At 48.7% G+C, this 57,671-nt stretch carries 46 protein-coding genes (2 of these 46 running past the window's edge); 24 read left to right on the forward strand and 22 right to left on the reverse strand.

Going from position 1 to position 57,671, the window contains the following annotated elements; all coding sequences use genetic code 11:
• From LQ567_RS13365 to LQ567_RS13380, 4 genes are all read right to left on the reverse strand, one after another.
• Positions 1 to 1,465, reverse strand: partial view of a ComEC/Rec2 family competence protein gene (locus LQ567_RS13365; RefSeq protein WP_231005018.1) — the 5' portion only. The gene continues 617 nt to the left of window position 1, outside the view; 1,465 of the gene's 2,082 nt are visible here — the first part of the coding sequence; it begins with the start codon at positions 1,463 to 1,465; its stop codon lies beyond the left edge, outside the window.
• Positions 1,466 to 1,674: 209 nt separating this feature from the next.
• Complete coding sequence (locus tag LQ567_RS13370; protein ID WP_231005019.1) at positions 1,675 to 4,044, reverse strand: S9 family peptidase; 2,370 nt, start codon at positions 4,042 to 4,044, stop codon at positions 1,675 to 1,677.
• A 272-nt stretch (positions 4,045 to 4,316) separates the two neighbouring features.
• Positions 4,317 to 5,972: a M28 family metallopeptidase gene (locus tag LQ567_RS13375; protein ID WP_231005020.1), complete on the reverse strand. Its 1,656-nt coding sequence runs from the start codon at positions 5,970 to 5,972 to the stop codon at positions 4,317 to 4,319.
• 115 nt (positions 5,973 to 6,087) lie between these two features.
• Positions 6,088 to 7,335 (reverse strand): PQQ-dependent sugar dehydrogenase, encoded by a 1,248-nt coding sequence (locus LQ567_RS13380; protein WP_231005021.1) that lies wholly within the window; start codon positions 7,333 to 7,335, stop codon positions 6,088 to 6,090.
• Between the two features lie 340 nt (positions 7,336 to 7,675).
• Here LQ567_RS13380 and LQ567_RS13385 point away from each other — a divergent pair, with 340 nt between their 5' ends.
• The 3 genes from LQ567_RS13385 to LQ567_RS13395 all read left to right on the forward strand — a co-directional run bounded on the left by LQ567_RS13385 (position 7,676) and on the right by LQ567_RS13395 (position 10,263).
• Positions 7,676 to 8,500, forward strand: coding sequence for an SCO family protein (locus tag LQ567_RS13385; RefSeq protein ID WP_231005022.1), 825 nt, complete (start codon positions 7,676 to 7,678; stop codon positions 8,498 to 8,500).
• On the forward strand, positions 8,472 to 9,011 hold the full coding sequence (locus tag LQ567_RS13390; RefSeq protein ID WP_231005023.1) for a DUF420 domain-containing protein: 540 nt from the start codon (positions 8,472 to 8,474) through the stop codon (positions 9,009 to 9,011). The genes LQ567_RS13385 and LQ567_RS13390 overlap by 29 nt, the downstream gene beginning before the upstream one ends.
• 196 nt (positions 9,012 to 9,207) lie before the next feature.
• A complete protein-coding gene (locus LQ567_RS13395) occupies positions 9,208 to 10,263 on the forward strand; it encodes a PDDEXK nuclease domain-containing protein (protein WP_231005024.1) in 1,056 nt (351 codons plus the stop codon).
• Positions 10,264 to 10,293: 30 nt separating this feature from the next.
• Here the strand turns inward: LQ567_RS13395 and LQ567_RS13400 are convergent, their stop codons facing one another.
• Together LQ567_RS13400 and LQ567_RS13405 are read right to left on the reverse strand one after the other, a co-directional pair.
• On the reverse strand, positions 10,294 to 10,959 hold the full coding sequence (locus tag LQ567_RS13400; RefSeq protein WP_231005025.1) for a hypothetical protein: 666 nt from the start codon (positions 10,957 to 10,959) through the stop codon (positions 10,294 to 10,296).
• A gap of 58 nt (positions 10,960 to 11,017) precedes the next feature.
• Entirely contained in the window at positions 11,018 to 12,070 is a 1,053-nt protein-coding gene (locus LQ567_RS13405) for a right-handed parallel beta-helix repeat-containing protein (RefSeq protein WP_231005026.1), read from the reverse strand.
• Positions 12,071 to 12,175: 105 nt separating this feature from the next.
• Here LQ567_RS13405 and LQ567_RS13410 point away from each other — a divergent pair, with 105 nt between their 5' ends.
• The 17 genes from LQ567_RS13410 (at position 12,176) to LQ567_RS13490 (ending at position 30,876) form a co-directional block, all read left to right on the forward strand.
• Positions 12,176 to 13,399, forward strand: coding sequence for a hypothetical protein (locus tag LQ567_RS13410; protein ID WP_231005027.1), 1,224 nt, complete (start codon positions 12,176 to 12,178; stop codon positions 13,397 to 13,399).
• Between the two features lie 59 nt (positions 13,400 to 13,458).
• Positions 13,459 to 14,769, forward strand: a complete 1,311-nt coding sequence (murA, locus tag LQ567_RS13415) for a UDP-N-acetylglucosamine 1-carboxyvinyltransferase (protein ID WP_231005028.1) — start codon at positions 13,459 to 13,461, stop codon at positions 14,767 to 14,769.
• Positions 14,766 to 15,656, forward strand: a complete 891-nt coding sequence (gene murI / locus LQ567_RS13420) for a glutamate racemase (protein ID WP_231005029.1) — start codon at positions 14,766 to 14,768, stop codon at positions 15,654 to 15,656. Before murA ends, murI begins: the two co-directional genes overlap by 4 nt.
• A gap of 108 nt (positions 15,657 to 15,764) precedes the next feature.
• On the forward strand, positions 15,765 to 16,628 hold the full coding sequence (locus LQ567_RS13425) for a sugar phosphate isomerase/epimerase family protein (RefSeq protein WP_231007321.1): 864 nt from the start codon (positions 15,765 to 15,767) through the stop codon (positions 16,626 to 16,628).
• A gap of 143 nt (positions 16,629 to 16,771) precedes the next feature.
• Positions 16,772 to 16,927: a 50S ribosomal protein L34 gene (rpmH, locus tag LQ567_RS13430; protein WP_026309617.1), complete on the forward strand. Its 156-nt coding sequence runs from the start codon at positions 16,772 to 16,774 to the stop codon at positions 16,925 to 16,927.
• Positions 16,928 to 17,053: 126 nt separating this feature from the next.
• Positions 17,054 to 19,315: a glycoside hydrolase family 95 protein gene (locus LQ567_RS13435; protein ID WP_231005030.1), complete on the forward strand. Its 2,262-nt coding sequence runs from the start codon at positions 17,054 to 17,056 to the stop codon at positions 19,313 to 19,315.
• A 453-nt stretch (positions 19,316 to 19,768) separates the two neighbouring features.
• A complete protein-coding gene (gene rnpA / locus LQ567_RS13440) occupies positions 19,769 to 20,170 on the forward strand; it encodes a ribonuclease P protein component (protein WP_231005031.1) in 402 nt (133 codons plus the stop codon).
• Positions 20,154 to 20,384 (forward strand): membrane protein insertion efficiency factor YidD, encoded by a 231-nt coding sequence (yidD, locus tag LQ567_RS13445; protein WP_231005032.1) that lies wholly within the window; start codon positions 20,154 to 20,156, stop codon positions 20,382 to 20,384. Before rnpA ends, yidD begins: the two co-directional genes overlap by 17 nt.
• 113 nt (positions 20,385 to 20,497) lie before the next feature.
• Positions 20,498 to 20,872, forward strand: coding sequence for a holo-ACP synthase (acpS, locus tag LQ567_RS13450; protein WP_231005033.1), 375 nt, complete (start codon positions 20,498 to 20,500; stop codon positions 20,870 to 20,872).
• Between the two features lie 111 nt (positions 20,873 to 20,983).
• Positions 20,984 to 22,723, forward strand: coding sequence for a tetratricopeptide repeat protein (locus LQ567_RS13455; RefSeq protein ID WP_231005034.1), 1,740 nt, complete (start codon positions 20,984 to 20,986; stop codon positions 22,721 to 22,723).
• A gap of 636 nt (positions 22,724 to 23,359) precedes the next feature.
• Positions 23,360 to 24,700 carry a phosphatidylinositol-specific phospholipase C gene (locus LQ567_RS13460; RefSeq protein ID WP_231005035.1) on the forward strand — a complete coding sequence of 447 codons (1,341 nt, stop codon included), beginning with the start codon at positions 23,360 to 23,362 and terminating at the stop codon, positions 24,698 to 24,700.
• A 251-nt stretch (positions 24,701 to 24,951) separates the two neighbouring features.
• Positions 24,952 to 26,247, forward strand: coding sequence for a phenylacetate--CoA ligase family protein (locus LQ567_RS13465; RefSeq protein ID WP_231005036.1), 1,296 nt, complete (start codon positions 24,952 to 24,954; stop codon positions 26,245 to 26,247).
• A gap of 324 nt (positions 26,248 to 26,571) precedes the next feature.
• On the forward strand, positions 26,572 to 27,102 hold the full coding sequence (locus LQ567_RS13470) for a hypothetical protein (RefSeq protein ID WP_231005037.1): 531 nt from the start codon (positions 26,572 to 26,574) through the stop codon (positions 27,100 to 27,102).
• 303 nt (positions 27,103 to 27,405) lie between these two features.
• Entirely contained in the window at positions 27,406 to 28,941 is a 1,536-nt protein-coding gene (locus LQ567_RS13475) for an HAL/PAL/TAL family ammonia-lyase (protein WP_231005038.1), read from the forward strand.
• Positions 28,942 to 29,017: 76 nt separating this feature from the next.
• The gene (fabG, locus tag LQ567_RS13480) at positions 29,018 to 29,746 is read left to right on the forward strand and encodes a 3-oxoacyl-ACP reductase FabG (protein ID WP_231005039.1); all 729 of its coding nucleotides are present in this window, start codon (positions 29,018 to 29,020) and stop codon (positions 29,744 to 29,746) included.
• Between the two features lie 63 nt (positions 29,747 to 29,809).
• The gene (locus LQ567_RS13485) at positions 29,810 to 30,274 is read left to right on the forward strand and encodes a hypothetical protein (RefSeq protein ID WP_231005040.1); all 465 of its coding nucleotides are present in this window, start codon (positions 29,810 to 29,812) and stop codon (positions 30,272 to 30,274) included.
• 122 nt (positions 30,275 to 30,396) lie between these two features.
• Positions 30,397 to 30,876, forward strand: coding sequence for an RDD family protein (locus LQ567_RS13490; RefSeq protein ID WP_231005041.1), 480 nt, complete (start codon positions 30,397 to 30,399; stop codon positions 30,874 to 30,876).
• Positions 30,877 to 31,295: 419 nt separating this feature from the next.
• On the opposite strand, the gene LQ567_RS13495 is transcribed toward LQ567_RS13490, so the two are convergent.
• From LQ567_RS13495 to LQ567_RS13520, 6 genes are all read right to left on the reverse strand, one after another.
• Positions 31,296 to 32,831: a TPM domain-containing protein gene (locus LQ567_RS13495; RefSeq protein WP_231005042.1), complete on the reverse strand. Its 1,536-nt coding sequence runs from the start codon at positions 32,829 to 32,831 to the stop codon at positions 31,296 to 31,298.
• 125 nt (positions 32,832 to 32,956) lie between these two features.
• Positions 32,957 to 34,207, reverse strand: coding sequence for an alkaline phosphatase family protein (locus LQ567_RS13500; RefSeq protein ID WP_231005043.1), 1,251 nt, complete (start codon positions 34,205 to 34,207; stop codon positions 32,957 to 32,959).
• Positions 34,208 to 34,219: 12 nt separating this feature from the next.
• On the reverse strand, positions 34,220 to 35,113 hold the full coding sequence (locus LQ567_RS13505; RefSeq protein ID WP_231005044.1) for a metallophosphoesterase family protein: 894 nt from the start codon (positions 35,111 to 35,113) through the stop codon (positions 34,220 to 34,222).
• Positions 35,114 to 35,131: 18 nt separating this feature from the next.
• Entirely contained in the window at positions 35,132 to 35,590 is a 459-nt protein-coding gene (locus LQ567_RS13510) for a hypothetical protein (RefSeq protein ID WP_231005045.1), read from the reverse strand.
• 73 nt (positions 35,591 to 35,663) lie between these two features.
• The gene (locus LQ567_RS13515; RefSeq protein ID WP_231005046.1) at positions 35,664 to 37,460 is read right to left on the reverse strand and encodes a RagB/SusD family nutrient uptake outer membrane protein; all 1,797 of its coding nucleotides are present in this window, start codon (positions 37,458 to 37,460) and stop codon (positions 35,664 to 35,666) included.
• A gap of 27 nt (positions 37,461 to 37,487) precedes the next feature.
• On the reverse strand, positions 37,488 to 40,736 hold the full coding sequence (locus LQ567_RS13520; protein ID WP_231005047.1) for a SusC/RagA family TonB-linked outer membrane protein: 3,249 nt from the start codon (positions 40,734 to 40,736) through the stop codon (positions 37,488 to 37,490).
• A 314-nt stretch (positions 40,737 to 41,050) separates the two neighbouring features.
• On the opposite strand from LQ567_RS13520, the gene LQ567_RS13525 reads away from it, so the two are divergent.
• Positions 41,051 to 41,668, forward strand: coding sequence for a TetR/AcrR family transcriptional regulator (locus LQ567_RS13525; protein WP_231005048.1), 618 nt, complete (start codon positions 41,051 to 41,053; stop codon positions 41,666 to 41,668).
• Here LQ567_RS13525 and LQ567_RS13530 read toward each other — a convergent pair.
• The 5 genes from LQ567_RS13530 to LQ567_RS13550 all read right to left on the reverse strand — a co-directional run bounded on the left by LQ567_RS13530 (position 41,634) and on the right by LQ567_RS13550 (position 46,477).
• Positions 41,634 to 41,918: a CBU_0592 family membrane protein gene (locus tag LQ567_RS13530; protein WP_231005049.1), complete on the reverse strand. Its 285-nt coding sequence runs from the start codon at positions 41,916 to 41,918 to the stop codon at positions 41,634 to 41,636. The genes LQ567_RS13525 and LQ567_RS13530 overlap by 35 nt on opposite strands.
• Positions 41,919 to 42,188: 270 nt before the next feature.
• A complete protein-coding gene (locus LQ567_RS13535; RefSeq protein ID WP_231005050.1) occupies positions 42,189 to 42,425 on the reverse strand; it encodes a hypothetical protein in 237 nt (78 codons plus the stop codon).
• A 9-nt stretch (positions 42,426 to 42,434) separates the two neighbouring features.
• Positions 42,435 to 42,731 (reverse strand): hypothetical protein, encoded by a 297-nt coding sequence (locus tag LQ567_RS13540; protein ID WP_231005051.1) that lies wholly within the window; start codon positions 42,729 to 42,731, stop codon positions 42,435 to 42,437.
• Positions 42,732 to 42,806: 75 nt separating this feature from the next.
• Entirely contained in the window at positions 42,807 to 45,071 is a 2,265-nt protein-coding gene (locus tag LQ567_RS13545) for a hypothetical protein (RefSeq protein WP_231005052.1), read from the reverse strand.
• A 92-nt stretch (positions 45,072 to 45,163) separates the two neighbouring features.
• A complete protein-coding gene (locus LQ567_RS13550) occupies positions 45,164 to 46,477 on the reverse strand; it encodes a hypothetical protein (RefSeq protein ID WP_231005053.1) in 1,314 nt (437 codons plus the stop codon).
• Positions 46,478 to 46,818: 341 nt separating this feature from the next.
• On the opposite strand from LQ567_RS13550, the gene LQ567_RS13555 reads away from it, so the two are divergent.
• The 3 genes from LQ567_RS13555 to LQ567_RS13565 all read left to right on the forward strand — a co-directional run bounded on the left by LQ567_RS13555 (position 46,819) and on the right by LQ567_RS13565 (position 52,390).
• Positions 46,819 to 48,978 carry a heavy metal translocating P-type ATPase gene (locus LQ567_RS13555; RefSeq protein WP_231005054.1) on the forward strand — a complete coding sequence of 720 codons (2,160 nt, stop codon included), beginning with the start codon at positions 46,819 to 46,821 and terminating at the stop codon, positions 48,976 to 48,978.
• Positions 48,979 to 49,344: 366 nt separating this feature from the next.
• Positions 49,345 to 51,276, forward strand: a complete 1,932-nt coding sequence (locus LQ567_RS13560; RefSeq protein WP_231005055.1) for a RecQ family ATP-dependent DNA helicase — start codon at positions 49,345 to 49,347, stop codon at positions 51,274 to 51,276.
• A gap of 379 nt (positions 51,277 to 51,655) precedes the next feature.
• The gene (locus tag LQ567_RS13565) at positions 51,656 to 52,390 is read left to right on the forward strand and encodes an SMI1/KNR4 family protein (protein WP_231005056.1); all 735 of its coding nucleotides are present in this window, start codon (positions 51,656 to 51,658) and stop codon (positions 52,388 to 52,390) included.
• A 6-nt stretch (positions 52,391 to 52,396) separates the two neighbouring features.
• Here the strand turns inward: LQ567_RS13565 and LQ567_RS13570 are convergent, their stop codons facing one another.
• The 5 genes from LQ567_RS13570 to dgoD form a co-directional block, all read right to left on the reverse strand.
• Positions 52,397 to 53,077 carry a lysoplasmalogenase gene (locus LQ567_RS13570; RefSeq protein ID WP_231005057.1) on the reverse strand — a complete coding sequence of 227 codons (681 nt, stop codon included), beginning with the start codon at positions 53,075 to 53,077 and terminating at the stop codon, positions 52,397 to 52,399.
• A 152-nt stretch (positions 53,078 to 53,229) separates the two neighbouring features.
• Positions 53,230 to 54,630: a Gfo/Idh/MocA family oxidoreductase gene (locus tag LQ567_RS13575; protein WP_231005058.1), complete on the reverse strand. Its 1,401-nt coding sequence runs from the start codon at positions 54,628 to 54,630 to the stop codon at positions 53,230 to 53,232.
• A gap of 240 nt (positions 54,631 to 54,870) precedes the next feature.
• Entirely contained in the window at positions 54,871 to 55,821 is a 951-nt protein-coding gene (locus tag LQ567_RS13580; RefSeq protein ID WP_231005059.1) for a 2-dehydro-3-deoxygalactonokinase, read from the reverse strand.
• An 11-nt stretch (positions 55,822 to 55,832) separates the two neighbouring features.
• The gene (locus LQ567_RS13585) at positions 55,833 to 57,143 is read right to left on the reverse strand and encodes an MFS transporter (RefSeq protein ID WP_231005060.1); all 1,311 of its coding nucleotides are present in this window, start codon (positions 57,141 to 57,143) and stop codon (positions 55,833 to 55,835) included.
• 10 nt (positions 57,144 to 57,153) lie between these two features.
• Positions 57,154 to 57,671 carry the 3' end of a galactonate dehydratase gene (gene dgoD, locus LQ567_RS13590; protein ID WP_231005061.1) on the reverse strand. The gene runs 631 nt beyond the window's last position, so only the last 518 of its 1,149 coding nucleotides appear in the window; its start codon lies beyond the right edge, outside the window — the gene reads right to left on this strand; its stop codon occupies positions 57,154 to 57,156.

The following is a 57,671-nucleotide window of genomic DNA, read 5'->3' on the forward strand; positions in this document are numbered from 1 at the left end:
CCTTCCACAGTGCAAAAGGATAACGGCTCAGGTTTTCGACCACCCCATTCATCCACCAAATAATCCCATCCAGTATACGGCCGGTAAAAACGGCAACCGGGGTTACCGGGGCTGCCAGCACCAATATCAACTCCCCAATCAATACCACGCTGGATACCGGTACCACCAGCAGGTTGGTGATCAGAAAGTATACGGGAAACTGGTGAAAATGATAAATACTCAACGGTGTGGTCAGGATCTGTGCAGCCATGCTTACCGTACAAAGCTGCCATACTGCATCCAGTAGCTTATTGTTAATGGTTACAAGCCTGTACAAGGGTTTGTAGAATACAACGATGCTGAGTACTGCTGCATAGGAAAGCTGAAATCCTACATCCCACAACCAGTACGGATTGTAACAAAGCAGTAAAAAAGCCGAAGCCGCCAGTGTATTATAAATGGAAGCATTATGTCCGAATTGTTTTCCCAGCAGCATACAGCTAAACATAACGGCAGCACGTATAACGGATGCTGCAGCTCCTGCAAGCAAACTAAAGATCCACAATATACCCAAAACAAGAACGGGATGCAGCCAGCGTGTTTGCCGTCTGCTCCGCAACGGGCTTAACAAAAGATCAAGCAGCCAGTAAATCAATCCCAGGTGCATGCCCGAAACGGCAATCACATGTACCACACCCGTATCGTTGTAAGATTGCAGCAGGTCCTTATCCAGGTCGTCGCGATAGCCGATCAGCAAGGCCTCCGCCAGCCCCTGCTCCTTCGTTCCATGAATATTCTTTTTTAAAATGTTCAGGATGGAAGCCCGCAACCGGTATAACCAGAGCCAGCAACCGGATTCCTTTTCTGCCGCAGGGGCTGCCGCCATCTCCTTTTGTGTAAGGTATACCTGGTGTGTGATCCCGTTCATAAAGGCATAGCGTTTATAATCGAAGGACCCCGGGTTACCCGAATTTCTTATCTCCTGTGGCTCCTTTTTAAAGATCAGCTGATCTCCGGCCGCGAGCCGACCAACTTGCCGTTCCTTTTTAAAATAAATAATGATCCGCCCGCTTGCCGTTACCGCACTGTCACGGGTGAGCAGGTATCGTACGGCCGCTTCCGCTTTATAAGAACGGTTCTTTTCAACCGGTTGTTCCAGAAGCGTAACCCGGAAATACATGCCGGGCCGGTGCCGGTTACGAAACCAGTCTCCGCGTACCCGCACGTCTTTGCAGGCGGCGATCAGCATGCCCAGGAAAACAAGAATGGCGGCAACCAGCAACGCTTCGATCCACTGTAGTTTTAGCCGCCGGTATCCCCGGACGGTACGGAACAACAGGACTACAGCACCAGATACCAGGAAGCCGGTCACACAACCCGCAACAGGTACCGGGGTATACATATATAACAGGATGCCGCAGGCAAAGGGAAGCAATAACTTTATGAATGGCGCCCGGGCCAGAAACAGGGTGGCAGAAAAAGACATAGGTGTTGTGTTAGCACCCTGAAGTTAAGAAAATATTATATATTATTTTTTTATAGAAATACACAAATAGTGTTTCAGGCCCGTTGGGGAGCACGGACCAATGGCCGCAATAGGGCAATGCCAACCGGAGTGGCAGGTACCAGCAATACGCCACCGGTTGCCGGTACGTTGCCAGCCATTACAAACACAAACGCCCGGTTTTTATTGCGTTATTTTTTCAGTGTTTGCTCAAAGAGCTTGAAGATCCGTTTATACTCATCCGTCCAGCTAACCGGTTCTACAAACCCATGGTCTTCCATTGGATAAGACGCCAGCTCCCAGTTGTCTTTTTTTAGTTCCATCAGGCGTTGCGCCAGCTTCACTGCATCCTGGTAATGTACGTTTACATCCACCATACCGTGGCAGATCAGCAGGTTACCTTTCAGCCCGTTTGCAAAATAGACGGGTGAGCTTTTATGATAGGCAATACTGTCTGTAAACGGTTCATTCAGGATATTGGAGGTATACCCGTGGTTGTAGTTGGCCCAATCGGTAACCGGCCGCAGGGCAGCACCGCTCGCAAATACATCGGGTGTTGTGAATAAGGCCATCAGCGTCATAAACCCGCCATAAGATCCGCCATAGATGCCCACTTTTGCCGGGTCAATTTTATAGGTATCGGTTAAATATTTTACGGCATCTACATGATCGGTGAGGTCCTTTCCGCCCATATGCCGGTAGATACCGGTACGCCAGTCGCGGCCATAGCCCGCACTTCCGCGGTAATCAATATCCATTACATAATACCCGTTGTCTGCCAGCAGATTGTTGAACATATATTCCCGGAAATAAGAGCTCCACCATTTATGTGCGTTTTGGAGGTAGCCCGCACCATGCACAAAGAACACCGCCGGCATTCCCGGCCGGGCATTTTCTGGTTTGTACACGCGCGCATATACCGGCGCTCCATCCCGGGCCGCAAACGAAATCACATCCGGCGTGCGCCATTTGATCTGGCGGTATTCGGCACTTTGTGCCTTTGTGGTGATCTGTACGGGTTTTGCCCCGGCACGGTTTTCCTGGAGATAAAGCTCCCAGGGGCTGTTGATAAATGAATTCCGGATGGCCAGGTACTTTTCATCGGGCGACAGGCTTACTTCGTTTGCCCCTGCCAGTGTGGTTAACTGCACGGCCTTACCGGTATTAATGCTGAGCTTATAAAAATGCTTTTCGCCCGGATGTACCGCATTGGTAGTGATATAAAACGATCTTTTATCGTTGGAAAGCTGCGCTTCCTGCACCTCGTAATTTCCTTTCGTCAGCGCCCGTTTGGCAGCGGATGCCAGGGAATAAAGATAGAGATGTGCATACCCGGTGGCTTCACTTTGAAACCAGGCCGTTTCATTGTCGATCCAACCGATGGAACGCGGGTCAATGCCGGGCCCGCCGATCCAGGCATCATCGTGCTGCCGGTCTACCAGCCTCAGGTTCCGGGTGGCCGTATCCATCAGCATCAGCCACCGGTCTTTATTGTCATCGGCATATACATCCAGCAATGCATACCGGCCGTTGGGCGCCCAAACCACTCCCCATATATTCACATTGCGGAGCGCGGAATCTTTTTTCAGCTTTTCCCACTGCCCCGGATAATCTTTTACAAATGCCGGTACATCGCGGATGCCGGGGATCTGTTCGGCATTGATTTTATAAGCGGTATCCCTTACCCGGTCATACACAAAGAACCGGGCGCTGCCCTGGGGGCTGCCCACTTTTGTGCGGCCGGAGATATCGGTGGTATAACCGCTTTCCGTTACATAATCGGGCACGATGGTTCTTTTGCCATTTCCTGCCGTGTACAGCTGGTAAGTGATAAACCGGCCATCCGGACTGATTGCAGCTCCGGTAAGCATATTGCCACCCAGATAAACCGGCCGCAGTTGCTCCGGGGCTGCTGCTTTCTGATAACGCTCCGTAGCCGATCGCTTGTTGCTCCGCTCCCGCAACACATCCATGGTGGCCAATTGCTCTTTCTTTAACCACTCTTCTTCTGTGTTTCCTTTTTTGTTCTTATCTGCGGGCGCATCGTTTGTAAAGTTGGTCAGTTGCTGGGAAGCGCCGGTAGCGATTTCCCAGGAATAAAGATTCTGACCACGGCTGTATACCACCCGGGTATCGTTAAAGCTAAACACCGGGTTGTACTCACCTTCCAGAGTTTGTGTAATCCTTGTTACCTTACCGCCGGGCGCCCTGTAAAAAATGTCACCTTCCTTTGCCCAAACCGCTGCAGACCGGCTGCGGTTATACCGGAGCTCCGCTTCATAAATTACGGTCTGTTGCGTGCCGGCCTGCACTTTCCGGGGCGTTTTGTCTGCAGGTGAAATACGGTACAATGAATCCGCCGGCTCCCGGTCCGGATTCCAGTTGAAAAACAATATACTGCCATTACCGCCCCAGGCCACTCCAGACGGAGAACTACCCATCCATTTCGGATCACGCATGATCTGGGCTACGGTTAATACACCCGGGTTATTTTGTGCGGATGCGGTTACAGCGGCCATCATTGCAGTCACTGCAATGGTTTTTGTCAATAGACTCTTCATATTCTAAAGCAGAAAATTTATTTAACGGTTTCCCGGAACATATCGCCCCACCGTGAAACCCCTTACATCTTCTATACAAAAATAAGGGGACAGGTGCTTTCGGCTGCCTTGAGTGCGCAACATTTTCCTGTTCCGGTCAATCATAATGAAAGCCATGCAATAAGGATTGCCGGCCGGAGTTTATGCGCGCCTTCGGTGAAAGGTCCTGTGATACGGAAAGAAGCGTTTTATGGATCACTATTTTCTTAAACGAGACCGGCATTCCGTTCCGGCTATTTTGTACGCACCGCAGCGGTCTTATCCCGCTCGGCTTTAAACTCGGATCCGGCCTTCCATCCGGGCCAGGTATGCCCATAGGCCAGACGTTTGCCCACCATAAACAGCAGTTGCAGGTCTTCCACCGCGCCACTCAGATCCCAGCTGGTTTGGTATTCGTCTGAGGGACTGTGATAGTGTTGCGCATTAAACGCCTCCTGCATTTTTTTGCCGTATTCTTTGTCCTTGCCTGCCACATCGATCCCAAAACCCTGTGCCAGCGCCGGCACACCTGCCTTGGCAAAACTGAAATGGTCCGACCGGAAATAATGCCCCGCTTCCGGCGTAGCGTCATAAGAGATATAACGGCCTTGCTTCCCCGCTTCTTCCTTTAAAAGATCTTCCATCTCCGATTGCCCTTGCCCGACCACCATGATATCTTTTGTGCGGCCGTAATTATTGACCTCATCCACATTGAGCACACCTACCGTTTTAGCAAGCGGGTAAACCGGATGCTGTGCATAGTAGGCCGACCCTAACAAGCCCTGCTCTTCCGCAGTTACTGCCAGGAAAACGACCGTGCGTTCAGGCGGTGTTGGCTGACTTTTCCATACCCTTGCAAATTCCAGTAAGGCAGCCGTACCACTGGCATTATCGAGTGCCCCGTTGTAGATAGAATCCCCCCTTGCATCCGGTTTGCCAATGCCCAGGTGGTCCCAGTGTGCGGTATACAATACATATTCATCAGGATATTTGCTTCCGATGATCTTTGCGATCACGTTATGCGACTTGCTGTACGTAACCTTTGTTTTAATACGGGTGGAAATTGTCTCATTCAGCGGAACCGCTTTAAACCCGGGAATGTCTGCTTTAGCAATGATCGCCGTATCCTGCCCGCCGGCAACGATCAGCTTTTTTGCGGCATCCATAGCGATCCAGCCTTGCGCGTCCAGTAATTTTTCATTTTTATTGTCCAGCCGCAGCTCCGATTCGTTCCAGCTGTTTTGTACCACACTGAACGGGTAGCTGGCCGCTGCCGTACTGTGAATTACCAGGCAGCCGCGGGCTCCCTGGCGCGCCGCTTCTTCAAATTTATAGGTCCAGCGGCCGTAATAGGTCATGGTTTTGCCTTTAAACAATGTTGTATCCCCGTTATTAAAACCAGGATCATTTACCAACACCATTACGATTTTTCCTTTTACATCCAGCCCTTCATAATCGTTCCAGTTATACTCGGGCGCCACCACTCCATAGCCGGCAAATACCACCGGCACATGCTCGAGGTTTACAATGGCTTCCGTTTTGGGTGTTGATAACACATACTCATCATATCCTTTCAATTGCATTGCTTCTTTTGGCGTATGCACCTGCATCAGGGTATCCGGCTGCGACAGGATATCGATCATCGGTACTTCCTGCAGATAGCTATCACCATTACCGGGCTCCGTACCCAGTGACCGGAACTGTTCCTGCAGGTACGCAATCGTTTTTGTTTCTCCTTCGGTAAACGGTTTACGTCCCTGGAAAGAATCAGAAGACAGTATCTTAATATGCGTTACCAGGTTATCTGTATTGAATGCCGGGTCACCCGCTTTACCTGCATCGGATTGTCCCGGGTTATTACAGGCTGTAAAAACAAGTGCGATCGATACAACAGTAAACAGTTGATTCATTGACTATTTATTTTGAGCGTCGAGATTTGGGAAACGAGATTTGAGACCTGAGATTTGAAATGCATAAGCCCAAGTACGCTCGCAAATCCGAATGTTCAGGTCTCAGGGCTGAAAGCTACTTCTTGCCGATGCGGAACAACCGTCCTTTCTCTCCGTCTGTAATGGCGTATAAGGCCCCGTCTGCACCCTGTACCACATCGCGGAACCGCTGCTGCTGATCGGCCAGCAACCGCTCCTCACCCACCACTTTATTGTTTTCGATCACCAGCCGTACAATATGCATACCACTCAATGCCCCGATAAATAAATTATTTTTCCATTCCGGTATGAGGTCTCCGCTGTAAAAAATGGCTCCGCTGGGCGACACTACCGGGTCCCAGTAATAAACCGGCTGTTCCAGGCCCGCTTGCTGCGTAATACCTGCTCCTACTTTTTTACCACTGTATTCCAATCCATAAGTGATCGTGGGCCAGCCATAGTTCTTTCCGGGTTCAATACGGTTTACCTCGTCGCCACCTTTTGGTCCGAACTCATCCTCCCAAAGGTCACCGGTAACCGGGTGTATGGCCAGTCCCTGTACATTGCGATGGCCGTAAGACCAGATCTCCGGACAGGCATCACCGGCATTAAATGTTGGATTACCAGCAGCCGGCTTACCGTCTTTGGTGATCCGCAATATCTTACCCAATGCAGAATTTAAATGCTGTGCCTGCGGACGGGATACCGTATCGGAGCGCTCGCCGGTGCTTACAAAAAGATTTCCCGCCTTATCCCATACCAACCGGCCACCATAATGGAGCTTACTCGGAAAGGCCGGCAGCGCCTGGTAAATAACGGTTGCTCCTTCAATGGTTTTTTCATCTGCCGCTAATTTTCCCTTGCCTACAGCGGTTAAGGTTCCCGGGGGAACATCCTGGGAAAAAGTAAAATAAAGGGTGCGGTTTGACGCAAAATCCGGATCAATAGCTACATCCAGCAATCCGCCCTGTCCTTCACTGTTCACCTTGGGCAAACCCGTGATGGGTGCACTCAGTTGGCCGCTGGCAGTGGCTATACGCAGGGTACCGTTTTTCTCCGTGATCAGCAAGCGGCCGTCGGGCAAGGCAGTGATCCCCCAGGGATTTACCAGTCCGTCCGAAAGCATTTTTACATCCAGCGGCGTTTGGGTATGTACGCCTTTTATGCGGGTTTGCCCTTCAAATGCCGGTTTGTAATCGCTGTTAGGCTTTTTAGTTTCTACAGCGGCGGCGGAAGAATCCGTATCTCCACCAGGTTTCACATCGTGTGACGAATCCGCATTACAGGCAATGAGCAGGGAGGCGGCCAGCGCACCTGTCAACAGTGGTTTAGCATTAAAATACATTGTTGAATCTTTTTAGAGAGTTTAAAAATAGCACAAATCCAATGAAATGAAGCGGTTTTGATCACAAAATCGGGGCAAACACATCCGATGATGTTGCTGCAAATACGCAGATTCCGTTGATTGCTGCGGATAAAAACGCCCGGGGAACGCGTCGCCCACCTGCGTATCTGCGGTATTAAAACAGGATGCTGAATCCACCTTTTTTTATTAATATACGGCTGTACTGTTAACAAAATAGCCGCAAAAGCGTTTTTCATATAGAAATATATTTCATAAAAAAACGGTGCCTTTAAAAGCTTTTTACGACTTTTGCGGCTCGAAATCATTAATTAGTTTTGTTTTGAACAAAAAGGCAATATACGGTCTCCTCATTGCGATCATTTTACCGCTCACCTGCTATTTTATTATCAAGCATTACAGCGACCAGGCCGTGGTATTGCCGCAGCGTTATTTTCCAGACTCTATTAATTCTTCACTGAAGGATGGTAAAAAGGTTTCGGATACGGTATGGCATCGCATCAATGATTTTAAGCTCATCAACCAGCTGGGTGAAACCGTTACCCTGGATAAATACCGGGGTAAGATCATCATTGCCGATTTCTTTTTTACGCATTGTCCCACCATCTGTCCGCCGCTTACACTTAACATGAAGCGGCTGCAAGGCTCCATTACCAATTCGGAGCGGGTAGGCGACCGCACCAATAACGACGTACAGTTTATCTCTTTCAGTATTGATCCCGAGCGGGACTCGGTACACCAGTTGAAAGCCTGGGCGGACCGGTTCCAGATCAACCCCCAGCAATGGGACCTGCTGACGGGTGATAAAAAGACCATCTACGATCTGGCGCTGAAAGATATGCGCATCGGGTTGGTGGATGGAAAGGGGATTGATACCAGCTTTATCCATACGGATCATTTTGTGCTGATCGATAGCAGCCGGGTGATCCGGGGGTTTTATCACGGACTCGATAGTGCCTCCCTGGCAAAAATCTCCCGCGATATCGTATTGCTGACGCTTGAGAAAAACCCCAATGAAAAGAGTGCGCTCTCCGGGCAATTCAATCTCCTGGCCATCGTGTTCCTGGTGGCCGCTATAGTGGTAGGCTTATTCCTGATCGTGTTTAAAAAGAAAAAAAATGTTGACCCCGTCGTGGACCAAAAATGATAAGAAGGCCAACCTTCTTATTTATACTTTTTCCGTTATTGTATTTGCTGTTGTGGTTGCCCTGGGGCGTGTTCAATTGAACGTTCAGCCGGGTTTTGATGTACATATTTTTGCTCAAATCAATGCCGTCATCAACTCTATTGTAGCCGTGCTGCTGGTAGTAGCGCTGTTTGCGGCCAAAAGCGGTAAATACCTGCTGCATAAACGGCTGATGCTGGTAGCCATGGTGCTTTCCATTCTGTTCCTGGTCAGTTATATTGCCCATCACCTGTTAGCGGGCGACACCAAATTTGGTGGCACCGGCACCATTCGATTCATTTACTACTTCATTCTTGGCACCCATATCCCGCTTGCGGGCATCATCCTGCCGTTTATTTTATTTACGGCGTACAGGGGGCTTATCGGCGAATATCCCCGGCACCGGAAAATAGCCCGTATTACCTGGCCCATCTGGTTCTATGTAGCCATAACCGGTCCCATCATTTATATATTGATCAGTCCTTACTACTAGGCATCCTGTTTAAAGCTTTATACAACCGGCCCGGTGCCGGACGTGCCGGGAACCATTCGTTACATGGAAAAATTCCTGCAGCCGGCAGCGCCTGTTATATGAAAAATATTTTTTATGCTTTTTATATAATAGTATCTTTATAGTAATAGCATTTCTTAACAGTATTTGCTGCTTAATGGCTTTTTATATACAACCTATGAATAAGACAACCGTTAACCAACGCAAGGTAAAAAGCACGCCTCCGGAAAAGTGCTTATCTCCGGAACAGACTTTATTTACTGATCTCTCGCAGCTTATAGATCAAAGTCAGCATCAATTTGTGCAGCAGGCAAACAGTGCCCTTACCATGCTTTTTTGGCATATTGGCAAGCGCATTAATGAAGACATTCTCGAAAACAGGCGGGCAGGCTATGGTAAACAGATCGTGCCTGCATTAGCCGCACAATTAAAAACCCGTTACGGCCGGAACTTTGAAGAAAAAAACCTGCGCAGAATGCTGCAGTTTGCAGAGCAATTTCCTTCTGAGGAAATTGTCGTGACAGCGTCACGACAATTGAGCTGGTCGCATATCCTGGTATTATTGCCGCTTAAAAACCGGGACGCGCAACTGTATTACGCCCGTACTGCATCCGACAATATGCTGAGTGTAAGAGCATTGAGGCATCAAATAGCAATCAAGGAATATGAACGTACAACCATTGCTAATTTGCAGAATACAAGCAATCATCCGGCGCTTCAAAATAATTTCAAAGACCCTTATTTCCTGGATTTTTTGGGTCTTCAAAATACCTATCTGGAAAAAGATTTAGAAGCCGCTATTCTAAAAGAACTGGAAACCTTTATACTGGAATTGGGAAACGGTTTTGCTTTTGTCGATCGCAGGAAAAGAATGGTGATTGACGGAGAAGATTTTTACCTGGACCTCCTGTTTTATCACCGGGTTTTAAAACGATTGGTAGCCATAGAACTCAAGCTTGGAAAATTTGAAGCGAAACATAAAGGCCAGATGGAACTTTACCTTCGGTGGCTGGGTAAATATGAAAAGCAGGAGGGAGAGTTTCCACCGGTTGGCCTGATTTTGTGCACGGAAAGCAGCCGCGAGCAGATCGAATTACTGGAAATGCACAAAGACGGTATTATGGTGGCAGAATACTGGACCGAGCTACCCCCTAAAAAGGAATTAGAAAAAAAGATACATCATATTCTTATAAAAGCCCGCGAACGTATCGAAAATAACCGGTTGCTGGAATAGTTGGTGCCCGTACCGTTTAGCTCCCTGGTTTTATTTCAGGATCATTTTCAGATTGGCAAAACTGCCATCCGACTGGTGCCCGGTCCAAAAACCAATCCGGCCTCCCGCCCTGTTACTCAACCGGGTTACAACCAGGTCGGGTTCCGGCCGGTTGTTTACAAATACCTTTACATCAGCGTTATCAATGACCACCCGCACATGAAACCATTCATCGGGTTGAGGAGGCTGCCGCAGCCCCTGCTCATATTGATTGGGATAATCGGTCCGCAGTATTTTCCAGTCATGTTCCGGCAGTGAAATATACTGAACAGCATGGCTTCTCCGGATCGTATCTGCCGCTCTGAAATTAAACGGCCGGAAATAGACCACTTCCATTGTGCTGTCATTTACGCCATGAAACGCTATGCCAACAAAGCTTTGCTGCAATACATCCCTTCCCTTTACATCAAACTCCAGCACACCATTGGTCAACTGATAGCCTGTCAGCCAGGCTACTCCATAGTTATCTTTGGCATTCAGATAAAGGCTTTTGTTATTTTTCAGATCCTTCTGCAGCGTTATATCCCGGTTAAAAACGGTCAGCTTTTTTCCGGCAACCAATTTTTCCAGGTCAGGTCTTACTTCCCTTACAGACTGTCCCACACAACACATTGTAAAGAAAGCAAGCAGGAGCAATAAAAATGTTTTCAGCATCATATTCGTTTATTGATTAAAATTTAAGTTGGTATCAGGAGCGATGTTCATCTCCGGCTTTTCACTTCTTTTCTGCACGCCGGTGGCGAAAAATACCCGCAGGAATCTCATAACCGTCCGATGTTGGTGAAAGATGCAGATATCCCGTCTGTACTCCGTCCAAACCCACTTCGTTGAATACCAGGGATGCCGTCTTCCGGATATGGCTTTCTTTAAAACTGGTTTTATCAACGGCAGCCAGTCCACCGGCGTTCAGATACATTCCTGCATAGTGCTTATTGTTTGCAATAATAGAGTTGCTGAAAATATATTGAGGATCCGTGCCTTCAGGGCTCAGCCAGAAAAAATTACAATCAGAGATAATATTATCCCGGAAAATAAATGTGTTATTAAAAGGCCCGAACCATACAGCCGCCTCATAAGCCCCGTAAATAATAGAGTGCGTCAGCGAAAAATCCTTTATTCCCCGGAAAAGCAGCAAGGCATTTTTACAACCGTAAAAGATACAATGCTCCACTTCTGTACCTGGTCCATGTGCCCAAAGCGCACCCTGTATGGGCGCTGCATTTTTATCCCCTACAAAATAGCATTGTGCAACCTTTAAACCGCTGTAAAGCGTATCTTCTTTTTTTACCGGGTAATAATAATCCACACCCGGGTGGGCATTGCCGGTAAACTTCAGTCCCTGTATTACGACATTATTGGCGGCGATGAGCAGGCCTACGCAGTGTGGAAATTTCCGGTTAGGATCATTATTGTTGCCGGAAACCGATTGGATCACGGGCATTTTCGCCGGTGTCCATGCGGTGTCATCGGGCATTACAGCAGCTTCTATTGTAAAACGGGCACTGAACCTGTATGCTTTTCCTGTGGTAACCGTTATCTTATTTTTAAGCAGGTACAAACCAGGCGCCAGTTTAATGGTAATGGCGTCATTACCCGGAAGTGCTGCTGCTGCCAGGGCGGCCTTTTCCAAACTGGCAAATGGCGCCACCGATGTGCCCCCGGAACGATCATTGCCTTTTACCGGATCTACAAAAATAGTTTGGGCACCGGCACCACTACAGACAATGACCATCATTGCTGCTGAAAACAATTTTAAGCGATTTTGCATTTTTATGATTTGGTGAAAAATGATGGCACAAATTTGTACGCACTGCCAGAAATTGTAAATTCATGGCCTGTTCAAGTTTGTTCAAATCGCATCACAGCGTTGATTATGGATGAAAACACGGATTATTTGCTAAAATGCCGGGAAGCGGTCGAAAAAAAACTGGCCTGGGGCGATCCATCAGGGTGGCAACACCAGGACTTTGAAAACCTGGGTGACCGGATCTTTGAGTCGACCGGAGTGGTGTTAAGTGCGAGTACGCTTAAACGCATCTGGGGCAAAGTGCAGTATAACAGTAAACCCAACCTCAGTACACTGGATGCCCTGGCCCGGTTTATCGGCTATGCCAACTGGAGAACTTTTACAGCGGCACAGGTCTCCCCAAAAGAACCTGTGCCACAACAGAAAACACGGCGTACCGGCAAGTTGGTTATATGGCTGCTGCTGGTTGCTGCCGGAGCCATACTGATCGGTTTTGCCCTGGTAACAAAAACTTCCAAAAAGCTCACTTACCATGCGGTCCGTTTTTCCAGCAGACCGGTTACCAGGGGCGTACCCAACACCGTGGTTTTTGAATATGACGCCCGGCAATCAAATGCCGACAGTGTTTTCATCCAGCAAAGCTGGGACCCTAAAAGGCGGTTCAGCGTAGATAAGAACCGGCATACTTATACCAGCACGTATTATATGCCCGGCGTTTACAAGGCTAAATTGGTTTTAAATGATTCCATTGTAAAAGAACATGACCTGATCATCGAGTCTGACGGATGGATGGGTGCCCTCCGGCATGAACCGGCACCCGTTTACGTAACGGACCGGCTGCAGCATATTCCAGGGCAAACCGGCATCGGTCAGCAGGACCTGGACGATCTGAATTTAGAACAGGGCAAGGCAGCGCCCGTATTGATGCTGGCGAACGTAAACCGGAATTTTGATACCCATAGCAATAATTTTCTTTTAAGCATGGAGCTTCAAAATACCTACAAGGGAACCAATTCCCCCTGCCTCCATACTAATATCCTGGTATTGGGTACAGATGGCTATTTGTTGATTCCGCTTGGCAAACCGGGCTGTGCCGGCGAATTGAATATGATGCTGGGTGAAAAAGCTGTTGAAGGAAGCACCAATGACCTTTCAGCGCTTGGCGTTGATTTTATAAAACCGGCACAACTACAATGCAACGTCCGGAATCAGCAGATCCAAATAATGGTAAACGGCAGGGCCGCCTATACCGGCCGGTTTGAAAAAGATATCGGCCGGATCGTGGGCATCCAGGTAAATTTTTCCGGCACCGGTTTCATCCGCAATTTTCAATTAAAAGCAGCGGAATAGATTAAAAAGAACAAGGGTATTAGGCTATCTTCGCCCCATAAAATTAATATTCAACCATAATGAACGTATTTGAAGTCCGGGGCGGTAATCGTTTAAAAGGAGAGATCCACCCGCAGGGTGCAAAAAATGAGGCGTTGCAGATCATTTGTGCGGTATTGCTGACTCCTGAAGAGGTAACGATCAGGAACATCCCGGATATCCTGGATGTAAACCTGCTGATTGAGCTGCTGGCGGAAATGAATGTGGAAGTGAACCGGGTTGACCGCAGCACCTGTATCTTCCGGGCAAAGGATGTAAACATCGATTACCTGCACAGTGAAGCCTTCTGTAAAAAAAGCGGCAAACTGCGTGGCTCCGTAATGCTGGCGGGTGCCATGCTGGCGCGTTATAAAAAGGCATTTATTCCAAAGCCCGGTGGTGACCAGATCGGGCGCCGCAGGCTGGACACGCACGTGATTGGCTTTGAAAAATTTGGCATCAACATCAATCATAATGAAGAAGACGGTTTTTTTCACCTTTCTGCCAAAGAGCTGAAGGGTACTTATATGTTGCTGGATGAGCCTTCCGTAACCGGTACGGCGAATGTAGTGATGGCGGCCACCATGGCTACCGGTACTACTACTATTTATAATGCCGCCTGCGAACCCTACCTGCAGCAGCTTTGTAAAATGCTGAACCGGATGGGGGCAAAGATCAGCGGTATCGGCAGCAACCTGCTTACGGTTGAAGGGGTAAACTATCTGGAGGGCACCGAGCATACAATCCTTCCGGACATGATTGAAGTGGGCTCTTTTATTGGCCTGGCGGCCATGACCCAAAGCGATATCCTGATCAAAAATGTAAGCGTTCCGGACCTTGGAGTGATCCCCAACCGGTTTGAACAACTGGGCATCCAGCTTGAAATCAAAGGAGACGATATTCACATTCCGTCCCAGGAAAGCTATACCATACAAAAATATTTCGACGGTGGAGTGTTAACCATCTACGACCATCCCTGGCCGGGCTTTACGCCAGACCTTCTGAGCATTGTACTGGTAACCGCCATACAGGCACATGGCAGTGTACTCATTCATCAGAAGATGTTTGAAAGCCGTCTCTTTTTTGTAGATAAACTCATCGATATGGGCGCCCAGATCATTCTCTGTGATCCGCATCGCGCTGTGGTAATTGGCCTGGGCCGTGAACGGAAACTGCGGGGCATTACGATGAGCAGCCCGGATATCCGCGCCGGCGTGGCACTGTTAATTGCAGCACTGAGCGCCGAAGGAAAAAGCATCATTCAGAATATTGAGCAGATCGACCGGGGATACCAGCAGATCGATACGCGGCTGCAGGCCCTGGGAGCAGATATCAGAAGAGTGCAGAAATGAGCCATCAACTATCAGATATCAGCCATCAGACATCAGATACCAGGTATCAGCCATCAGGCGTCAGAAATGATGCAGCGCCTATCGGGGTTTTTGATTCCGGTTATGGCGGATTAACCGTGCTGAAGGAACTGGTAAAGGTGCTGCCCCAATATGATTACCTGTATCTGGGCGACAATGGCCGTGCACCCTATGGTAACCGCTCTTTTGAAACGGTATATGAATATACCCTGCAATGTGTACAATGGTTTTTTGAGCAGGGCTGCAGCCTGGTGATCCTTGCCTGTAATACGGCTTCTGCCAAGGCACTGCGCAGCATCCAGCAAAATGACCTGCCCCGGATTGCTCCGGATAAACGGGTACTGGGCGTGATCCGCCCAACAACCGAGGTCATCGGCGAATACTCTGAAAACGGCGAAATCGGCATCCTGGCAACAAAGGGTACCGTCAATTCCGGCTCTTATCCCATCGAGATCCATAAGTTTTTCCCCGAAGCGCGGGTATACCAGGAAGCCTGTCCCATGTGGGTACCCATTGTGGAGAACAATGAGATCGATACGCCCGGCGCTGATTTCTTTATAAAAAAGAACCTGCATGCACTGTTTCACAAAGGCCCTAAAGTGGATGCGGTATTGCTGGCCTGCACCCATTACCCGCTACTAAAAGATAAGATACAGGAGCATTTGCCGATTGACGTAAAACTGGTCTCCCAGGGCGAACTCGTGGCCAATAGCCTGGCCGACTACCTGCGCCGGCACCCGGAAATGGAACAGCGCTGCAGCAAGAACGGCCGGCAACAATTCTTTACCACGGACGCTACCGAAGATTTTGACAATCATGGCACCCTTTTTTTCGGGGCGCCGGTCAGCAGCACCCATATCGTTTTATAAAATCAACGGCCGCAGTACAACCCCGGTGTTCAGGGTGATTGGAATTCAGCCGATTTCTGCTAACTTCAGGAATCAATCGTACTATTTTTTATCAAAAAACGGAATGTGATGAACAGAAGTGCCTTTCTCAAAACAATTGCCGCAGGTACAGCGGGTTTATATACAACAAACCTGTTTGCAGGCAGCGTAAAGAAAAAATACATGGCCATGCAATTGTTCTCGGTAAGAGAAGCCGTGGCAAAGAACCTGGAAGGCACGTTGGAAAAGCTGGTCGGGATCGGCTATAATGAACTGGAAATTTATGGCTATGACGGAAGCTTCTTTGGTAAAACCCGGGCCGAATTCAGCTCCATTTTAAAAAATACCGGTGTAAAAGTGGTCAGCTCCCATCACCTTACCGGATTCCAGGTAAAATCGAAAGGAACCTTAAAAAACGGCTGGGAACAAGCGGTAGAAGACCTGCATGCCATCGGGGCCCGGTATATGGCCTGCGCCTATTTATTCCCCGAAGAAAGAACCCCTGAGATTTATGCGGCGCTTCCGGACCTGCTCAACAAATCTGGTGAAAAAGCCGCCGCTGCCGGGATGGGATTTGCTTACCATAACCACGATTTTGAATTCGAAAAATATAATAATACACTGGTATACGACCATTTAATAACCAATACCAACCCCAAACTGGTAAATATGGAGCTGGATCTTTACTGGATCAGCAAGGCGGGGCAAGATCCCGTGGCGTATTTTAACAAATACCCGGGCCGGTTCCCGCTTTGGCATGTAAAGGATATGGAAGCCGGAACAGGGGCCATTACCGAAGTGGGCCATGGCACCATTGATTTTGACCGGATCTTTGCCGCAAGAAAAACGGCCGGCCTGAAGAAATGGTTTGTAGAACAGGACACCAGTAAGGGCGATATGTTTGAAAGCCTGAAGTTCAGCCATGACCACCTGGCAACAAAAAAATACATTTAAGCCCGGTAGCGCCATTTTCCAGGTTTTTCCCTACCTTTGCCGTCCTTTCACAAACCAACGGGAGTGGTGTCCTGTGGTTGAAACTTGAAAACCAGCATGTTCTCCCATGCGCATTCAAAAAATAGTGAAAATTTAAAGATATTATGAAACGTACATTTCAACCCCATCGTCGTCGTCGTAAAACCGTTCATGGTTTTCGTAAACGTATGCAAACTGCTAACGGCCGTAAAGTACTGGCCAGCCGCCGTGCAAAAGGACGTAAGAAATTAACAGTTTCCGACGAAAGGAAATTGAAGTAAGCGATCCAACCGCTTGCAAAAGATGGTAGCTCCGGAAACGGGGCTATTTTTTTTGTCATCACTATTGCGCAAACGTTTGCCTCGCCTTCCGCTCCCGGATCCTTAAAAATAGTTGTAAGTTCGGGAATGCTGAATTTTCTGTACCGCTTGCCCGCGATTGCTTTTTGCACACTTTTTACCTTTTTTGTAACGGCTCAGCCCAGGGCTAAACATAATCTGGAGTTTGATCACCTGGCGCCCCGCTGGGATGAGGCCATGCCACTGGGCAATGGCATGCTGGGCACATTGGTGTGGCAAAAAAACGACCGGCTGCGGTTGTCGCTGGACCGTGCCGACCTCTGGGATGAGCGGAAAGCCCTGGATCTTTCAAAATTCAGTTTCCGCTGGGTAGAGCAGCAGGTATTAAAAAAGGACTATAAACCCGTACAGCAATTGGGCGACTGGCCATATGATCATACGCCTTACCCCACCAAACTGCCTGCCGCAGCATTGCAATTCAACCTGAAGGATTTGGGGGCAGTTGTGTCTAACAAACTGGATATCGCCACTGCGATGAATACCGTTGTCTTTCGGTCCGGCGCCCTATTCCGATCTTATGTACATGCCACTCAGCAAGCAGGGTATTTTGAATTTGAAAATCTACCGGCAACTGTTACGCATCTGCTGATACCGGAACTGGAAATTCACAATTATAACTCCGGGAGGTCGGCCGCAGAAAATGACAACAGCCATTCCGGCGAAGGCCTGGAAAAACTGGGGTACGCCAAAGGCACCGTAACCGCTGTCAATAACAGCATCCGCTATCATCAGCCCACCTATCAGCATCATTATTTTGAAGTGCTGGTACGCTGGACAAAAACCGGGAACCGGCTCACCGGTGCATGGACCATTTCCAATGATGAGGCGGCCGTATTGCCGGCATCCAATCCAACAATAAACGGGCAAAGTCACCGGCAATGGTGGACCCGCTTCTGGAGCCAATCTGCCGTGCAGCTGCCGGACGCCGCTATTGAAAAACAGTATTACCTGGAGTTGTATAAGCTGGGTGCTGTAAGCCGTAAGGGTGCCCCGGCAATAACCTTACAAGCCGTTTGGACCGCCGATAACGGCAGTTTGCCGCCATGGAAGGGCGATTTTCACAATGATCTGAATACACAGCTCAGCTACTGGCCCGCTTACACGGGAAACCACCTGCAGGAGGCGGCCACATTTACCGACTGGCTTTGGAAAATACGGCAAAAAAACCTGCAATATACCCGTCAGTACTTTGAAGTGGCCGGTTTAAATGTTCCCGGGGTGGTTACGTTGAACGGCGATCCTATGGGCGGCTGGATCCAGTATTCCTTATCGCCTACGGTGGGTGCCTGGTGCGCCCAGCACTTTTACTGGCAGTGGAAGTATTCAATGGATGATGTGTTTCTGAAAACCCGTGCGTACCCGTATATTCATGATGCAGCCGTTTACCTGGAACAGATCACCCGGTTGCAGCACGGCGTACGAAAGCTTCCGCTCAGCTCCAGTCCGGAATATAACGATAACGCCATTACCGCCTGGTTCCTCGACTGGACCAATTATGACCTGGCACTGGCGAAATTCCTCTTCACCGCAGCTGCGGAAACGGCAGCGGCCATGAAGCAGCCCGCGGAGGCGGCACGATGGAAGCAAACACTTGCTGAACTTCCCGCATATAACGTGAACGAAACCGGTTTAACCGTTGCACCCGGACAAAATATGGAATCCTCGCATCGCCATTTTTCTCCCTATATGGCCATTTATCCGTTAGCATTACTGGATGTAAATCGTCCGGAAGATAAAAACATCCTCGAAAAATCACTCAGGCATATTGAGGCAAAAGGCACCCGCGCCTGGTGCGGGTATTCATTCAGCTGGATGGCCTCGCTGTATGCCCGGGCCTACCAGGCCGACAGTGCGCTGCGGCAACTGCAGATTTTTGCCGCCAATTTTTGTTCATCCAACAGCTTCCACCTGAACGGAGATCAGAAAGGCGGACAGTATTCCGGCTTCACGTACCGGCCATTTACCCTCGAAGGCAACTTCGCCTTTGCACAGGGCGTGCAGGAGTTATTGCTGCAAAGCAGGCAGGGCTATGCGGAGGTTTTCCCGGCCGTTCCTTCCGGTTGGAAAAACATCCGTTTTACCAACCTCCGTACCGAAGGCGCTTTTCTCGTAAGTGGTCAAATGGAAAAGGGAGCCATAAGCAGCATCAAAATAGTAGCAGAAAAAGGCGGGCGGGCGTTATTCAAACTTCCCTTTTCCAAATGCAGGATCCTTTCACAGCAAAACATGCAATTAAAGCAAACCCGTAACGGCTTTGTAGAACTGCAGGGCAAACCCGGCGGAATGGTAGTGCTTGGCAGTGCAAATTAACCCATGCCCGGTTGCGGAATATGATTATTGAGTGATCGCCTGGTACTGTTATCTGCTTTACTTGCGTCGCACCCTTTGACTTCAGCACTTCTATCGGCTATTAAAGCCGGTCACTTTATGGGGTAAGGAACGCTGGTTTGTATATAAATGAATGCCGTTTCCTTCACCGGCTTTAAGTGTGCCCAAAAAAAAGCGCAGAAAAGCACTGAAGGCGCAATCTGAATCTGCGGTCCTGAATGGATTGAAAAATGGGAAAGTATTGTTTAAGCAGGAGCTTCAGATGCGCTGGTTAAAAGCGGCGCCTAATCTGCGGCCTTAATTAAGTTGCAAACAAAAAATTTTTCAGCATTGAACCCGGATATTATAAAAATCGCCTAAGGAAACGGTATTGATATATAAACGACCGGCAGGCACTGAAACAATGCAGTTCCTCTTATTTTTGCATTTTATCCATTGCAACAAGCAAAAACATACCCGTTTTCAAAAAGCGCCCGACTAAAAAGCCGTAAAAAATTACAGGAGGTTTTTAGCGAAGGAAAGCGTTTTCACACCGGTTGTATAAAACTATTGTACCTCGCCGAACCGGCGACGTTGCCGGAAATAAAGTGTGGCGTAGGGGTCAGCAGCCGGTATTTTAAAAAAGCCGTGGATCGCAACCGTATCAAACGCCTGTTGCGGGAAGCATACCGGTTGCAGCAGGCCGCACTAAAACAAACGGCGCTGCAAACCCAAAGCCGGGTTTCGTTGTTTTTATTGTTTACCGGGAAAGAACTCCCGGATTATGAAACGGTTTATAAACAAACCGGCCATCTGTTACAAAAATTAGCCAACCGGATCAATGAAATGGCTCCTTAAAATAACAAGTCTGCCGTTTATCTTACTGATACGGTTCTACCAGTTGGTTATTTCCCCCTGGATGGGACCCAAATGCCGGTACACTCCCACCTGCAGTCATTATTCGTTAGAGGCCTTTAAAAAATATGGCCCCTTTAAAGGATTCTGGCTTTCTATAAAACGCATTTCCCGCTGCCATCCCTGGGGAGGAAGCGGGTATGATCCCGTGCCCTAGCGCTAGGGGCCGTTTCAGGTTTCATGTTCCAACCTAAAACAACCCTGAAGATTATGGGATACATCGAGCATAAAAAGTCTTAAACCTGAAACATTAAACCTTAAACAAAAGCAATGATCACCGGACTGGGACTTGACGTCATCGAAACCGAACGCGTAGCAGAAAAGATCCAAAAGGAACAGGGCTTCCGCGAACTGGTTTTCTCTGCAGAAGAGATTGCCTATTGTGAGCCCAAGGCGCACAAATATGAACATTACGCCGCCCGCTTTGCGGCCAAGGAAGCGTTGTTTAAAGCCCTGGGAACCGGTTGGGTTACGGGTACCGCATTTAATGAAGTTGCCATTTTGGGCGATGAAAACGGGAAGCCGGTACTGCAATTGAACGGTCAAACTGCGCACACCCTGCAACACCTGGATCTGAAAAAAGTAAGCGTATCGCTCAGCCACCTGAAAAATATTGCCGCTGCTGTAGTCATCATCGAAGCGTAACCTGCCCCTGCCTGAGCAACCCGGCCAAACGGCCGGTTCCACCGCATCATTCCGGGCGTTTTCCCTCCTTTTGCGTTAATAATCACCTATTTTTACATTAAGTTTGTGGTGGTGAAACTTCTATTTTGTCTCTGCCTGATTGCAATATGTCCGCCCTCGGCTGCCCAGGATACTGATATTATTCCTTATCTGGAAGCATGGAAGGTTTCAAACCGGTCGCAAAGCTACCGGGCACAGGTATTTTTTGACTCCCTCCGTATCCATAAAAGCGAAATCATCTACCGGAAAAAGTACCTGGATCATATTGCAAAGCTCCGCCAGTATCTGCAGCATAACCCAAACCGGCGATTAGAGGTCCGGCTGATGATGTTTGAGATCATGGCGGGCAGGGAATACCAGATAGAAAACCGATATTATACGACCATTGATGAGGCCATAAAAAAAGCCTACCCCTTGCGGGACGACCAGCTCAATGCCGAACTCTACAGCATCCGGGCAGACATTCCTCCCGCACCGGAAACGCATCTTTTGTATAACTTAAAGGCCATTGAAATCCAGCGCAGGATCGGGTTTGAGCACTTTCCATATGTTCAGAACCGTTTTTTTGGAGTGAGTTATGTGTTATATGGTCAGGGCGATTACATACAGGCCATTGCATACGGCCGTCAGTGTCTTAAGAAATGGGAACTGGATACCGCGCACCGTGACCCCAGGGTTTTTATTTTTCAATGCGATATCCTGGGAGCCGCTTATAAAAAGCTCAACCAGTTCGATAGTGTGAGGAAGTATTATAACCGGATACTCCAGGCATTAAATCAGGAACCAGATCAAAAGGTAGCCTCGCTTTGGCGGGGAATCGCCCTGGGAAACATCGGGCAAACCTATACAAAAGAGCTACGTTTTTCGGAGGCGCTGCCGCTACTGACCGAATACCTGCAAAACAGCCTGGCTTACCCCGATTCACTCAATATTGCGATGGCCCAAAATGCCTTTGCCTCCTTTTATTTCCAGCAAAAAAGATATGATCAGGCCCTGCTTGCAGCAAGGCAGGCCTGGCAGATCGCAAACCGCCAGCATATTTATGCAGAACTGACCACTTCAGCCGACCTTTTGAGTGCCATTTGCCGGCAAACCGGACAGGCGGACAGTGCCTTTTATTACCACGAACGTTCCGATAGTTTTAAGGAAATTACAAGGGAACGGATTAAAAAAAGAGAGCTGTCCGTAGTCAACGCCCAGATCGCTTTTGACAACCTCAGGTATTCGCTGGTGTTGACTCAATCGCTGGCTAATAAGGAAAAAAGCATTCGAAACGCCGTTCTGGCGGGCATCGTACTGCTTACTGTCATTGCACTGTTATTGTACAACCGGAAGCGGGTAAAAGACCAGTATCAAATGCGCGTTATGGCACTAAAGCATGATGCTGCAAAAAGGGATATCCAGGAAGCCAGGGAAAAGATATCCGTTTTCACCAATAACCTTATTGAAAAAAACGAATTGATCCGGAATTTAGAGCAACAACTGGCCAACACGCGACCCGCCGGATCTGAAATATCAGAACAGTTGCTCAATTACCCGCTGCTCACCGAAGAAGGATGGGAGCAGTTCCGGAAAGCGTTTACCAAGGTTTATCCCGCGTTCTTCAACAATCTGCGCCGGAATATTGATAACCTTACCCCAGCCATGGAGCGGCTGGCTGCGCTTGTTTTTTTACAGCTCACCAACTATCAGATCGCCAATACCCTGGGCATCAGCAAAGACAGCGTAGCCCGCAGCAAACGCCGTTTACGTACCGGCCTAACCCTGGCTGCAGAGCAGTCCCTGGAAGACTATATAGGCACCCTGGCCTGAAGCCCCGGGGCACCGTCGCAGGATGCCGTTCCGTATAAAAATTAAATTTAATACATACGCAACTACATACATATCAATAATTTATATAGAGTTCGGAGTTGTCCTTTTTTTGTCCGCCTCTAAACTTGGAGCGCCCGGGTTTTCCAGGCATCTTTACCAAACAACATGAAACCAAATCGATCGTTTAATATCACCCTTCTAATCCTCATAGTGGCCATCCTTCTTTTAGTGGCCGCGTGGATCTACTTTGATCGAAGAATCCGTGCACTTTAATTCAGACTGGTCAGGGGGTCGCAATCAAAAATCATGCTTCAGGCAGGTATTAAATACCTGCTTTTTTTATTTGCCTTATCCGGCTCGTGAGGGCATAAGCAGTATGCCGGCACGTGTCCCCCCCATCCCTTAACCCAATACATCTGTCCGTCCTTTGTCCGCCCCGGGTCCGGTTTTCGTCCTGCCTGATCTTTGGACGGCTGGTTTAAATCCGGCACCTTTAAAAAACAAGCGTATAAGGTATACAGTCCGTTCGAACATTCTTCAAAAAAGATTGGCCTGCCCGCAAACAGAACATTACAGCCTCTTTTTCGACCTGCCGCCTTACGCCTTTAAACCCGCAACCAATTAAAACCATAGCATATGCAACAGCCCTCTCATCAAAAATGGATGCATTACGTAGACGGAAACAAAAAGCTTTTCGAACTTACCATTCCCGGAACCCACGATAGTGGCACCTATCCTTCAGACCTGGAATCGGCAAAATGCCAGGGAATGACCCTGGAACAACAACTCAATGCCGGGATCCGGTTTATTGACATCCGGTTAACCTTCGGTTTCGATGACGATGGCGTGTTATGGGTTGCTCACGGGATCGACAGTTTTTTGGGACTGAGCTTTGAGACCGACATTATCGGAACCTGTAAAAAGTTTTTATCGCAAAACCCGTCAGAAACGATCCTGATGTCCATCAAAAACGAATCCCTGACAGAAAAATGGGGCGATAATGCAAAATTCTATGGTGATCTGTCTGCCATTATTAACCGGTCAAAAACAACCTTTTATTTAAAAGAATCGATGCCCACCCTGCAGGAGGTAAGAGGCAAAATCGTATTGTTTCGCCGGTTTCCCGTAGAAATAAACATGATTCCCGGCACAAAGCCCCACGATCCGCCCCGCCCTGCAACGCCGATACTTGCTAATAACGGCTTGAATATTTATAACCATTTTCCGGCGGATGAGGCTGCACCTTTTACTAATGCATCCATCAAATATTATGTTCAGGACAGGTACTTCCGGTGGTCTGGAGGTTCTAACCGTTCGGAAAAATTTACCGGCTGGGTAGAACCCGCTCTTAATAAAGCGGCGGCAGTTACAGAGCAGGATACCTGCTATATCAATTTTACGAGTGCTACGGGGAGATCCGGCGGCATCCTGCCTTTTACATCTACACCCATGGATTTAGCTGAAACTGTGGTGCCATTATTCAATAACTATTTAAGCAGCAACCCGCCCAACCGTTTTGGTATTATTCCCATGGACTTTCCGGAGTTGAAACCTTATTTAATAACCCAGCTCATCCATTGCAATTATCAAAATCCCATGGTGTTCCCAAGACTGCGGAACCGTTCCAACGGAGCCGAATATCTCAATTTCGACGGGAAACTGCATCATATCCCCAGCCCCGCTATTGCCGCAAACCTTTTTAAAAAGGATTGGGACTGGCAGTCCATTCCTAACTTCAATTTTACGCCCGTTCCTGCTCAAACAGGCGTTCCTCTGTTAAACGGAAGGCTGCTTTCCTTTTCAGGAAGACCGGAGTTGTATATATGCTATAATATAGCCGGGAGCTCCCGGCCGGTGCTACGCCATATCCTCAACCCATCCACACAAAATGCCTACGGACTTTTTGGAACGATCAACCCGGTTTCGGAAGCAACAAAAGGCAATTATGAACTGCAGCCCCCGATCAGCTGGCAGTAAGGAACAGGCAATGGGAGGCAACCGCTAAAATCCTGTAGCAGCTCGGACCGCGCAGATTTGCAAAAAAGCCGCTCGCCGCACAATACTTTTATCTGTGATATCCGTGTTATCCCCCAAACCGGGAATAATCACTGATCCCGCCGCGGTTGTTCTCCCCTCTTGCATATCCGCCAAATGGTTGTGAAGACCTTATGCCTGGAAAATGGCGGCACCCATCCGCAGGAAACCATTTAAATCCTACTTTTGACCCAATGAACGAATTACCATCCCTATCCTTTCAACCGGCAGAGCAAATAAAAGCCTACCAGGAAAAAAAGCTGGCGAACCTGGTGCAGTACCTAAACCTGCACTCACCATTTTATAAACGCCTGTTCCAGGAACACCAGATCGATCCGGATAGCATCCGGCATATTGAGGACCTGGTTCGCATACCACCAACAGAAAAGGAACACCTGCAGCGTTACAATAAAGAATTCATCTCGGTGCCCCAGCACCAGATCGTAGAATATATGGCCACTTCGGGTACGGTAGGGAGCCCGGTAACAATAGCACTAACAGAGAATGACCTGCAACGCCTGGCCTATAACGAATACAGTTCCTTTGCCTGTGCCGATGGCAGCGCTTCTGACATTTACCAGCTGATGCTGACCCTCGACCGGCAGTTCATGGCAGGCATTGCCTATTACCTGGGCATCCGCAAGCTGGGAGCCGGACAGGTGCGTGTGGGGCCCGGTGTACCTTCCCTGCAATGGGAAGTGATTGAGCGGCTGAAACCCAATGCCATCGTAGCCGTGCCCTCTTTTATTGTAAAACTGATCCAGTATGCAAAGGAAAACGGCATTGATCTGAACCGCTCTTCTGTAAAAAAGGCCATTTGCATCGGCGAAAACCTGCGGAAAGAAGACCTGAGCCTCAACATCCTCGGCAGCCGGATCACCGAAAACTGGAACATACAACTCTACTCTACCTACGCTTCCACCGAAATGCAAACCGCCTTTACAGAGTGTACCGCGGGTAAAGGCGGGCATCAGAACCCGGAGCTGGTAATCCTGGAGCTCATCGACGATAACGGAATTCCCGTTGCGCCCGGAGAAATCGGCGAGGTAACTATTACCACACTGGGGGTAGAAGGCATGCCGCTGTTGCGGTATAAAACCGGCGACCTCTGCCGCGCCTTTTATGCCCCCTGCGCCTGCGGCCGGCATACCACCCGGCTTTCGCCCGTTATCGGCCGCAAAAAACAAATGATCAAATTCAAAGGCACAACGCTGTTTGCCCCCGCACTGTTTGAGATCATTCATAAGATAGACGCCATCAAGGAATATGTAGCGGAGGTTTACAGCAATGAGATCGGCACCGATGAAGTGCTCCTGTATATCCTGCCGGCCAATACCTCCGAAGAAACGGATGGCAAGATCAAAACCTACCTGCAGGCCCGTTTGCGCGTAATGCCGCATATAAAATATCTTACAAGAGAAGAAATGCAGCAATTACAGTTTCCCGAAGGCGCCCGCAAGCCCGTAAAGTTTATTGACAAAAGAGTGTAACCCCACTCCTTTTTGAGATCGCTTTCAGAAAAATCCCAATGGGCTGTCATAGCCCAAAAGCACGCTATGCTCAGGGGCAACCCCATCGCAGCTTTCAAACCAATGCGACAACTTTAACGCCCGCCCTTTCCTTCCCGCTTTAACTGTAGGATTAATTCCCCCTTTCCTGAAAAAAAATCGGCAACCTCCTGCCGGCATTGAATATCGCCGGCACTATACACGTGGTAAAGACCTTTGGCAAACGGTTCTTAATCTCAAAAACCCCGGGTTATCCATCAGAACGGGAACAGGCATCGTATTTGTTCCGGTATTAAAAAAAACATTATGGATACCAACAAAAACGAACAGGATCTGCGGGACACAGAAAAAGATCAGGAAAAACTGCAGCCGGACGAAGGCACACTGGACCTGCCCGAAGTAAAAGATATTCCCGGCCAGGAAAATATTCATCCGCCCAACCTGCGTGAAATGGCGGATACCACCATCGCCTCCGATGATGAAGAGGGGGTGGGTATTTTTGACACCGACAACGAACGTCCTGAACGGGGCAATGTGCCCGGGGAAGAACCATCCGAAGCGCCCGCATCGGAAGCATCCAATGCCAACCTACAGGAGGATGAAATGCCGGAAGAAGCCATTGAGGCGCTTGAACAAACCGGATCTGAGGACGACCGGAACCTGCGCCGAGCCCGCCCCGACAATAAAGACGATGAAGGCGATCCGTTAAACGAAACCGCAGAAAACTCCGGAGAAGACCTGGATGTTCCCGGCGAAGAACTGGATGACGAAGACGAAGAGAATGGCGAAGAAGACGAAGAAAATAACGCTTACAGCCTGAGCAACGACAATGAATAACAGGCACAGCCAAGCACCAGATCGGTATCTTTTTTATCATGGGGACGGCCAGCGGCATACAAACCGCCATTGGCCATCCCCTTCCTTTTTTGCGTTCCGCAGCCGCTCCGCCGGCCATATGCCCTCATTTATAGCAATGCCGGTGAAAGAAATGCCGGTTTTTGCAGGCTGTAGCCGGCAATGAAAACACCGGAAATTTCCTTTTGCCTGTAACCACTGAAGCCCCATCCCCTAATAAATTTTTTGATACCAGTGATATATTTCGTTTTTTTGCGCCTTGTTTAATAAATTACGAATACAACAATGATCACAGTAGGGGGAAAACGGCTATCATTACAAGATTTTAATGCAATTTTAATTGATGGCCAACCTATTACGCTTGACGAAGCTGCTTTGGAGCAGGTAAACACCAGTTTTGACTTTCTGAAACAATTTTCCAGTCATAAGTTGATCTATGGCATCAATACGGGTTTTGGGCCCATGGCGCAGTATAAGATCAGCGACGAAAATATTTTAGAACTGCAATACAACCTCATCCGCAGCCACAGCAGCGGCGGTGGTAATGTGCTACCTCCCTTGCAGGGAAAGGCAGTGATGCTCGCCCGTCTTAACAACTTAATGCAGGGTTATTCCGGTGTAGATCCAAGGCTGGCGGTCCTGCTGGCAGCCATGATCAATCATAACCTGGTGCCCTGTATTTATGAGCATGGCGGGGTGGGTGCCAGCGGCGACCTGGTACAACTGGCGCACCTGGCATTGGGTATTATCGGTGAAGGAGAAGTATGGTACGAGGGCACTATTCAGCCGGCTGCTGATGCTTTTAAAAAAGCCGGACTGGAACCCTTAAAAGTGCAGATCCGCGAAGGGCTGGCACTGATCAACGGTACCTCTGCCATGACGGGCGTGGGCCTGCTGAACCTGTTGCAGGCACAACAGCTCCTGAACTGGTCCATCATGCTTTCGGCCATCACCAACGAGATCATGGAAGTTTATGACGACCATTACTCTCATGAACTGAATATTGTAAAACACCATACCGGCCAGCAGCATATTGCCCGCCAGATGCGCGCCATCCTGGAAGACAGCAAACTCATTCGCAGCCGGTCTGAACATTTATACAATCCCGAGAACATCCAGCACGATGTATTTGAAGATAAAGTGCAGGAATATTATTCCCTGCGCTGTATCACGCAGGTGCTGGGACCGGTTTACGACACGCTTGCACACACAGAAGAAACGGTAGTGAATGAGCTCAATTCCGTAAACGACAACCCGGTTGTAGACGTAGCCAATCACAATATTTTTCATGGCGGCAATTTCCATGGCGATTACGTGTCTTTCGAAATGGATAAAATGAAGATCGCCATTACCAAACTAACCATGCTGAGCGAACGGCAGTTGAATTACCTGCTGAACGCACGGCTGAATCAAAAGTTTCCGCCCTTTGTGAACCATGGCGTGCTGGGATTGAATTTTGGCATGCAGGGCATCCAGTTCACGGCTACATCAACAACGGCCGAGAATCAAACGCTTTCCTTCCCCATGTATGTGCACAGCATCCCCAACAACAACGACAACCAGGATATTGTAAGCATGGGCTTTAATGCTGCGCAGATCGCCAAAAAGGTGATCGAAAACGCCTACGAGGTACTGGCGATACAGGCCATGACCCTGCTGCAGGCGATCGACTACCTGGACCGGCACAACCAGATGGCGGCCAAAACCACGGCCGTTTATGCTGCCCTGCGCGAGCAGTTTCCAAAGTTCAGCAAGGATTATCCGCTCTATAAAGACCTGGCAAAAGTGCGCGAGTTTATGAAAGCACATCAGCCATTTTAAATTTATAGTTTTGAGTTTATGGTCTATCGTTTGTTCAAACCATAAACTATAAACAACAAACAAGAAACTAAAAATTATGAACTGGGCATTAGTAACCGGGGGATCCCGTGGCATTGGGAGAGCGATTTGCATACAGCTGGCCAAACAGGGCTTCAACATCCTCATCAATTATAAAGGCAACAAGGAAAAGGCCGAAGAGACCCTTGCAGCCGTACAAGAAGCCGGCGTTAATGGTGCCTTGCTCGCCTTTGACGTGGCGGACCGTGAAGCGGTACAACAGATCCTGGGCGGCTGGATGGAAGCCAACACCGATAAGACCATTGAGGTATTAGTAAACAATGCCGGTATTAAGGATGATGTACTGTTGATGTGGATGAAGGATGAACAATGGGATGGCGTATTAAATACCAGTCTGGGAGGTTTTTTTAATGTAACCCGGCTGGTGGTAAACAATATGCTGCGGCAGCGCTATGGCCGCATCATCAACGTGGTTTCCTTATCCGGATTAAAAGGTTTGGCCGGTCAAACAAATTATTCGGCGGCCAAAGGCGGTGTCATTGCTGCTACCAAGGCCCTGGCCCAGGAAGTAGGTAAGCGGAACATTACGGTAAATGCAGTGGCTCCGGGCTTTATTAAAACAGACATGACCGAAGATATCGACGAAGGGCAAATGAAGCAAATCATCCCTGCCAACCGCTTCGGTACACCGGAGGAAGTGGCACATGCCGTAGGCTTTTTTGCAACAAAAGAAGCGGCCTATATCACCGGACAGGTACTTTCCATTAACGGGGGATTGTATACCTGATTTCAGGGATCCGTCTGCAAAACTCCCCTATCTTTGCAGTGAACTACTGCAAATAATACTTATATGAAACGCGCGCTTTTAAAACTAACCGCCTGGGCACTGATCCTTATAACAGGCCTCACAGCTGTAAGCTGCAGGAAAGAAACCGTTTATATCAAAGACAGGGTGGTCGTACTGCCCCCGGCCCATACCGTTGATGGGATCTGGATGGGGAGCTATACGGTTGACGTTTTACCCCAGTTGGGTCAGCAATATTACAGTCTGATCCTGAAACCGGACGGCACCGCCATTAATGAAACCAAATGGACCGGGCAAACACATATCAACTCCGGAACCTGGCAGATGAAGGGAGATACACTTATTTGTAATACGATTTGCATTTACGGGTACGAGGCCAATATCGGGGTAAAAGAAGTGCATACCGCCATTTTCAATAAAAGGAACGGCACATTAACGAAGGGCGAATGGCGAAATCCAGCTCCCGGAACGGGCAGGGGTGATGTGGTGTTGACGAAAAAGCAGGATTAACAAGATCATTGCCTTTTGCACACAGATGGCTGTGCATGTGCTGTAAACAATACCGCCAATGCCATTTATTTTTTGATACGAACCGATTGCATCCCTATTTATTCATCATAAACGATAGCCTTATGCATCAAGATCCAACTTCATCCGGAGAATTTTCGCTATTCGAAAATAACCTGCTGTACACGCGTGCCTCTTCCGGCAAACGCCTGCTGAATTTAATCGTAGACACCATCGTTTTCTATATGCTTATTTTTCTTCTGGCATTTTTTATGGTGTCTGTTTCCCCGGAAATGGCTCCTTATTTTTTATCCGACGACACCGGATTCTCTTTGATCGGTAACCTGATCTATCTGGCATTATATGCGCTGTATATGGGCGCCCTGGAATCGGGGTTAAAAGGAAAATCCCTCGGGAAATACCTTACCAGAACCCGTGCCGTCAATATCGATGGCACCCCCATTACCGCCCGTACCGCATTCCTGCGCGGACTGGCAAGGGCGGTACCCTTTTGTGCCTTTAGTGCCCTGGGCAGTCCCTGTGATCCCTGGCAGGATCGGTGGACAAAGACCATGGTGGTTGACGAACAGCAAAGCGGATCTTAAAAAATCTTTTTGCAGTCCTGCCTGGCAGGAACATGTATTTCCTCAAAACGGCGTTCCCGAACCTTAAGCAGGACCGTTCCGTTTGAGTATTCGGCGTGGCAGGCTCCCTGTGATCTATGGAGGAACCAGTGGTTCTAAAACCCGGGTAACCGATCAGAAAAAAAATGCAGTAGTTCCCGGTGTTACCAAACCGGCATAACACCGGAAGCACCAGCGTATGCCGCCGGTCTTTTTACCTGGAACAAACTCTTTATAGATCACTTCGTGGTTCCGGCTCCCTCCACCGGCGTATTTTTCGTTTCATGAGCCGGCCTCAACGATTGGTAATCAGGTTTACAAACGCCGGTGTGTTGCTTAAAAAATGTTGTGATAAAAAATTTGTGATAAAAAATTTTATCACAAAAACCATATCACAAATCCTACCAGCTGCTGCCGGCACCACCACCACCCGAGCTGCCTCCGCCCCAGCTGCTACCGGAGCTGGAAGAACTGCTGCTGCCCGAACTGCCGGAGCTGCCGGAACTGGACTGGGACTTTCGCGGAATGGTATACTCCTTACGTTCCTGGTAATGGCAAAATTTGCAGGTATACACTTTCAGCCCCACACCGCTGCTGGAATACGTAGCTGCCTCAATGGTTCTGTCAGACTCCAGGTAATATGCCATGGTATTGCACCTTGGGCAATGGCTGTATTTACTGCTCAGCAGTACGCCATGCAATTTAAATGCCTTCCCGCCGTTTTCGGCCCATACATCATAATCTACCGACTTCAGCTGCTCTTCCATCTTTTGGGCATCGGTCAGGTAGTTATCATCCTGCTTTTCTTCCTGCAGGCGCATCTCGCTACCCGTATCACTGATCACCATGCCCTCCTTTAACCGGGTCAGGTACTGTCCTACCCGCTCCCGGTAATAGAGCAACGGAAAAGGCAGTACTTTATTGGCGATGGACTGTTTCCAGCGCTGGTCCAGTTGCCGGGCATAGAAATACATCATATCATCCTCCGCACCCTGCTGCTCCTTACGGCGAAGCTGTGCCAACAGCCGGAATACCGTAACGCTGGTAGCCACCAATGCAAATACATAAAAGAACGCCACGCCCGTAAATATATTCACCGGCACACCGGCTATTCCAAAAATAATCACCGGCAACAATACATAACAACCCAGGAACCGTAGTAATAAGAACCACCAGGGTCTTGCGGCATCAAAAAACTGACCCCGGTCCTTTTTTTCAAACAGGGTCTTCAGCCCTGCCAAAAAAAAGATCACGTAAAGCAGCAATACCCAAAAGCCACCCCAGCCCACATGTTTTTGATACAGGTTGATGATGCCGCCGGAACCGGGAGTATTGCCATATGAGGGAGCCTGTGCCGGTACATCCAGCGGAATGGCCGCATCAGGCACCGCTTCCCCATAAGCCCCGGCTATAACGGTTCCGGAGAGCAGCTGCACCACCTGCTGCACACCGTTTAATACCGCAGCATCATAGTTGCCCTGCTTTGCGTAGGGCACCATATAATCTTCCTGTATCTGTTTGGAAACAAGATCCGTCAGCTTTCCTTCCAGTCCATATCCCACTTCAAATTCCATGCGGCGCTGATCCATCACTAATAGCATCAGCACACCGTTGTTCTTATCTTTCCGGCCCACACCCCAATACCGCAACAGTTCCATCGCAAAATCCCGCGGCACTTTTTTACCGATGGACTGCAGCACTACAACGGCCACCTGGTCGGTGGTGGAATCCTCAAGCCGTTTCAAATGACCGTTGATTTCCGCTACTGTACTGCTGCTTAATATGCCGTCGGGATTGCTTACATAGTTGAAACTGGGCGTACTTTTTGGATCCGGAACTTCCTTAACGGTCCACTTCCGCTGCGCCGTAACGGGCAGGCAGATCAGTAACCATAGTAAAAAAAACAAGGAAGAAAGCGATCGAGCTAGGTGTGTCATGAAGAATCCTGGGTTAAATAACAACAAAATAACAAAAAGATCAGGGAACCAGATGTATTATTATTACACCTGGTTCCCTGAAAAAGCCGGATTTCATTTATAGGGTTCCGGTCTGCTTATTGCCCTTATTTTTTTTCATCCAGCACCACCCACCGGTTCAGCGTATTGTTTGCCGATTCCAGCACCACTTTATAAAAAGCGGCAGGTTGGTCCTTTACATCAATGGTAACATGTTTTTGCCGGAGCGGAATTTCACCGGCCAGTTTATACGCGTCGGTTCCGCCCGTTTTTGTTTGATTGGTAGTGCTGATCCAAACCTTTACTGTGCCCTGCTCCGCGGCATCAACCGGCGTCCAGGTAATATCGAGTTTATGCTGAAAATAGTTCACCTGCATATCCGCCAGCGAAACCTTCCCGATCATTGCCACGCCGTCCAGCTCCCGTTCTACAGCCAGCGGTACTTTAATATTCATATACCGTGCTATTGTTGGAAAAATATCCACCACACCCGGAACAGCCTCATCCGCATACGTATTTAGTGCCGGGTTATTGGTGATCATCCAGGTGCTGCGCTGCCGGGGTGTTTGGCCGCCATGTCCTTTACCATTGGCCTCCGAGCGCCCGTGGTCGGTTGTAATAACGATCATCCAGTCTTCCTTGAACCGGTTCTGCCGGTAACGGATGGCCTCCCATACACGGCCCATTTGCCGGTCCAGCATTTCCACAGCTTCATAAAATTTCGGGCTATCGCCATATCCATGCCCCATATCATCGGTGTACTCAAGATAGATCCAGGAAAGGTCGGGTGCCTGCTGCCGGATGCTTTGCGTAGCTTTATCCACCACCTGTTCATCAATCAAATGCATCCGGTGTACCGGTCCGTTTTTGGGAAACTTCAGGGTATCGTGCTCAAAGCCGTCTGCCGAAATATCTACATGGATCTGCCCGGTTTCCGGAAGACCGTCTCCTACCAGTTTTGTACGGTTATCGAGCCAGCTGGAAAAAACCGCGATCTTCTTTTGCGGATACTGGTCTTTCAATAACCGGAAAATGGTGGGATAATGGTAGTTGGGTGCCGCAATATCATTGTCCCAAACATTATGCTTGTTGGCCCAGGTACCGGTAAGCAAACTATTATAGCCTACCGCAGAAATCGTAGGCGTTTCCGAATAGGTGCCCTTACCACCTCCCACATAAGCCCGCGTATACCGGCCGGCCCGTGCAATAGCGTCCATATGCGGCGTAGCCACCGATTCAATTACATCTGCAGGGATGCCATCAGCAATTACAAATACCACTTTTTTTTGCTGTTGCGCAAACAAGGTCACCGAACCGGCCAGCAGTCCTATTATAACCAGCATTCCTTTTCGTATCATATGATTCCTTTTTTAAAAACCGTGTGCAATATATTCACTTTCAAAACCACCGTTCTTATATAATTTTAAAATAGCATAGCCCGGCGGTGTTTCCAGGTAGTAGCCAGGGCCGGCAGAATCCTTATCCCCCTGGCCCCACCAGAACCCACTCATAGCGCCATTACAGCAATACCAAACGCCGTTATAGGATGTTTTATCATAAAGATGATTATGCCCGCTCAGGGAGGCTCTTATCTTGTCTTTATGCTTATAAAAGAGCCCCTTTAATTTTTTGTGATCGCTGTGATTGCCTCCTACCAGTATGGGCGTTGCTCCAAAAGTAGGGTAATGCGACATCACCAGCGTGGGCGTATTTGCGGGTGTTGCCGCCAGGTCATCTTCCAGCCATTTAAACTGCTCATCATCCAGTGATATATTGTGGTTATTGCCGTCCAGCACAATAAAATGCCAGCCATCCCTGGTAAAGCTGTAGTAGCGATGCGGTATCTTTAATCGTTTTACCACATAATCTTTACCATACATGGCATCTTTTTTATCCGGAGCGGCCCACCACATATCATGATTTCCCAGGCAGCTGTAAAGATCGTAGTCCTTTATTTCCTGTATGCAATCGTCCCACAGCTGCCATTGCTCGGTTACACTTTCTCTCTTTACATTGTCGTAAGAGGCGTCGTGAATGGCGTCGCCCGTATTCAGGAAAAAATCAACACCCGTTTTTTTGATCCTTTTCAGGCACGCTTTAAACCGCTGGGGCGCATTGTCGCCGGGGCGGATGTGTACGTCTGTAATATGCGCCAGCGTAAGCAGGGGTTTCTCTTTACGCGATCCACCGGCCGCTTCTAACCCGCCGGCAAATACGCCTCCGGTAAGCAACGATGCACCTGAAATAAATGTTTTCCTGTTCATCCGAACATTATTGATTCATTAAAGGTTGATTACAAAATTTTCAAACGGTGTCCACGAACCGCTGTTGTCGTAAGACACTCTCAGCAGCCGCGTGGAGCTACATCCTGGTTCCGATTTGAAAAATATGCCAAAAATATGCGCGGCACTTGTAACGGGTACATAGGTAACCGGTGCGCCGGAATTTACTGTATAAAACGGACACCCATCCACGCTTTCCACCTTGAAATAGTTACCGGATATACTGCCATACTTAAAATACACAGAGTTTTGATACGGTGCCGGAGGGGCGGGAGCAGGGTTGATCGTAATACTGGTAAACTTCCAGGGGCTTGTTATAGTGCCATACATGGGTATACCGGTATAAGCAGCCGTTACCTTTTCTACGGAATGATTGTTTTGAGGACCAGCCGGCGGCATAAAGGAAACCATGGCCAGGAACAGCGGAAGTACGATCAGCGGGAAGCATTTCTTTTTCATAAAAAACATTTTTTAGGATATTTAAAATTTGAATTAGGAAATCGATTTTGGGCTGCGGCAATATCATTCATCATTACTGCCATCCAAAAGGCTGCACCAGTTTGGAGTTCTGACTGATTTCCAAAGCCGGGATGGGTAAATAATAATACTTGGGTTCAATAAATGTTCGTGGTGTAACACCGGTAACAATGGGTCCGCCGCTTTCGCCGTTTTTAAGATAAACGGTAACGCCGCTTTCCTTATACCCACCGGCTTTATAATAGATCAGTTTGATCCCCAGTGCATTTTTTACTTTGGCATCCTCTGCAGGAACGGATGCAGATTTACTAATCAGGATGATATCCGGTATATTGTCGCCAGTGAGATCATATTGTCCCAACCCAGGGAAATACAGCCCCTCTGCATACCGGGCAAACTCTTTGCCTGCGTGCCAGCGCAGCAGGTCATCATACCGCTGGCCCTCCAGTGCAAATTCCACCCGTTTCTCGCGGCGAATCTCCAGCAGCGTTCCTTTATTGCTCCCCGTAACATCCGGGTATTTTGCAGCCAGTACCGGGTCTGGATTTGCATTAGCCGCTGCAAGAGTCAGTACCGGCGCTGCGGCCCCGTTCCACGCACGTTTCCGTAATAATCCGACCGTTTTATCCAGGTCATCTTGAGTAACCGTACCCAGCTCTGCCACCGCTTCTGCATAGGTCAAAAGCACTTCTGCATACCGAATTGCGGGTACATCCACACTTCCAATGATAATATTGTCGGTACTATTGATAAATCCCTTCAGCTGGTGATAGCCGGTAAAGCTTACACTCAGATCCTGTATATAGGGTCGGGTATCCGGAAGTTTTATAAATCCCGGCGACATAAATGTTGTGTAGATCCGCGGGTCTCGATCCTTAAATTCATCTACAAACTGCAATTGCTGGTAGTTGGCATTGTCTGTAAACCGGGCACCGTCTTTCATCAGGTAGGTTTGCACCAGGTCACGCGAGGGAGACTGCTCATAGTTGCCGCCTATACCGATGTTATTACCCCCCGAAACCCCTTTATTAGCATCGTAGGCCGTATTCAGGATCACTTCCTTATTGCCGCTCAGATCCTGGCTGTTGAATAAATCTCCATAAACCGGAGTAAGTATAAATTTTCCGGATGCCATCACATCGCCAGCCTGTACTTTGGCAATTTCCAGGAATTTGCCAGCGGTGGCCTGCAGGTTCAGTTCCGGATGGTATCTCCGGTAGGTGCCTTCAAAAAGTGCCATGCGTGCATACATGGCTTTTACAGCCCAAAGCCCCGGTGTACCAGCCGGTACCTTCTCCCGCACATTTGCTACGGCAAAATCCATATCGGCCAGAATACTGTCCACGATCAGCGTTCTGGGATCACTCGCCTTATAAAGAAATGCAGAATCGGTCGGGTTAATCGTTTGCCCATACCAGGGCACGCTGGAATAGTTTTTAACCTTAGCCAGGTAAAACTTAGCCCGGTAATAACGGGCAAGGCCGGCATAATGATTTTTAATTTCATCCGCCACTTTTGCCTTTGAGTAGTTCTGTAAAAAATAATTGATCGAACGGAGTCTACCCCAGCTCCAGTTGGCCGGAGCATTTTGCGAGCTGATGTTACCGGACAGGATATTTTTCATGGTAACATTGCCCGTTGTGGCATAATCATCTGTTGCCTGTTCCGAGCCGCTGGCGTAGATCCCGGTTCCCGGCTGGTCTAGCAGTCCGTTTATATAAAGCGCAAGATCATTTTCCGAATTAAAGAAAAGCTGCGGAGAGATCTCTGTATGGGGATAGCGGTCCAGGAATCCTTTTTTACAGGAAACGGATAAAACACTGATGCATATTATGTAGAAATATTTTTTCATGTCTCTTTTATTTATACAGGATGAAGATTAGAAAGTAAGATTCAGCCCTACGGAATATTTACGCTGGTAAGGATACGCCCATCCGTAACCATCGATGATGGATTCGGGATCGACATATTTTTTAATTTTGGAAAATTCGAAAATATTTTCCCCTGTGAAGAAGATACGGAGGCGGCTGATGTTGACCCGCTCTGTGAGTTGCCTGGGCAGAGTATATCCCGCAGTAATATTTTTTATCCGCAGGTAAGCAGCGCTCAACAGGTATTGACTTTGGGGAATATCCAGTCCGGCTGCGTTGCCGTTGCCATCCCTGTAGTTGTTGTCTGCCAGCCAGGATTGCAGTACGGGATAATAGGCGTTGATGTTTGCATTGGCCAAACCGGCATTGATATACGCCTGTGGGTAGGTGGCTTTTTCAGCATCCGTAGCCGCTGTGGGACGGTAGAAATCCAGGTTCCAGGGGTAGATGTTGGCATAGGGTTGCTGATACAGACCCCAGAACAAATAATGGTGTGGATAATAATCCATTTTAGCAACGCCTTGCAAAAACACGGAAAGGTCAATATTGTTCCATCCCAGATCCAGGTTAAAAGAATAGCGATAGCGAGGCTGCGTATTGCCAATTATGCGCAGGTCTTTGGGATCTTTATCGCTTAGCCCCAGCTGAATCTTCTTATTTCCATCCATGTCTTTATAACGCGGCCATCCAGGCACAATATCCAGTTCCCCCCAGGGAATAATGGCCGATTGATCCAGAGCAGCAATCTCTTCCTTGGAAGCAAAAAGTCCATCATTTTGCAGCCCCCACAATTCGCCTACGGTTTGCCCCTGCCGGTACGCTGCGCCAAACAAACCAAGGGGGTTATCGTATTTAGTAATTTTGCTTTTACTGTCCCACACCTGCACTTTCGCATTCAGCGAAAAAGGTTTATTTGCCACATCAAAGGAAGTATTGTATCCCAGAGTAAATTCCCATCCCCGGGTTTCCATATCTGCGGCATTCTGTTTCGGCGCAGCAGTTCCAAGAACTGCAGGCAAAACTCTTGCGGGGGCAAGCATACCGCCTGTCTGCCTGATATAATAGTCAAATGCAAGATTAAGCCGGTCGTTCAAAAAGCCCATATCTGTACCCACATTTGTGGTCGATACCTGCTCCCACGTATAATTGGTCGGATCTACCGTTAAACCGGGTGAACCGGTAATCGGCGGGCGCACTCCATCCACCAGGTACCCCGAAGTACCTTTGGGAAGATTTTGTATATACCCGTAATACTCTCCTACTGACTGGTTCCCTTGTTTTGCATAGGACCCTCTGATCTTAAATGTAGAGAATACCGACCCCATTGCTTCCCAGAATTTTTCCCGGTTTACGACCCAGGCACCGGAAATACCTGGTGTAAATGCCCACCGGTTCGTTGGTGGAAAACGGGATGATCCATCTCTTCTGGCAATAAGGTCGATAATATAACGATTACCAAATGTGTAATTCAATCTGCCGAAGTAGCTTCTTACGGCATAGTCGTAATAGGGAGATCCAAAGCCCGTTTGTTGAATCGAGGGTTCCGTTCCCACTGTAAGATGGATAAAGGGCAGGCCTGGTGAAATCAGTTGATTACGGCTTACACTCAGCGGATCCCACTGGTAATACTCCTGGTTATAGCCCGCTGTAAGTTTGAACTCATGCTCTCCTACCGTTTTATTGTAATTTCCAAAAAGATCATAGATATCCTGTTTCACGGTTCCGTTCACATTGGAGATAACACCAGGGGTATTGATGGTCCGCACATCATTAGGCCCGTAACCCACATTAAAAGGAAGACTTGAATAATCGCTTTTCCACAGCTCACGCTTGTGACTCATTGTACCCGTAAAAATCAGGTCCCCCTTTAAAAAGGTAGCCACGCCGCGCAGGATATTAGTGAACCCAAAACGCGTTTCCATATTCCGTCCGCCATCCACCAACCCGCCTGCAAGTATACCTGCACTGTTGTTACCCCAGGTTCCGTCCGGGTTCTTAGGCACATTCACCGGCTGTGTATAATAAACATCGGTTACGTTATAGGTGGGCATGTCCTTGATGAGCTGGTAGGTTGTCAGGTTATCTTCCACCTTCAGCCAGGATACAGGATTGATACCGAGATTCGCCCGGAGGCCGTACCGGTTCCAGTCATTCTTCGTAATCTTTATCAGACCGTTTTCCTTGGTATAGTCCGCAGATAACAAATAGGTAATCGGCGCTTTCCCGGCAGATGATCCGCTGAAAGAAAGTGTGTGATAAGTAGAGAAATTACTATTGCTAAAAAAGTAATCATTAAAGTTATAATCCCCCATATAAGCCCATTCTGCGGGTTTATCCGGGTTGGGCATTACTTCCGGTGCCGAGGAAGGATCCTCTGAGCGCTGTTTGGCCCAGGTCTGCTCCCAGGGTAAAAACGTTCCATAGTTGGGTGTATTCCAGGGCGAATTGTCAATTGCCAACTTGCGGAGCTTTTTATAGATAAAAGGATCGGTGATCGGATCCGGCATCACGGTTCTTTTAGACAGAGCAAAGTAATTATTGTAAGATATAACCTGTTTTCCTCCTACCTTACCTTTTTTTGTGGTGATCATCAATACTCCGAACGCTGCACGGGCACCGTAAATAGCAGCAGAACCTCCGTCCCGGAGCGTAGTGATCGATTCTACATCTGAGGGATTTAACCGCAGCAGGTCATCATTCTGCGAAGCCACACCATCAATCAAGATCAGAGGAGACCCCCCGTTGATGGATCCCATGCCCCGGATGTTGATGTTGGGAACAGCCCCCGGCGCACCGCCGGCATAAGAAATATTCAGTCCGGCGCTCAACCCCTGCAGGCCCTGCAGGATATTGGCCACCGGGCGTTCGGCGATCTTTTTTCCAGCGATCTGATCCACGGCACCCGAAACATTGATCCGTCTTTGTGTACCATACCCCACCACTACTACCTCATCCATACCCTGATCATTCTTTTTCAAAACGACATCCAGTGTCTCGGAAGCAGTTACGACAACTTCTTTTGTCTCATATCCTACAGACGACACCGTAAGCACATCCCTTTCTTTTGCGGGTAGCACAAACATGCCCGAAGTATCTGCCAACGCTGTAATTGTTGTTCCCTTCACTAAAAGCGTGGCATTGACTACCGGAGCACCGCTTTCATCCCTTACAAATCCGGTTATTTTTTTTGTTTGAGCGATGGCCGATGCGGCGGGAAATAAAAAAAGCAGTAGTACTAGATAAATAGATCTGGTCATTGCAATTTATTTTATGATTGGCAAAAATATTTAGTTAAACGCCTTGGTATTATTATGTTAATGTTACGTTTTTTATCAAAAATTAAACCGGCAAATAAAAGAGGTCATTGTCCTCAAACCCAAGCCCATCGCTAATACAAATATATATAAGGATTTTTCCTAAAAAAATATTTTGAATGAACATTTAATTAATTTATTTTCCAGAAAGTAACATGCAACCGGTTGCGCAGCTCCCCGATTTTGATATTTTTTTTACCATCTTTGAAGAACAATCGATTTTTTGCTTACCTTAATAAAAAATCAAAAAAGTAGGTATGGGGAGAAAAAGCCTGAAAGAGACTCGGCAAAAACAGATCATTAAAGCCTTCTATAAGTTGGCTAAAAAGGAAGGTTTGGAGAATGCCTCCATCGCAAAAACAGCCGACCTTCTGGCCATCAACCCCAGTTTGGTCATCCACTATTTTAAAACCAAGGAACACCTGGTATATGGTCTTGTAGAATATATACTGGACCGGTACCTGCTGATCTTTGATGTGCCGGAGAATGTGCAGCACAATCCCAAAAAAAAGCTATTGGCGGTTATCGATAATATTTTCTCCCACAAATGGAATACCCTTTTTGATGATAGTGTTTCCTATAGCTGCTACTCACTTGCCTTTCGCGATAAGGTGATTAAAGAAAAATACAAAATCCTGCTGGATAGCCTCCGCAAGAACCTGGAGCACCTGATCATCGAATGCAATGAAAAAGGATACCTGAAAGTTGATGACACCGCGGCTGTGGCCGACCTGGTATTCATTTTGGTAGACGGTGCTTATTATTACCTGAGCCTGGTCAGCAACAAACGGGAATACAACAAAAAGCTGGGCACATATAAGAAACGAGCGCTTGGGTTACTCAACTTTTCTGTTCCGGCTTCTTCCGCAGGATAAATATTACAGCTGTTACCGCAATAATACCCCAGGCAAGATTTACCACCAGGTTGGGATAATCCTCCAGGTTAACTGCATGGATGATGAGTCCCAATGCCCCAACCATATTTAATAAATGATAGAGCGGGCGCCCGGCCTTTAACCGGTTCAAGCTTAAAAACAAATAGGCCACAAGATAGGCAATACTGCCAACCCAACCCATCACCGATGACATCTTATCACCTGATAAAAAAAGAAAAAAATGCAGCATGATTTTTATTGAGCTGATTTCATAATTTTAACGGGCACCCACAACAGGGGATTCCGCCCATTCTCATTCTGGTTATAAAATTAACAGAAACATTTTTTGTCGTTACGATTTATATGTGAAGATTTTGAGAACAGCAGCCGGTAACGGTCCGTACCCTGTTCCTGTTTGCCCCTGTTACCCGGCCGGTTTCTTAGCCCCAGGTTAGCATGCATAAAAAAAAGCGCCGCATGGGCGCTTACTACTGCCGGAGTCCTCTCCGGGCCGTTACCGCTATTTTCGCTTTAAAGAAGGTACCAAAAGCATTTTCGCCGCATCCCGGTAATCGACCAGCAATACAGCCCCCCGCTCCGGAAACCGGTACATTCTTCCCGTAATAAATCCTTTTACGGTTAAGGCAGACCGGCCGGTGTATTCAAACCACACATCGCTCCACATACCGGTCCCCGGCGTTGCCGCCACACTGCTGCTGAGTATCAGCTGACTTCTTTTATCACCACAATTACACATATGTTGATTTTAATCTTCTTTATAAAAGGGAACATCCGGTTTACCGGTTGCCCGTTCCAGCAAACAGGCGGCGCCGGAAAGGGCCAGCCAGTACAACAACCGTTCCCACCAGCCGGCGCCCAGCCAGCAACCAAAGGGCAACGCGATCCAGATGCTTGCACAATAGAAACAATCCATCAGCTTTCCCCAGAAGCTGCTGCCGGCTTTTTTCCGAAGGAGAAACACAACATCAAACGGCCCGTCTTCACTGGTCGTCAGATGCGTGATTCTCCAAACGGCTAAAACAGAAAGCAGGAAGTAACACATGTATTTTTAAAATTTCCGGCGTTTTATTAACAGATGCATATCATACGGCAACGAACCAGCCTTTCACGCGTGTCATCAGGGCTCCAGGGCAAAAGCGGCCACCCGGTACGGCGCATCTTTTCCGCTTTGACGATACGTGCCATCCGTGGCCATCGCGATCACTGAAAGCGTTTCTGCAAAAGCAGCTTTACCACTGCCGCCGGCATAACAGGTGTCCAGCAACTGAACGGGCGTAAAATGTTTGCGGTAGATACCGGCTGCCAGCGTGTATCCCGAGGCGTCGTCAATCACCATTCCCAGGGCCCCGGCATTGGCCACTCCACCACAGGTTCCTTTTGATACGCCAAAACTAAATACGGCAAAATCATTCGGATGGGTAGCCAGGAATGAAAGTTCCAGATCTGCTTCCGCTCCTTCGGGTTTATACTTTACAAAACCACAGCAATCCGATGCCGCCGGTGCGCCGTTTACATTTACCGTAAACACCGCGGAATTGCAGACGCTGTTATCTACACGCACCAACACCTTAAAGGCATCTGCGGATGTTGCCGTAACCCCCGCCAGTAACTCATCGGGCGCATTCACGCTGGTATCCGCGTCATCAAACTTCGGCACTTTAAATGTTGTTTTGGGAACATTGGTCAACAGTGTACCAGACTGGTTAAACAATTCCAGCTTAAACTCATACAATCCATCACCACCGGGTGCAGCTCCGTTCTTCAGCTGCACAGAATCGATACCAATCGTATGAGTATTGTGCGTACGCTCATACCATTGAGGATCCGTTTGCGGAGCATTAAACGGCGCCTGGCTGGGCCGCTCCGGCGGAATGATATACAGGTTATTCTCCCCGCCTACCGTGAAAGGTCCCAGTTTTACATTGTCATGCCCGATCTGCTGATCGCCGTTGCCATCGATAAAAATAAAATCATAGCTCTTATACTCCGGCGTGTCGATCTGTTCTGTTGTGCCGCTTACAGGATTCAGATCCGCAGCGTTCACTTTCCGGTAACTCCACCGGTAATAATAGATATCATTGCGGGGCAGCCCCTGTCCAAAGCCCATATAGAAATGAAACGTACCACCAAAGGGCCGTTTAAAATCCCCCACCGATGTACTGAAAAAACCATCCCCGATAGCGGCCGCATCAGTAAGTCCGATACGGTTGTATGATACCGACTGCCCTGCAGGAGCCTGCAGATAGCTTTGCTGATTGATATGGGTGACGCTGGTACCGCCGATGCTCCGGATCATTACCAGGTCCCCGGGCAGCGGACAATTACAACAACAATCCACCGGAACACGGGGGTCGGTTATATGAATAGACAATTCGGTTCCGCAATGGTAATCCCAATAGGTATTACAGGGTTTAGGCGGGTTGTATACCGTTGTCCATACACCATTCACCAGGTACTCTACCCAGATGTACAGATCCGGCTGGTCGCCAAAACAGCGGTAGGAAATGCTGGTATCAAAGCGCCCGCTGGCATCCGTATAGACCACTTTCCGCTCTGTGCAACGATAGAGCCAGGGCCACCACCAGGGCCGCAAACAAAACCAGGGATGCAGGAGCGCATAGTTGTTCACTATCGTATTCCGGATCTGGTCCAGGTTCCCGGATAAAAGCTGCTGTCGCAGATCTGCACCGATATCCGGTAGCTTCTCCGCCGCCTGCAATTGTAATTGCTCCGGTGACTGGGTGTTAAAAATAGCTGCATCCGCCACCGCTGCATTCCGGGCGGTTTGCAAAAACGGCGGCGGATCCGGAACAGGAACAGGGTTCCGGATCACTTCGGCAGGATTGAGAAACAGCTCGGGGATCTTTGCGATAACCGGATCCGGGATCCGGCGAATCCAATAAATGATCGGATCGATTTCACAGATATGTACCCGGGCCCGGCATACCGGGCGGTCTTCCCAGCTATTGCCATAATGCACCCATTTAGAAACCTTGCCGCTAACCCTGCACTGGCAAACCGGCCAGAAACGGCTTACAGCAGCAGGAACGGGTAAGATGGAAACCTGCCCGCCGTCTGCAGTACTGCTGAGTACGGCTTCGTAGGGTTGCAGTTTTTCAAGAGCAGCAATGGTTTTTATTTTCTGTACTTCTTTATCCGTACCGGGAGCCAGGAACACCCGTAGCTCATCTGCACGAATCCCGTTCTTGTCGGCGCGGAGCGCTGCCGCTTTTGAAAGATCAAATTCGAGCACATTGTTCCGTACCGGTTGTACCTGCAGGAGTAACCCGTTGCAGTAAAAAAGAAATCCAAAGACAGACAGGGCTTTATCCGGCGGCTGTTCATAGCTCACCGCAAGCGATAGTTTTCGTATTGCTTCCATAAAATATATTTAAAGATTGAGAATTGAGAATCCAGATTCCAGATTTGAGAATTGAGATTTGAGATTTGAGATTTAGAATTCGGTGCTTGGGCTTACGCGCTCTTATCATCCGCTACCGGGCAGCAGCGATACTCCTGCGATTTCTCCAGCAACTCGATCTGTTTCCGCAACAGATCATTTTCCAGTTGCAGCCGTTCTTTTAGCAATGGCTCACAAACATCGCATTCGTCCAGGCAGCCTTTTACAATGATGCCCGGTGTGGGCAGCGAAAATTCCGCTTCAAACTCAATCATCCGTTTGATTCCATCGCTTACTTTCCCCGTTTTGTCGATCAGGCTTTTTGCCGCCAGCTGCTCATCTACTTCTTTTAGCGCTTTCGTTCTTGTAGCATCGTCAATGGCACTTCCCAGGTCGGCCTTAATGCCGGCAGCAACGGCTGTAGCCTTGGGCCCATCAAAGAGGGCACTGAGGCTGGTGTTTACAGATAATGTATTGACGCGGCCGGCTACTGCTGTTTCTGCAACCCGGTTCAGGGCCACGGTAGCCGGTATATCCTGCGGCACAAAGGCAACAGGAAGCTTTGCGGCACCGGGTTTCAGCACGCCTCCTACCGGCGCATTTTCATCCAGCACCCGCCTTTCGATGGCCACCAGCTCAAACCGGATCTTTTGTTTTTTGTTGAGCCGGTAAAACATATAGGTGACCGCATGACATTGATTCCGGTTACTGAACTCCCTTGAGGACGCTTCAAAATGATCCTGGGATTCTCCTTCAATATGCGTACGGCTGCTGACCTCTCCCATAGATATCGCATGTGTTTTTTTTGAAGCCTCCGCAGCCTGTGAAGCGGCACTTTCCATATGCGAACGTTGCTGATTCAGATAGTCGAAGGTGGAATGGCTGTTATGACTGCCCCGGGCATTGGTGCTGGCGCTGGCGCTTAAACTGAATGGATTTACGCTTCCGCTGGCATCGCCGTGAAAATCCCATTTACCTTCTGAAGAACTGTCTGCTTCACCAGACTGTGCAGCCGACGCATCCGCCATATATTTTTGTACGGCCGACATATAATACTGCTCTTCCGAGATCTGCTCACTCCGGTAGCTGAGTTTGGTTTCACTATCATAACTAAAGGTACTTCTCCGGTCGGTCGTTGCCAGGCGTACTTTTTCTCCCGGAAGCAACGTAGTGCTATACACCGGGTCGCCCAGTACCAGGCCCATTGTGCATCGCGAAAATTTAAACCGGAGGATCACTTCCACAACTACATTTCTTCTTCCGGCCACCAGCGTGGCTGTGGGGTAGGTTAATACCCGGCTGAAATTGATCACATCGCAATGATCGTCGGGGATCAGTTCGGGGCAGCAGGGTATAGCCGGCTCTTTCTCCGAAATATGTTTTGACATTTCTCTGAGTTTTAAAGGTTAAATAAATGAAGGGCTACAGTTTAAAGAGAGGCAGCGGAAGAGCACTGAGCGGTCCGGCCGGGTACAACGATCATGATGCCGTTCTGATCACATTATTTATAACATCTTTCCTTAAAGGCAGCTTTGATACAAAACTACTGTGTGATACGTCCGAAGTCAATCGCCAAATAAAGGGAGGCCGCATCCGGCGGGCATTACCAGCCGTTGCCACACTGTTTTTGAAACCGGGTTACAATAAAAGAAGACCATTCTGCAACAAGGTTTTAATAAAAGTCCGGATTTGAACCAGTCTCCTTTTTTTGTTGTAGTAATTTTGCATTATGGAAACAGCAGAAAAGATCAAATGGAAAGTGGAGGGTATGGATTGCCCAACCTGCGCGCTGACCATTAACAAATACCTGGAGAAAGAGGGCATGGAAAATGTAAAGGTGAACTTTGCAACAGGCGATGTCAGTTTTGAACTAAAGGGACAAAAGAACGAATCGATATTGTCCAAAGGATTAACCGGCCTGGGCTATACCGTACTGGACCATCATGAAGCAGAGGCACGCGCGCATCAGCATGCGCATGATCACGACCATGGGAAAGCGGGTGGCTGGTTAAAGACCAATATGCAGCGCTTCTGGTTTTGTTTACCGTTTACCCTGGTGCTGATGTTGCATATGATACCGGCGCTTCAGCACTCCTGGCTCATGCAGCCGTGGATCCAGTTTGCCATTACCCTCCCGGTACTCGGTGTGGGCATGTCTTACTTTGGCGTCAGCGCCATTAAAAGCATCCGCAACCGTATGCCCAATATGAATGTACTGGTTACGATCGGAGCGCTGGCCGCATTCATCTACAGCCTGTACGGAACACTGACCGGTCAGCACGATTATATTTTTTATGAAACCGCCGCCACGGTGATCACCCTTGTGTTCCTGGGTAATTATATGGAGGAGCATACCGTTTCCTCTACCCAGGCCCAATTAAAAAAGCTGGCGCAAACACAGGTAGTGATGGCCAATATGATCGCCTACGACCAGGAGCATAATGAAAATATTTTCCCGGTGGAAAGCAATGCCCTGAGAACGGGCGACCTGATCCTTATCAAAAGCGGCGAACAGATACCTGCAGATTGTAAAATACTATGGGGTGATGCGCAGGTAAACGAAGCCATTCTTACCGGGGAAAGCATTCCCGTAAAAAAGCAATCGAAGGACATCCTGATCGGCGGCAGCATGATGGCAGATGGTACGGTAAAAGCGCAGGTAACAGCCGTAGGAAAAGATACCGTTATGGCCGGCATCATTAACCTGGTGAACGAGGCCCAGGGAGAAAAGCCGCCTGTGCAGCAAATGGCGGATAAGATCAGTGCTGTTTTTGTTCCGGTGGTCATCGGCATCGCTTTTCTTACGTTTATCATCAACTGGTTCATCCTGCAGGATTTTACCCCTGCATTGATGCGGGCTATCGCCGTTCTGGTAATTGCCTGTCCCTGCGCCATGGGATTAGCTACGCCGGCTGCCATTGCTGTTGGACTGGGACGTGGCGCGCGTAATGGGGTCTTGTTCCGCAATGCTACCAGCCTTGAGAATTTTAAAGATATCCGTCAGGTGGTATTTGACAAAACCGGTACCCTTACCACCGGAAATTTTGACATTTCGGGTTTTCAGATCCTGGATAAAAATATTTCTGAAGAAGCTTTTAAAAACATCGTATACTCGCTGGAAAAATACTCCAACCACCCCATTGCAAAAAGCATCTCCAATGTTTGGAAAACAAAGAACGAGATCCGCTGGAAGCAAATAAGAGAAGAAAAAGGCAGGGGCATGTTTGCTATCGATAAGGAAGGCGTTGAATACGGTGCCGGCTCTTTTGAGATCAGCGGTGGACAAACAGATGCCGATCATCACAATATATACATCACCCTAAACCAGCAGCTGATCGGCACCATCGATCTGAAAGATGAACTGCGGCCGGAAGCAAAAACCGTTATCAATTACTTCCACGGTAAAAACATTAAAACCATTTTGCTGAGCGGTGACCGCCTTTCGAAGGCTCAGCAAATTGCCGCCGAACTGGGCATTGATGAAGTGATTGCCGAAAAAACACCGGAAGAAAAATTGCAGATCATCGGTGAAAAAAATGCACAGGTACCCACCGCCATGGTGGGCGATGGCATCAACGATGCACCGGCACTAGCGAAAGCCACTATTGGTATCAGCATGAGCGATGCCTCGCAGATCGCCATGCAAACAGCGCAGGTGGTACTCACCAATCACGGGCTGAAACACCTGCCCCTGGCAATGGGATTGGGCAAGCATACGTATAAAACCATAAAAGAAAATCTCTTTTGGGCGTTCTCCTACAATATCATTGCCCTGCCCGTAGCGGCCATCGGGTTGCTGACGCCGATGTTCGGTGCGTTGATCATGGCGTTCAGCGATGTGGTACTGGCGCTGAACAGCGGAAGACTGATGGTAAAAAAAGTGGTGTAAAATTCCGGGTAAAGAAACACCGGCGGTGCTGCGGGAGGTATCTCCGGCATTTAACAACCCGGCTTGCCCGGCTGCGGCTGGGCGCCGGCCGGGGCTGCAGGAATCATGGATAGCGGCGAAGCGCTATAAATCTATGTTAAAAAAACCTTCGTTGGGTACTCCCTTTTTTTGCAGCATTCCGCCTTTTAGATGCACGGAATTGCGGTGTTTTCATACGGCCTGCTGATTTTGCAGGGACATGGTCTGGCAAATTTGTAAAACGGCAGTTCTCCGTTTGCCCATTGTCATCCGGATTTGAAAATTCCGTGTACCTTTGAATTATAAACGAACGGGACTCAGTATCAGGTTATCAGAAGATCAGCATCTATGGAACAGGCGTTGCGGGAAACTTTAAAGGCGTATTTTGGATATGACCATTTTCGTCCGTTGCAGTCAGCAATCATTCAAACGGCCATTGAAGGGAAAGATGTGCTGGCACTGATGCCTACCGGCGGCGGCAAATCGCTCTGCTACCAGATTCCCGGTTTATACAAAGAAGGGCTTTGTCTTGTTATTTCCCCATTGATCGCCCTTATGAACGACCAGGTTCAAAACCTGCGTAAAAAGAATATCACCGCCTTCGCCATTCATACCGGCATGTCGCGCAAAGAGGTTATTCAGGTGCTGAAAACCGCTGCGCACAGCAACTGCAAATTCCTGTATGTTTCCCCGGAGCGACTGGAAACAAAATTATTTAAAGAGTACCTGCCCGCGCTGCATGTAAACCTGATTGCGGTAGATGAGGCCCACTGTATTTCCCAATGGGGATATGATTTCCGGCCACCTTATTTGCGCATTGCCCGTTTGCGGGAAGAGCTGCCTGGTATACCGGTAATGGCACTTACCGCTTCCGCCACGCCCAAGGTACAGGAAGATATCTGTGAAAAGCTTTCACCGGAGGGTGTCAACAAATTCACGGTTTACCGCCAGTCTTTTGAACGGCTCAATTTATCCTACAGTGTTTTTAAAGTTACCAGCCGCATTCATAAAATAACGGAGATCCTGAAAAATGTTCCGGGCTCGGCGATCGTGTATTGCAAAACCCGGAAACACACCAAGGAACTGAAGGACCTCCTGCTGATGGAAGGTATTGCGGCCGATTATTATAACGCCGGTTTGCCGGCCGAAGAGCGTACCCGCAAACAACAGGACTGGATCCGGAACAAGACCCGTGTAATTGTGTGTACCAATGCTTTTGGAATGGGCATCGATAAGCCGGATGTACGGGTAGTGATTCATGCCGATGTGCCCGACTGCTTGGAAAATTATTACCAGGAAGCGGGGCGTGCAGGCAGAGACGGCGAAAAGTCCTATGCCGTGTTACTGTACAACGATGCCGACCTTGAAGTGCTGGAAAAAATGCCGGATCAACGCTTTCCCGACCAGGAAACCATTCGCAGGGTGTACGGCAGCGTGGTGCATTACCTCCAGTTACCGGAAGGAGAACCGCCCGGTGAATTTTATGATTTTGATCTGAAAGACTTTATTAAAAAATTCGGGCTGGATGTTACCACAGCTATATACGCCCTAAAAGCACTGGAGCAGGACGGATGGCTTACGTTTAACGAACAGGTTTTTATACCGTCTACCGTGCGGTTTACGGTTTATAAGGACGCATTGTACGAATACGAAGCCTCGCATGCCGATTCAGAACCGCTGGTAAAAACGCTCCTGAGAACGTATGAAGGTATTTATGATTATCCGATCGGAATTTCGGAAAGTTATGTAGCGTATCTGATGAAGACCGATGTTTCTGTGATCAAAGAGCAGTTGCTTCGCCTGCATGCCGATGGTATCATCGACTATCAGCCCCGGAAAGAAGATCCGCAGCTGATGCTGACCCGTACACGAATCCGGATCGCCGAACTGCAGATCAATCTGAAAAATTATATGGCCCGGAAACGGCTGTTTACAGAACGGGTAACACAGATGCAACACTTTGTCGTAAACGTAAAAGAGTGCCGCAGCAAAATGATCGGCCAGTATTTTGGAGATACGGCAATAAAAGATTGTGGTGTTTGTGATAACTGTTTAAAAAGAAAAAATAGTCAGCTTACACACGAAATTTTCGAAACCATCCAGTACCGGATCCGGGAGGTGCTGATTGCTCCCAGCACCATCCCCCAGTTGATGGCTCAATTGCAGGGCATAGAGAAGGAACATATATGGACGGTGATCAATTTCCTCACCCGCGAGGAGCAGATCCAGATGCTGGAAGACGGCACCATCAGCTGGAAAAACAATTCGCCGCAGCGCTAATAATCCCCGCTATAAAAACAAGGCATCCCCGCCCGCCATGCGCACTAAATGAGCCAAAATAACCTTGCTGTCACCCACCGCAATCCCATTTTTACCCCTCACCCGTTTAAAAAGAACCCTTTTTTATGGGGCATAAAGAAGGCCGATTGTAAAAACAATCAGCCGTTGCTAACCTATGAAAAACACCTACCGTAAAGGTACGAAAAAGATCGTTTAAAAAAAACAAGGGTCCGGAATTTTCTTAAAAATTTGTCAAATTCCAGGAGAGGGGGCGTGTCTAATCACTGCTTCCACAAAATTTAACATCGCGAACGTGTAATGGCTTGGTTATTGTGCGTATTTCAGTGCCTCTTACCTCTAAACAATCGCGACTATTCGTATGCAACAATTAAACAGGATCCGGGAAAAGCTTGATCTGCTCCGGAACATCGATACCAAAAAAGAATTACCGGGTGCCAGTATTCATCATTACCGGTTAAACCCGCCATTAAGACCCGATCAGGTCGATCTTTTTGAAACAAAGCACCGGGTGCAGCTTCCGGGTGACTATGTAGCCTTTCTTACTACGCTCGGCGACGGAGGGGCCGGTCCTTTTCATGGTCTCCGGCAACTGGAAACAAGCCGGATCTGCTTCTTCGATCATTCCGGGGAAGCCGAACATCAGTATTTTGATTTGGCCCGGCCTTTTCCGCATACCGAAAAATGGAATATGGAAGCGGAACTGGAAAAACTGGATGCCCGGCTGGAAGCAGCCTATGAAGCAGGAAACGAGCAACTGGAAGAACAGCTTTTTGAAAAGAAATGGGAGCTGATCAGCGGGGCCGAGCACGACCAGGGCCGGTTATGTATGGCGGATGATGGTTGCGGTATACAAATCAGCCTGGTGGTCAATGGTTTTGAAAAAGGAAATATGTGGACAGACGACCGGATCAATGACGGCGATATTCATCCGTCGGATGAACTGGGGAATACCGAAAAGATATCCTTCCTGAACTGGTATGAGCTATGGCTGGATAATGCCATTAAAAAAATGCGTGGCATCCAGCGAAGCGTTTTCTTAGTACGCTCCCCCAACGAGCCCCGGAAGATCCCTGATTATATTTCCTGCAAATAACCCCGCCTACAGGCGTTCTTCCTGGCGGATGTACCGGATCATTCCCCGTGTAAGTAACCATTGAGCCAGCACATAGGTGCTCATGATGGCCCAGCCGCCCCATGCAGCCGGATGATAAAATTTGTTAATGGCAAGCACCGAATCCGATACTACAAAAAAGATCGCTCCGGTTAAAATCGTGCGTGCTGCTACCTGATCCGGCAGGTCATACAACAGCATTGCCAGCAGCAACATAAAGCTAATAACAATGCCATAGACCAGCACCGGGATTTTTAATGCGCCCAAATGCGGCAGTAAAAAGCTCATCATAAAAAAATAATACACGCCCACAATAATGGCTGCATACCATTTACCGGGTATGGATGCTTTTACTTTTATGAAATGAAAACACAGGATATAAAAGACATGCGCTATTAAGAAGGCAACCAACCCCAGGATAAAATACCGCTCGTTGTTATTGGCAAACATGAGCAAGGTATCCCCGGCAACAGAGCACACCAATGCCCCGGCGATCCATTTCTTAAACGGCGAGGCCACACCAGCGGTTTCCGAAATAAACATGCCCAGCAATGTACTTACCAGTAAGGGTTTGAAAAAAAACTGAAGGGTGTCATTTTGAAGGGCCATACCGGTAAAATACAGTACCATTACAGCAATAAAAGCAATATGCCAGGCAGCCGGTTTCATTTGAAATTAAAAATAAGCATTTCAAACATAGAACCGCGCAAATAATACCGGATAAACGGAACGAAATCGCAGGAACAGGAATAAAAAAAGCAGTCCCTTTCACCGGCTTCCGGTAAGTCAACGCCTCTACGACCCGTAGTATATCACAGTCCCTATCCTTTTGCAGATTTTACGCCCGTTAAATTGCCATGTTCAATGGAAAAGCTAAGCGGCGGATTCGTTTTCCAGGCACCTCTTGTAAAATCGGGAATGGATACCGGAACCGACTTTCCTGCCACTGATCGTTCACTTAACGGCCCGATAGACAACCAGAGCGCCGCGTCGTATACATTATGATCTACCGGAAGCCCGTTGCGCAGACAATCGACCCAGCGCCAATCCATCAGGAAATCCATTCCGCCGTGCCCCCCGATCTGCCGCGCCATTTCCCCGAGGTGCTTTACCAGCGGCAACGTGTACTGCTCTTCGATCTTCTTCATTTCCGCTTCCGGCAGCCAGCCCTCATGGCCTACAGAGATCTTGCCGGGCAACGGGTATTTTTGTGCAGCGGCCCGGGTACCGCTGATCAGGTGCAACCTGGAATATACACGGGGAGAGCTGGTGTCATGCTGCAGCATAATGGTTTTTCCCTTATGGGTTTTGATCACCGACGTATTCATGTTTCCCCGGAACGGTGCATTCAGAAAGGGTTTGAAGGCTGCCGCATCCTTTTGATAGGCTTCTTTTTCCAAATCGTTCAATGTAAAATCACTGCTGCTCATTGATACCAGGTAGTCCATCTGATCGCCCCGGTTAATGTTCATAACGTTGCAGATGGGGCCCAGCCCGTGCGTCGGGTACAGGTTGCCATTCCGTTTTGCATTTTCCCGCAGGCGCCACAGATCATACCGTTTGGTGGTATCAAAAAGACTGTCTGCAATATCATGTATATAGGCCCCTTCCCCGTGAATGATCTCGCCAAAAAAACCCTGGCGGGCCATATTCAGTGTCATCAGTTCAAAAAAATCATAACAACAGTTCTCCAGGAAAATGCAATGCCGCTTGTAGGTTTCGGAAGCCTTTACCAGGTCCCATGCTTCCTGTATATTATCGTTGGTGCCTATTTCCATAGCCACATGTTTGCCGTGCGCCATTGCGTAAATAGCGATGGGAATATGCAGCTTCCAGTGTGTGGCAATGTATACCACATCAATATCTTTCCGTTCGCAAAGCTGCATCCAGGCATCTGCCTTGCCGGTATATAATGCCGGTTTAAAAGACGTATGCTTTATACTTTCCTTTGCCAGTTGTGCCCGCTCCGGCCGGATATCGCAAATGGCATTTACCACCACATTTTCGATGTAGCAAACCCGCTTAACGGCCGCCGCACCGCGATTGCCCACGCCCACAAACCCGATACGAACTGTTTCCAGTTTGGGCGCACGGTAATTATTCATATTAACTGCCGGTGCCAGCAAGGCCGATGGCACCGAAGCCACGGCGGAACCTGCCGTAGCCGTACCGGCACCTAACACACCCAATACCTTTAAAAAGTTTCTCCTGTTATGATTCATAAAGCAAATTTTTTAGTACGCTGTTCCGCAGGACGCTCCTGCAATATGCCCCGCTTTTTAGCCTAATGGCAACCCCTTGCTAAAAACAGCCCTCTGCCTGCGCACAGCCGGTTAAAAATACAGAAACCTTTTGGGGAGCGGGTTACCAAATACCGGCAACGTTCCCGTTAATACAGGAAAAGCACACCCGGTGTAGCCGTACTTCTGTAAAGCAGGTGAGCAGCAGTTGTGGTGCAACCGTTACAAGGGCCGGTAGCGTTGCAAAAGCCTTTGCTGTCCGCTTACCAGTGCCTGATCTGCATCCGGCAACAGGATGGCCTTAATGCCCAGGGCTTCGCAGGCCAGTGTGTATGCCGGCGAATGCGCAGGGCCGCCCAGCAGGTATACCGGTTGGCCGGCCTGCAGTGTTTTCAGTTCTTCGCCAATAAGCAGCCCGCTGAGGTAATGATAGTTGGGTTCCGGTGGTGTTTTTTTTAATAACTGGTTCGTGCGTACTCCAAATAAATGATGTAATAACGAATGCGTTTGGCTGGTTAGTACACCGCGTATAAAATACTCCCGGCTTACGGTGTTGGTAAGCCCCTCACCTGGCATAACCGAAGCCGCAAGAATGCTGTGCGCTGCAAGAAGGCCAAACACTTCCCCGGTCATAAACGTACGGAATGCGGTTACCATACGGTTTCGGATTTGTATGTGTTTGGGATGGGAACCCGGCAGCAAAAGCAGCAGCTCTTGTGCCGCAGCAGGTAAGATATCTCCAACGCCGACGATCTTTGTTTCTTCTCCCCGCATCACATCGGTTCCGGTACAGGCACCGGAGATCAGCAATAACGGGTTATGGTCATTTGGAAGGGACTGCAATACGAGGTCTGAACCGTCAATAGAAAACGGCAGTGTTTTATACGGCAGCTCCGTTAATCCAATGGAAGAAGAGGCCATGCCGGACAACACCACAGTAACGCCTTCCAGCGAGCGGCCCAGCTGCTGCTCCATAGCCCGGATCTGCTGGTTTAAAAAACGGGTATAATATACTTCCCGGCTGATGGTATCACCCGTTTGCTGCCATTCGGCCGCCATTTGCACAATACCGTGCCCGAGCCGTATAGTTGCCTGTACCGCCTCGTCCTTTATTTGTACCAACCGCAACCGGAACGTACTCGTTCCCCAATCGCAACTTAAAAAAAGATCCATACAATTGATGATTACTGATCCGATGCGTTTTCTACCGCTACCCGCTCTACATTTCCTACCAGGAAGATATAAGAACAGGCACCCAGCGCGCCCAACACCGCAATAAAAATAAGCGCCGGCGCAAAATTGCCTCCGCTGGCCAAAAACCCGATCACGATCGGTACGATGATCCCCGAAAGCTGACCAATAAAATTAAATACGCCCCCGGTTACATCGATAAGGTGTTTGGGAGCCAGGGTCGATACAAAGATCCAGGTAATGGAAGCAAACCCTACTCCAAAAAAAGAGAGCGACATAAACAGAATGATCCAGCCCGGTGTATGCACGTAGTTGGCACCTACAATACATACAGACAACAGCAGGCCGGCAATAATGGGCCATTTGCGGGCACGTGCAGCAGGTACGCCCCGGCGCACCAGGTAATCCGAAAGGAATCCCGAACTCAGCACTCCTGCAAACGCTGCCAGGTAAGGAACCGAGGCCCAGTAACCCGATTGGATAAAATTCATTCCCCGGTAATCGACCAGGTATTTGGGAAACCAGGTTAAGAAAAACCACAATGCCCCGTTTACAGCAAACTGCCCCAGGTAAATTCCCCATAGTTTCCGGTGCGACAATACTTCGCGGAGGTCGTTCCATTGAAACACCCGTTTGGCCCTATCATCCTGCCGGCTGTCTAAAATGCCTCCGCCTTCTTCTATATGGTTGAGCTCTGCCTTATTCGCCTTTTTATGTTGCAGGGGATCCCGGTAAAAAAGGTACCATACCACTCCCCATACCACGCCGATCAATCCCGTAATAACAAACAGTCCTTTCCACCCGGCCTGGAGCTGAATTTTTGAGAGCACCGGCATCAGGAACGCCAGTCCCAGGAACTGCCCGGAGGTGTACACGGCAATGGCCGAAGCCCGTTCCTGCACGGGGAACCAGCTGCTGACCACACGGTTGTTGATCGGAAAGGCCGGCGCTTCCAGTGCACCGGTAACCATGCGCAATCCAAACAGGGATGCAAAGCCTTTTGCAAAGCCCTGCAACACGGTAGCTAACGACCAGCTGATCAAACTGATGGCATACAGCATCCTTGGAGCAAAGCGCTTTACCAGGATACCGCCGGGGATCTGGAACAGCAGGTAGGTCCAGCTGAAGGCAGAAAAAATAAGCCCCATCTGCACCGGCGAAAACCGGAATTCCTTTCCGATAGCCGAAGCCGCCACCGCAAGATTGCTGCGGTCCATATAATTAATGACCACATTTACAAATATGAGGAACAATACCTCGTACCGGATCCTTGTAGGCCTTGCAGCCGGGCTGTTTGAGCGCATATTTTTTATTTTACCATTCCGCAATACTTCCGTCGCGGTGCCGCCATACGGGGTTCCGCCAGTTATGGCCAATGGCCGCCATTTTCCGTACATGATCTTCGTTGATGGCAATACCCAGGCCGGGCTGGTCCGGTATGTTTACATATCCATCCCGGTATTCAAATACCGTTTTATCATGAAGATAGTCCAGCAGGTCGCTGCCCTGGTTATAGTGGATGCCCAGGCTCTGTTCCTGTATAAAGGCATTATGACAGGTAGCATCCACCTGTAAACAAGCAGCCAGCGCAATGGGCCCCAGCGGGCAATGCGGGGCTGCCGCCACATCAAAGGCTTCGGCCATGGAAAGGATCTTTTTACATTCGGTAATGCCGCCTGCATGCGACACATCCGGCTGAATGATATCTGCATACCCCTCCGTAAGCAGGGTTTTGAACTGCCACCTGGAAAACATCCGCTCCCCGGTAGCGATGGGGATCGCTACATGGTTGGCGATTTCCCGCAGGGCTTCATTATTTTCCGGCAGAACCG

The organism is Niabella pedocola (assembly GCF_021044425.1).
GTDB lineage: Bacteria > Bacteroidota > Bacteroidia > Chitinophagales > Chitinophagaceae > Niabella > Niabella pedocola.

What these genes read in the sequence shown, in the direction of transcription:
- LQ567_RS13525 (WP_231005048.1), top strand. Translation starts at nt 41,051, where the DNA reads ATGGGGAGAAAAAGCCTGAAAGAGACTCGGCAAAAACAGATCATTAAA.
- LQ567_RS13460 (WP_231005035.1), top strand. Translation starts at nt 23,360, where the DNA reads ATGCAACAGCCCTCTCATCAAAAATGGATGCATTACGTAGACGGAAAC.
- LQ567_RS13580 (WP_231005059.1), bottom strand. Translation starts at nt 55,821, where the DNA reads ATGGATCTTTTTTTAAGTTGCGATTGGGGAACGAGTACGTTCCGGTTG.
- LQ567_RS13550 (WP_231005053.1), bottom strand. Translation starts at nt 46,477, where the DNA reads ATGTCAAAACATATTTCGGAGAAAGAGCCGGCTATACCCTGCTGCCCC.
- LQ567_RS13570 (WP_231005057.1), bottom strand. Translation starts at nt 53,077, where the DNA reads ATGAAACCGGCTGCCTGGCATATTGCTTTTATTGCTGTAATGGTACTG.
- LQ567_RS13485 (WP_231005040.1), top strand. Translation starts at nt 29,810, where the DNA reads ATGAAACGCGCGCTTTTAAAACTAACCGCCTGGGCACTGATCCTTATA.
- LQ567_RS13395 (WP_231005024.1), top strand. Translation starts at nt 9,208, where the DNA reads ATGAATAAGACAACCGTTAACCAACGCAAGGTAAAAAGCACGCCTCCG.
- LQ567_RS13375 (WP_231005020.1), bottom strand. Translation starts at nt 5,972, where the DNA reads ATGAATCAACTGTTTACTGTTGTATCGATCGCACTTGTTTTTACAGCC.
- LQ567_RS13575 (WP_231005058.1), bottom strand. Translation starts at nt 54,630, where the DNA reads ATGAATCATAACAGGAGAAACTTTTTAAAGGTATTGGGTGTGTTAGGT.
- LQ567_RS13490 (WP_231005041.1), top strand. Translation starts at nt 30,397, where the DNA reads ATGCATCAAGATCCAACTTCATCCGGAGAATTTTCGCTATTCGAAAAT.
- LQ567_RS13555 (WP_231005054.1), top strand. Translation starts at nt 46,819, where the DNA reads ATGGAAACAGCAGAAAAGATCAAATGGAAAGTGGAGGGTATGGATTGC.
- LQ567_RS13500 (WP_231005043.1), bottom strand. Translation starts at nt 34,207, where the DNA reads ATGATACGAAAAGGAATGCTGGTTATAATAGGACTGCTGGCCGGTTCG.
- LQ567_RS13495 (WP_231005042.1), bottom strand. Translation starts at nt 32,831, where the DNA reads ATGACACACCTAGCTCGATCGCTTTCTTCCTTGTTTTTTTTACTATGG.
- LQ567_RS13515 (WP_231005046.1), bottom strand. Translation starts at nt 37,460, where the DNA reads ATGAAAAAATATTTCTACATAATATGCATCAGTGTTTTATCCGTTTCC.
- LQ567_RS13475 (WP_231005038.1), top strand. Translation starts at nt 27,406, where the DNA reads ATGATCACAGTAGGGGGAAAACGGCTATCATTACAAGATTTTAATGCA.
- LQ567_RS13380 (WP_231005021.1), bottom strand. Translation starts at nt 7,335, where the DNA reads ATGTATTTTAATGCTAAACCACTGTTGACAGGTGCGCTGGCCGCCTCC.
- acpS (WP_231005033.1), top strand. Translation starts at nt 20,498, where the DNA reads ATGATCACCGGACTGGGACTTGACGTCATCGAAACCGAACGCGTAGCA.
- fabG (WP_231005039.1), top strand. Translation starts at nt 29,018, where the DNA reads ATGAACTGGGCATTAGTAACCGGGGGATCCCGTGGCATTGGGAGAGCG.
- LQ567_RS13465 (WP_231005036.1), top strand. Translation starts at nt 24,952, where the DNA reads ATGAACGAATTACCATCCCTATCCTTTCAACCGGCAGAGCAAATAAAA.
- LQ567_RS13435 (WP_231005030.1), top strand. Translation starts at nt 17,054, where the DNA reads ATGCTGAATTTTCTGTACCGCTTGCCCGCGATTGCTTTTTGCACACTT.
- LQ567_RS13530 (WP_231005049.1), bottom strand. Translation starts at nt 41,918, where the DNA reads ATGCTGCATTTTTTTCTTTTTTTATCAGGTGATAAGATGTCATCGGTG.
- LQ567_RS13585 (WP_231005060.1), bottom strand. Translation starts at nt 57,143, where the DNA reads ATGCGCTCAAACAGCCCGGCTGCAAGGCCTACAAGGATCCGGTACGAG.
- LQ567_RS13425 (WP_231007321.1), top strand. Translation starts at nt 15,765, where the DNA reads ATGAACAGAAGTGCCTTTCTCAAAACAATTGCCGCAGGTACAGCGGGT.
- LQ567_RS13400 (WP_231005025.1), bottom strand. Translation starts at nt 10,959, where the DNA reads ATGATGCTGAAAACATTTTTATTGCTCCTGCTTGCTTTCTTTACAATG.
- LQ567_RS13545 (WP_231005052.1), bottom strand. Translation starts at nt 45,071, where the DNA reads ATGGAAGCAATACGAAAACTATCGCTTGCGGTGAGCTATGAACAGCCG.
- LQ567_RS13560 (WP_231005055.1), top strand. Translation starts at nt 49,345, where the DNA reads ATGGAACAGGCGTTGCGGGAAACTTTAAAGGCGTATTTTGGATATGAC.
- yidD (WP_231005032.1), top strand. Translation starts at nt 20,154, where the DNA reads ATGAAATGGCTCCTTAAAATAACAAGTCTGCCGTTTATCTTACTGATA.
- LQ567_RS13390 (WP_231005023.1), top strand. Translation starts at nt 8,472, where the DNA reads ATGTTGACCCCGTCGTGGACCAAAAATGATAAGAAGGCCAACCTTCTT.
- LQ567_RS13405 (WP_231005026.1), bottom strand. Translation starts at nt 12,070, where the DNA reads ATGCAAAATCGCTTAAAATTGTTTTCAGCAGCAATGATGGTCATTGTC.
- LQ567_RS13540 (WP_231005051.1), bottom strand. Translation starts at nt 42,731, where the DNA reads ATGTGTTACTTCCTGCTTTCTGTTTTAGCCGTTTGGAGAATCACGCAT.
- LQ567_RS13510 (WP_231005045.1), bottom strand. Translation starts at nt 35,590, where the DNA reads ATGAAAAAGAAATGCTTCCCGCTGATCGTACTTCCGCTGTTCCTGGCC.
- LQ567_RS13520 (WP_231005047.1), bottom strand. Translation starts at nt 40,736, where the DNA reads ATGACCAGATCTATTTATCTAGTACTACTGCTTTTTTTATTTCCCGCC.
- murA (WP_231005028.1), top strand. Translation starts at nt 13,459, where the DNA reads ATGAACGTATTTGAAGTCCGGGGCGGTAATCGTTTAAAAGGAGAGATC.
- LQ567_RS13370 (WP_231005019.1), bottom strand. Translation starts at nt 4,044, where the DNA reads ATGAAGAGTCTATTGACAAAAACCATTGCAGTGACTGCAATGATGGCC.
- LQ567_RS13470 (WP_231005037.1), top strand. Translation starts at nt 26,572, where the DNA reads ATGGATACCAACAAAAACGAACAGGATCTGCGGGACACAGAAAAAGAT.
- LQ567_RS13410 (WP_231005027.1), top strand. Translation starts at nt 12,176, where the DNA reads ATGGATGAAAACACGGATTATTTGCTAAAATGCCGGGAAGCGGTCGAA.
- murI (WP_231005029.1), top strand. Translation starts at nt 14,766, where the DNA reads ATGAGCCATCAACTATCAGATATCAGCCATCAGACATCAGATACCAGG.
- LQ567_RS13535 (WP_231005050.1), bottom strand. Translation starts at nt 42,425, where the DNA reads ATGTGTAATTGTGGTGATAAAAGAAGTCAGCTGATACTCAGCAGCAGT.
- rpmH (WP_026309617.1), top strand. Translation starts at nt 16,772, where the DNA reads ATGAAACGTACATTTCAACCCCATCGTCGTCGTCGTAAAACCGTTCAT.
- LQ567_RS13565 (WP_231005056.1), top strand. Translation starts at nt 51,656, where the DNA reads ATGCAACAATTAAACAGGATCCGGGAAAAGCTTGATCTGCTCCGGAAC.
- LQ567_RS13505 (WP_231005044.1), bottom strand. Translation starts at nt 35,113, where the DNA reads ATGAACAGGAAAACATTTATTTCAGGTGCATCGTTGCTTACCGGAGGC.